The organism is Stutzerimonas stutzeri (assembly GCF_002890915.1).
Taxonomy (GTDB): domain Bacteria; phylum Pseudomonadota; class Gammaproteobacteria; order Pseudomonadales; family Pseudomonadaceae; genus Stutzerimonas; species Stutzerimonas stutzeri_AF.
On sequence record NZ_POUT01000016.1, the window covers coordinates 1 to 56,540 of the forward strand.

Annotated in this window: 52 protein-coding genes (1 of these 52 running past the window's edge); 36 read left to right on the forward strand and 16 right to left on the reverse strand. The window is 64.4% G+C overall.

From position 1 onward, the window contains the following. Positions 1-151: 151 nt before the first annotated feature. From phaC to CXK94_RS22490, 10 genes are all read left to right on the forward strand, one after another. Entirely contained in the window at positions 152-1,861 is a 1,710-nt protein-coding gene (gene phaC / locus CXK94_RS20075; RefSeq protein ID WP_102895622.1) for a class I poly(R)-hydroxyalkanoic acid synthase, read from the forward strand. A gap of 71 nt (positions 1,862-1,932) precedes the next feature. Continuing rightward, positions 1,933-2,895 (forward strand): ketoacyl-ACP synthase III, encoded by a 963-nt coding sequence (locus tag CXK94_RS20080; RefSeq protein ID WP_102895623.1) that lies wholly within the window; start codon positions 1,933-1,935, stop codon positions 2,893-2,895. Between the two features lie 5 nt (positions 2,896-2,900). Further along, positions 2,901-3,977 carry an HlyD family secretion protein gene (locus tag CXK94_RS20085; protein WP_180984458.1) on the forward strand — a complete coding sequence of 359 codons (1,077 nt, stop codon included), beginning with the start codon at positions 2,901-2,903 and terminating at the stop codon, positions 3,975-3,977. After that, complete coding sequence (gene rbbA / locus CXK94_RS20090; RefSeq protein ID WP_102895624.1) at positions 3,974-6,694, forward strand: ribosome-associated ATPase/putative transporter RbbA; 2,721 nt, start codon at positions 3,974-3,976, stop codon at positions 6,692-6,694. Before CXK94_RS20085 ends, rbbA begins: the two co-directional genes overlap by 4 nt. Before the next feature lies 1 nt (position 6,695). Continuing rightward, complete coding sequence (locus tag CXK94_RS20095; RefSeq protein ID WP_102895625.1) at positions 6,696-7,811, forward strand: ABC transporter permease; 1,116 nt, start codon at positions 6,696-6,698, stop codon at positions 7,809-7,811. 47 nt (positions 7,812-7,858) lie between these two features. Next, positions 7,859-9,328, forward strand: coding sequence for a TolC family outer membrane protein (locus tag CXK94_RS20100; RefSeq protein ID WP_167399106.1), 1,470 nt, complete (start codon positions 7,859-7,861; stop codon positions 9,326-9,328). 25 nt (positions 9,329-9,353) lie between these two features. Further along, the gene (locus CXK94_RS20105) at positions 9,354-9,569 is read left to right on the forward strand and encodes a YgdI/YgdR family lipoprotein (protein ID WP_102895626.1); all 216 of its coding nucleotides are present in this window, start codon (positions 9,354-9,356) and stop codon (positions 9,567-9,569) included. A gap of 457 nt (positions 9,570-10,026) precedes the next feature. Further along, the gene (locus tag CXK94_RS20110; RefSeq protein ID WP_272888770.1) at positions 10,027-11,628 is read left to right on the forward strand and encodes an esterase/lipase family protein; all 1,602 of its coding nucleotides are present in this window, start codon (positions 10,027-10,029) and stop codon (positions 11,626-11,628) included. Next, complete coding sequence (locus tag CXK94_RS20115) at positions 11,625-12,665, forward strand: DUF4105 domain-containing protein (protein WP_102895628.1); 1,041 nt, start codon at positions 11,625-11,627, stop codon at positions 12,663-12,665. The genes CXK94_RS20110 and CXK94_RS20115 overlap by 4 nt, the downstream gene beginning before the upstream one ends. 11 nt (positions 12,666-12,676) lie before the next feature. Continuing rightward, positions 12,677-12,844: a hypothetical protein gene (locus CXK94_RS22490; RefSeq protein ID WP_180984459.1), complete on the forward strand. Its 168-nt coding sequence runs from the start codon at positions 12,677-12,679 to the stop codon at positions 12,842-12,844. Between the two features lie 243 nt (positions 12,845-13,087). Here CXK94_RS22490 and CXK94_RS20120 read toward each other — a convergent pair whose 3' ends face one another. The 3 genes from CXK94_RS20120 to CXK94_RS20130 form a co-directional block, all read right to left on the reverse strand. Next, positions 13,088-14,677, reverse strand: coding sequence for an ABC-F family ATPase (locus tag CXK94_RS20120; RefSeq protein ID WP_102895629.1), 1,590 nt, complete (start codon positions 14,675-14,677; stop codon positions 13,088-13,090). Positions 14,678-14,932: 255 nt separating this feature from the next. Further along, positions 14,933-15,199 carry an MFS transporter gene (locus tag CXK94_RS20125; protein ID WP_180984460.1) on the reverse strand — a complete coding sequence of 89 codons (267 nt, stop codon included), beginning with the start codon at positions 15,197-15,199 and terminating at the stop codon, positions 14,933-14,935. 53 nt (positions 15,200-15,252) lie between these two features. Beyond that, a complete protein-coding gene (locus tag CXK94_RS20130) occupies positions 15,253-15,831 on the reverse strand; it encodes a GNAT family N-acetyltransferase (RefSeq protein WP_102895631.1) in 579 nt (192 codons plus the stop codon). A 105-nt stretch (positions 15,832-15,936) separates the two neighbouring features. On the opposite strand from CXK94_RS20130, the gene CXK94_RS20135 reads away from it, so the two are divergent. After that, complete coding sequence (locus CXK94_RS20135) at positions 15,937-16,884, forward strand: LysR family transcriptional regulator (RefSeq protein WP_102895669.1); 948 nt, start codon at positions 15,937-15,939, stop codon at positions 16,882-16,884. 68 nt (positions 16,885-16,952) lie between these two features. On the opposite strand, the gene CXK94_RS20140 is transcribed toward CXK94_RS20135, so the two are convergent. Further along, complete coding sequence (locus tag CXK94_RS20140) at positions 16,953-17,783, reverse strand: undecaprenyl-diphosphate phosphatase (protein ID WP_102895632.1); 831 nt, start codon at positions 17,781-17,783, stop codon at positions 16,953-16,955. Positions 17,784-18,160: 377 nt separating this feature from the next. Here CXK94_RS20140 and CXK94_RS20145 point away from each other — a divergent pair, with 377 nt between their 5' ends. The 8 genes from CXK94_RS20145 (at position 18,161) to CXK94_RS20175 (ending at position 25,332) form a co-directional block, all read left to right on the forward strand. Continuing rightward, positions 18,161-19,795 carry a methyl-accepting chemotaxis protein gene (locus tag CXK94_RS20145; protein WP_102895633.1) on the forward strand — a complete coding sequence of 545 codons (1,635 nt, stop codon included), beginning with the start codon at positions 18,161-18,163 and terminating at the stop codon, positions 19,793-19,795. A gap of 356 nt (positions 19,796-20,151) precedes the next feature. Then, positions 20,152-20,418 carry a hypothetical protein gene (locus CXK94_RS20150; protein WP_037037396.1) on the forward strand — a complete coding sequence of 89 codons (267 nt, stop codon included), beginning with the start codon at positions 20,152-20,154 and terminating at the stop codon, positions 20,416-20,418. A 133-nt stretch (positions 20,419-20,551) separates the two neighbouring features. Beyond that, positions 20,552-20,830: a hypothetical protein gene (locus CXK94_RS20155; RefSeq protein WP_037037393.1), complete on the forward strand. Its 279-nt coding sequence runs from the start codon at positions 20,552-20,554 to the stop codon at positions 20,828-20,830. Between the two features lie 60 nt (positions 20,831-20,890). Beyond that, positions 20,891-21,583: a DUF421 domain-containing protein gene (locus CXK94_RS20160; protein ID WP_102895634.1), complete on the forward strand. Its 693-nt coding sequence runs from the start codon at positions 20,891-20,893 to the stop codon at positions 21,581-21,583. A gap of 95 nt (positions 21,584-21,678) precedes the next feature. Then, on the forward strand, positions 21,679-21,843 hold the full coding sequence (locus CXK94_RS22495; RefSeq protein WP_164838419.1) for a hypothetical protein: 165 nt from the start codon (positions 21,679-21,681) through the stop codon (positions 21,841-21,843). Between the two features lie 74 nt (positions 21,844-21,917). After that, positions 21,918-23,003, forward strand: coding sequence for a DNA topoisomerase IB (locus CXK94_RS20165; RefSeq protein ID WP_102895670.1), 1,086 nt, complete (start codon positions 21,918-21,920; stop codon positions 23,001-23,003). A gap of 142 nt (positions 23,004-23,145) precedes the next feature. Then, positions 23,146-24,135, forward strand: a complete 990-nt coding sequence (locus CXK94_RS20170; RefSeq protein WP_037037385.1) for a GlxA family transcriptional regulator — start codon at positions 23,146-23,148, stop codon at positions 24,133-24,135. 24 nt (positions 24,136-24,159) lie between these two features. Then, on the forward strand, positions 24,160-25,332 hold the full coding sequence (locus CXK94_RS20175) for an MFS transporter (protein WP_102895635.1): 1,173 nt from the start codon (positions 24,160-24,162) through the stop codon (positions 25,330-25,332). Positions 25,333-25,406: 74 nt separating this feature from the next. Here the strand turns inward: CXK94_RS20175 and CXK94_RS20180 are convergent, their stop codons facing one another. The 4 genes from CXK94_RS20180 to CXK94_RS20195 form a co-directional block, all read right to left on the reverse strand. Then, positions 25,407-26,363 carry a sensor domain-containing diguanylate cyclase gene (locus CXK94_RS20180; protein WP_037037382.1) on the reverse strand — a complete coding sequence of 319 codons (957 nt, stop codon included), beginning with the start codon at positions 26,361-26,363 and terminating at the stop codon, positions 25,407-25,409. 2 nt (positions 26,364-26,365) lie between these two features. Further along, positions 26,366-27,349, reverse strand: coding sequence for a response regulator (locus CXK94_RS20185; protein WP_102895636.1), 984 nt, complete (start codon positions 27,347-27,349; stop codon positions 26,366-26,368). A 165-nt stretch (positions 27,350-27,514) separates the two neighbouring features. Next, entirely contained in the window at positions 27,515-28,099 is a 585-nt protein-coding gene (gene nfuA, locus CXK94_RS20190) for a Fe-S biogenesis protein NfuA (protein ID WP_037037381.1), read from the reverse strand. A gap of 117 nt (positions 28,100-28,216) precedes the next feature. Further along, complete coding sequence (locus CXK94_RS20195) at positions 28,217-30,499, reverse strand: fatty acid cis/trans isomerase (RefSeq protein WP_102895637.1); 2,283 nt, start codon at positions 30,497-30,499, stop codon at positions 28,217-28,219. Between the two features lie 206 nt (positions 30,500-30,705). On the opposite strand from CXK94_RS20195, the gene metH reads away from it, so the two are divergent. From metH to CXK94_RS20215, 4 genes are all read left to right on the forward strand, one after another. Beyond that, entirely contained in the window at positions 30,706-34,398 is a 3,693-nt protein-coding gene (gene metH / locus CXK94_RS20200; protein WP_102895638.1) for a methionine synthase, read from the forward strand. Beyond that, a complete protein-coding gene (locus tag CXK94_RS20205) occupies positions 34,395-34,730 on the forward strand; it encodes a DUF5629 family protein (RefSeq protein WP_102895639.1) in 336 nt (111 codons plus the stop codon). Before metH ends, CXK94_RS20205 begins: the two co-directional genes overlap by 4 nt. A gap of 103 nt (positions 34,731-34,833) precedes the next feature. Further along, positions 34,834-35,277: an SRPBCC family protein gene (locus tag CXK94_RS20210; protein ID WP_102895640.1), complete on the forward strand. Its 444-nt coding sequence runs from the start codon at positions 34,834-34,836 to the stop codon at positions 35,275-35,277. Positions 35,278-35,331: 54 nt separating this feature from the next. Beyond that, on the forward strand, positions 35,332-35,778 hold the full coding sequence (locus CXK94_RS20215) for an SRPBCC family protein (protein WP_102895641.1): 447 nt from the start codon (positions 35,332-35,334) through the stop codon (positions 35,776-35,778). An 86-nt stretch (positions 35,779-35,864) separates the two neighbouring features. On the opposite strand, the gene CXK94_RS20220 is transcribed toward CXK94_RS20215, so the two are convergent. Continuing rightward, positions 35,865-36,788: a DMT family transporter gene (locus CXK94_RS20220; RefSeq protein WP_102895642.1), complete on the reverse strand. Its 924-nt coding sequence runs from the start codon at positions 36,786-36,788 to the stop codon at positions 35,865-35,867. 144 nt (positions 36,789-36,932) lie between these two features. Next, entirely contained in the window at positions 36,933-37,229 is a 297-nt protein-coding gene (locus CXK94_RS20225; RefSeq protein ID WP_102895643.1) for a DUF1883 domain-containing protein, read from the reverse strand. Positions 37,230-37,552: 323 nt separating this feature from the next. Here CXK94_RS20225 and CXK94_RS20230 point away from each other — a divergent pair, with 323 nt between their 5' ends. The 8 genes from CXK94_RS20230 (at position 37,553) to CXK94_RS20265 (ending at position 45,294) form a co-directional block, all read left to right on the forward strand. Beyond that, positions 37,553-38,701, forward strand: a complete 1,149-nt coding sequence (locus CXK94_RS20230; RefSeq protein WP_102895644.1) for an MFS transporter — start codon at positions 37,553-37,555, stop codon at positions 38,699-38,701. A gap of 22 nt (positions 38,702-38,723) precedes the next feature. Continuing rightward, positions 38,724-39,746, forward strand: coding sequence for an RNA methyltransferase (locus tag CXK94_RS20235; protein WP_102895645.1), 1,023 nt, complete (start codon positions 38,724-38,726; stop codon positions 39,744-39,746). Positions 39,747-39,846: 100 nt separating this feature from the next. Next, positions 39,847-41,163 carry a leucine-rich repeat-containing protein kinase family protein gene (locus tag CXK94_RS20240; RefSeq protein ID WP_102895646.1) on the forward strand — a complete coding sequence of 439 codons (1,317 nt, stop codon included), beginning with the start codon at positions 39,847-39,849 and terminating at the stop codon, positions 41,161-41,163. A 22-nt stretch (positions 41,164-41,185) separates the two neighbouring features. After that, positions 41,186-41,641 (forward strand): 3-phosphoshikimate 1-carboxyvinyltransferase, encoded by a 456-nt coding sequence (locus tag CXK94_RS20245; RefSeq protein WP_102895647.1) that lies wholly within the window; start codon positions 41,186-41,188, stop codon positions 41,639-41,641. A 174-nt stretch (positions 41,642-41,815) separates the two neighbouring features. Next, positions 41,816-42,343, forward strand: a complete 528-nt coding sequence (locus CXK94_RS20250; RefSeq protein ID WP_102895648.1) for an Hsp20/alpha crystallin family protein — start codon at positions 41,816-41,818, stop codon at positions 42,341-42,343. 141 nt (positions 42,344-42,484) lie between these two features. Beyond that, positions 42,485-42,700, forward strand: coding sequence for a DUF2970 domain-containing protein (locus tag CXK94_RS20255; protein WP_037037350.1), 216 nt, complete (start codon positions 42,485-42,487; stop codon positions 42,698-42,700). A gap of 451 nt (positions 42,701-43,151) precedes the next feature. After that, positions 43,152-44,810 (forward strand): nitrite/sulfite reductase, encoded by a 1,659-nt coding sequence (locus tag CXK94_RS20260; RefSeq protein WP_102895649.1) that lies wholly within the window; start codon positions 43,152-43,154, stop codon positions 44,808-44,810. Then, on the forward strand, positions 44,794-45,294 hold the full coding sequence (locus CXK94_RS20265) for a DUF934 domain-containing protein (RefSeq protein WP_037037345.1): 501 nt from the start codon (positions 44,794-44,796) through the stop codon (positions 45,292-45,294). The genes CXK94_RS20260 and CXK94_RS20265 overlap by 17 nt, the downstream gene beginning before the upstream one ends. 835 nt (positions 45,295-46,129) lie before the next feature. On the opposite strand, the gene CXK94_RS20270 is transcribed toward CXK94_RS20265, so the two are convergent. Both CXK94_RS20270 and sohB read right to left on the reverse strand, forming a co-directional pair. Then, positions 46,130-47,122, reverse strand: coding sequence for a YhdH/YhfP family quinone oxidoreductase (locus CXK94_RS20270; protein WP_102895650.1), 993 nt, complete (start codon positions 47,120-47,122; stop codon positions 46,130-46,132). Positions 47,123-47,137: 15 nt separating this feature from the next. Next, positions 47,138-48,160 (reverse strand): protease SohB, encoded by a 1,023-nt coding sequence (gene sohB / locus CXK94_RS20275; RefSeq protein WP_102895651.1) that lies wholly within the window; start codon positions 48,158-48,160, stop codon positions 47,138-47,140. Between the two features lie 182 nt (positions 48,161-48,342). Between sohB and CXK94_RS20280 the strand changes: the two genes are divergently transcribed. From CXK94_RS20280 to CXK94_RS20295, 4 genes are all read left to right on the forward strand, one after another. Continuing rightward, the gene (locus CXK94_RS20280) at positions 48,343-49,044 is read left to right on the forward strand and encodes a histidine phosphatase family protein (RefSeq protein WP_102895652.1); all 702 of its coding nucleotides are present in this window, start codon (positions 48,343-48,345) and stop codon (positions 49,042-49,044) included. A gap of 59 nt (positions 49,045-49,103) precedes the next feature. Further along, positions 49,104-49,418 carry an SCP2 sterol-binding domain-containing protein gene (locus tag CXK94_RS20285; RefSeq protein WP_013982897.1) on the forward strand — a complete coding sequence of 105 codons (315 nt, stop codon included), beginning with the start codon at positions 49,104-49,106 and terminating at the stop codon, positions 49,416-49,418. Between the two features lie 205 nt (positions 49,419-49,623). Then, on the forward strand, positions 49,624-50,691 hold the full coding sequence (locus CXK94_RS20290; protein WP_037037337.1) for a phosphotransferase family protein: 1,068 nt from the start codon (positions 49,624-49,626) through the stop codon (positions 50,689-50,691). A 56-nt stretch (positions 50,692-50,747) separates the two neighbouring features. Next, positions 50,748-51,515, forward strand: coding sequence for an SDR family oxidoreductase (locus CXK94_RS20295; RefSeq protein ID WP_102895653.1), 768 nt, complete (start codon positions 50,748-50,750; stop codon positions 51,513-51,515). A gap of 39 nt (positions 51,516-51,554) precedes the next feature. Here the strand turns inward: CXK94_RS20295 and CXK94_RS20300 are convergent, their stop codons facing one another. From CXK94_RS20300 to CXK94_RS20310, 3 genes are all read right to left on the reverse strand, one after another. After that, positions 51,555-52,346, reverse strand: a complete 792-nt coding sequence (locus CXK94_RS20300; RefSeq protein WP_102895654.1) for an ankyrin repeat domain-containing protein — start codon at positions 52,344-52,346, stop codon at positions 51,555-51,557. After that, entirely contained in the window at positions 52,343-54,049 is a 1,707-nt protein-coding gene (locus tag CXK94_RS20305) for a SagB/ThcOx family dehydrogenase (protein ID WP_102895655.1), read from the reverse strand. Before CXK94_RS20305 ends, CXK94_RS20300 begins: the two co-directional genes overlap by 4 nt. Positions 54,050-54,268: 219 nt before the next feature. Then, a complete protein-coding gene (locus tag CXK94_RS20310; protein WP_102895656.1) occupies positions 54,269-54,916 on the reverse strand; it encodes a hypothetical protein in 648 nt (215 codons plus the stop codon). Positions 54,917-55,123: 207 nt separating this feature from the next. On the opposite strand from CXK94_RS20310, the gene CXK94_RS20315 reads away from it, so the two are divergent. Further along, positions 55,124-55,909, forward strand: coding sequence for a TSUP family transporter (locus tag CXK94_RS20315; protein ID WP_037037328.1), 786 nt, complete (start codon positions 55,124-55,126; stop codon positions 55,907-55,909). On the opposite strand, the gene nudC is transcribed toward CXK94_RS20315, so the two are convergent. Beyond that, positions 55,877-56,540, reverse strand: the 3' portion of a protein-coding gene (gene nudC, locus CXK94_RS20320) for an NAD(+) diphosphatase (protein WP_102895657.1). The gene runs 167 nt beyond the window's last position; 664 of the gene's 831 nt are visible here — the last part of the coding sequence; its start codon lies off the right edge, out of view; the stop codon is at positions 55,877-55,879. The two genes, CXK94_RS20315 and nudC, sit on opposite strands and share 33 nt — an antisense overlap.

Sequence of the window (56,540 nt, forward strand, 5' to 3'; positions counted from 1 at the left end):
ATCAGCTATTTCGATCGTCTGGGCATGCCAAGACTCTCCTGACCTCAACATCTCGAACCGCCCGGTGCGGACCCGCATGCCGGGTGGTGTGGGAGGGGAACGGCGGTAGCCGTCCCCTATCCCGATTCAGCTTCAGGAACGCTTTCAGCTCATGGACAACACCTGGTCTTCTCTCGATGCCTACTGGTCGGGTCAGACTCCATTCGTCGCCAGCCTGGTCCTTCAGCAACTGCGCCTTTGGATGGCGCAGAATCCCTGGTTTGCCGGCTACGACCAGAGCCGCTGGTTCGAGGTGCCGGCCGAGCAGATCGAACGCCTTCAGCTCGACTATCAGCAGGAATGGTTCGCGCTGGGTCAACAACTGCTGGCCCAGCAGCCTTTCAGTTTCAGCGATCGACGTTTCGCCAGCGCCAACTGGAATGAGCCGATGTTCGGCTCGCTGGCTGCCTTCTACCTGCTCAACTCCAGCTACCTGCTCAAACTGTCGGCCCTGTTGCCCATCGACGAGAAAAAACCACGCAAACGACTGAACTACCTGATCGAACAGACCCTCGCAGCCAGCGCGCCGAGCAATTTCCTGCCGAGCAACCCCGACGCCCTGCAACAACTGGCGGAAACCCGGGGCGCCAGCCTGTTCACCGGCGCCCTCCACCTGCTCGACGATCTGCGGGAAGGCAAGTTGCGCCAGTGCGACGCCGGCGACTTCGAGGTGGGTGTCGATCTGGCCGTCACGCCTGGCGAGGTGGTATTCGAGAACGACATCTTCCAGTTGATCCAGTACCGCCCGCTGAGCGAGACCCAGTTCCGGACGCCGCTTTTCATCGTCCCACCGGCGATCAACAAGTACTACATCCTCGACCTGCGCCCGGAGAACTCCGTGGTGCGCCACCTGCTGGAAGCAGGCCACTCGGTGTTCCTGATGTCCTGGCGCAACTTCGGCCAGGAGCAATCGGGCCTGAGAATGGACGATCTGCTCCAGGATGGCGTCATCGCCGCGCTGCGGGTGGTCCGTGCGATCACCGGAGAACGGCGGCTCAATTGCATGGGTTTCTGCATCGGTGGGACCCTGCTGGTCAGCGCCCTGGCGGTACTCGCCGCCCGTGGCGACCGGGACGTCGCGAGTCTGAGTCTGCTGGCGACCTTTCTCGACTATCTGGATACCGGCCAGATCGACGTGTTCATCGACGAACAGATGGTCGCCTACCGCGAGCGCACCATCGGCGGCCAGGGTGGCCCCACCGGGCTGTTTCGTGGCGAGGACATGGGCAACACCTTTTCCCTGCTGCGCCCCAACGAGCTGTGGTGGAACTACCATGTCGACAAGTACCTCAAGGGTCAGAAGCCGTCCGCGCTGGACCTGCTGTTCTGGAACAACGACAGCACCAACCTGCCCGGCCCCATGTACTGCTGGTACCTGCGCCACACCTACCTGCAGAACGACCTGAAATCCGGCGAGCTGGAGCTTTGCGGCGTCAAGCTGGATCTACGAAGCGTCGCGGCACCCGCCTACATCCTCGGCACCCAGGACGACCACATCGTGCCCTGGCGCAGCGCCTACGCCAGCACCGCCCTTCTGAGCGGACCCTGTCGCTTCGTCCTCGGCGCCTCCGGCCACATCGCCGGAGTGATCAACCCACCGGCCAGGGGCAAACGCCATTACTGGAGCCACGAGCAGACACCGCAGGACGCGGATCAATGGTTCGCCCAGGCAGAACAGCACGCCGGCAGTTGGTGGAACGACTGGTTCGCCTGGCTGGCGGCTCGTGCTGGAGAGCGCCAGCCCGTGCCGGCGGCGCCCGGCAGTGCCGAATATCCTCCTCTGGAAGCGGCGCCGGGACGTTACGTTCGCGGCCAAGGGTAGCGCCCTCGACACGCTTGTGACCCGGCGCCAGCCGCCTGTATGCACTCAGACCAACCGGTGGAAACACTCGCATGATCGGAATCAAAGGTATCGCCAGCTATATCCCCGCAGGACGGATCGACAACCTCGTCCAGGCTGCATTCTTCGACCGGGACGAAGCCTTCGTCATGGCCAAGATCGGCACGGGCACGCTTGCTCTGAAGGACGCAGCCGAGGAGACATCGGACCTCTGCGCCGCCGCCGTGCGCAACCTGTTGGCGAAGAATCCCGCTTTGCGGCCAGATGCCATCGAAGCGCTGGTGGTGGTCACGCAGAACGGGGATGCTGAGGGATTGCCCCATACCTCGGCCATCGCCCAGCACAAGCTCGGTCTGCCCAGGCATACCGCCTGCCTCGATGTATCCCTGGGATGCTCGGGTTTCGTCTATGGCCTCTACGTGCTCAAGGGTCTCATGGAGGCGGCGAACCTGAAGAACGGTGTACTGGTCACCGCCGACCCCTACTCGAAAATCGTCGATCGCAGCGACCGTCCCACTGCCCTGCTGTTCGGCGATGCGGCCACGGCGACCTGGATCGGCGAGGACCCGATCTGGAAGCTGGGTCCGGTTCGGTTCGGCACCGATGGCGGCGGCGCCGAACACCTGGTGCGCAAGAAAGGCCTGTTTCGCATGAACGGCCGTGCGGTGCTCGATTTCGCCGGCACACGCGTCGTTCCGCAGATCGAAGAAGTGCTGCAACTGGCAGGCCTGACGCTGGATACGGTGGACGCCATTCTCCTGCACCAGGGCAGCGCAACCATTATCGACCTGCTCGTCCGCAACCTGGGCGAGAACGGCGGCAAGGCCATCAAGGATCTGTGCGGGGTGGGCAATACGGTTTCGTCCACCATCCCTCTTCTGCTGGAACGCTACGCCGACGCTCCGAACTGGAGAAACCTGGTCATCAGCGGCTTCGGCGTGGGCCTGTCCTGGGGATCCGCGGTGCTGGTGCGCAACACATGCCCTGCGGCATCGAATGAAGAGGGGAGAAAGTGACGAGCATGGACGTGAAAACGAAAAAGAAACTGGCCAGGATTTTCATCGCGGCCGTGATTCTGGCCGGCGCGGCCGTTGTGGCCTGGCTGGAGTTACGCCCGAACGGGCTGGGTGACGGTTTTGCCAGTGGCAATGGGCGCATCGAGGCGACCGAGGTGGACGTCGCCGCCAAGCTGGCCGGCCGTCTCGCCGAGGTGCTGGTGGACGAGGGAGACTTCGTCGAGGTCGGCCAGGTGCTGGCGCGCATGGACACTCAGGTGCTGGAAGCGCAAGTGAGCCAGGCCCGGGCACAGATGCGCCAGGCGGAAAACGCCATCCGCACCGCCAATGCCCAGGTCGCCCTGCGCATGAGCGAGAAAACCACCGCCGAGGCGGTGGTCAGCCAGCGCCAGGCCGAGCTGACCGCCGCGCGCAAGCGCCACGACCGCACGGCGGTACTGGTCAAGCGCAACGCCCTGCCGCAGCAACAGTTGGACGACGACCTCGCTGGCCTGCAGAGTGCCCAGGCCTCCCTGGCGGCCGCCCGCGCCCAGGTCCTCTCGGCCCAGGCCGGTATCGAGGCGGCCGAATCGCAGGTCATCGAGGCGCACTCGGCGCTGGAGGCGGCCCAGGCCAGCGTCGAGCGGCTGCAGGCGGACATCGACGACAGCCTGCTCAAGGCCCCGCGCACCGGCCGCGTGCAGTACCGCATCAGCCAGCCCGGCGAAGTGCTCGGCGCTGGCGGCAAGGTACTCAACCTGGTCGATCTGAACGACGTCTACATGACCCTGTTCCTGCCCACCGAACAGGCCGGCCGGGTGGCCCTGGGCACCGAGACGCGCCTGGTACTCGACGCCATCCCGGGCTACGTCATTCCCGCCCGGGTCTCCTACGTCGCCAGCGTCGCTCAATTCACGCCGAAGACCGTGGAAACCGCCAGCGAACGCGAGAAACTGATGTTCCGGATCAAGGCGCGCATCGATCCCGAGCTACTGCGTAGCCATCTGGAGCAGGTCAAGACCGGCGTGCCGGGCATGGCCTACCTGAAGCTGGATGCCACGGCCGAATGGCCTGAACACCTGCATAACCGGATTTCCCGATGACGCTCGTAGCCCGCCTCGCCGGCGTGAACCTGCGCTACAAGGAAACCCGGGCTCTGGAGGGTGTCGACCTGGAGATTCCCGCCGGGCGCATGATCGGCCTGATCGGCCCGGACGGTGTCGGCAAGTCGAGCCTGCTGGCGCTGGTGTCCGGCGCCCGGCGCATCCAGGAAGGCACGGTCGAGGCGCTCGGCGGCGACATGGCCTCGCGCCAGCACCGCCGCGCGGTCTGCCCGCGCATCGCCTACATGCCCCAGGGCCTGGGCAAGAACCTCTACCCGACGCTGACGGTGTTCGAAAACCTCGACTTCTTCGGCCGCCTGTTCGGCCAGGACGCCGAGGAGCGCAAGGCACGGATCGCCGAGCTGACCCACAGCACCGGCCTGGCGCCGTTCACCGAGCGTCCTGCGGGCAAGCTGTCCGGCGGCATGAAACAGAAGCTCGGGCTGTGCTGCGCGCTGATCCACGATCCCGACCTGCTGATCCTCGACGAGCCCACCACCGGGGTCGACCCGCTGGCGCGCAATCAGTTCTGGGACCTGATCGATCGCATTCGCCAGCGCCGCCCCGGCATGAGCGTGATCGTCGCCACCGCCTACATGGACGAAGCCCAGCGCTTCGACTGGCTGGTGGCCATGGACGACGGACAGGTGCTGGATACCGGCACACCGGCCGAACTGCTCGAACGCACCGCCAGCGACAACCTCGAAGCGGCCTTCATCGCGCTGCTCCCGGAGGAAAAGCGCCGCGGCCACCACGCCCTGGTGATTCCGCCGCGTCCGGCCAGCGAAGGCGAAGCGGCCATCGCCATCGAGGCCCACGGTCTGACCTGCCGCTTCGGCGACTTCGTCGCCGTCGACCACGTGGACTTCCGCATCGAGCGCGGGGAGATCTTCGGCTTCCTCGGCTCCAACGGCTGCGGCAAGTCCACCACCATGAAGATGCTCACCGGGCTGCTGCCGGCCACCGAGGGTACCTGTGCGCTATTCGGCCAGCCGGTCGACACCCGCGACATCGATACCCGCCGGCGGGTCGGCTACATGTCCCAGGCCTTCTCGCTGTACAGCGAACTGAGCGTGCGCCAGAACCTCGACCTGCATGCCCGGCTGTTTCACATCCCGCTCGAACGGCGCGACGCGCGAATCGAGGAAATGCTCGATGAGTTCGACCTGCACGGCGTCGCCGAACAGTTGCCCGGCGATCTGCCTCTGGGCGTACGCCAGCGCCTGTCGCTGGCGGTGGCGGTGATCCATTCCCCGGAGATCCTGATCCTCGACGAACCCACCTCGGGGGTCGACCCAATAGCCCGCGACGGCTTCTGGAAACTGCTGATCAAGTTGTCGCGCGAGGATGGCGTGACCATCTTCATTTCCACCCACTTCATGAACGAGGCGCTACGCTGCGACCGCATGTCGATGATGCACGCCGGCCGCGTGCTGGACAGCGACACGCCACGGGGGCTGATGGCCAAGCGCGGCCTGGACAGTCTGGAAGAAACCTTCATCGCCTACCTGAAGGACGTCGTGGAAGACGACGCCGGGACCGGGGAGGCGCCTGCCATCAGCGAGTTCGGCCACGGCGCGGACCTGAAATCGCGCTTCAGCCTGCGCCGTCTGTACAGCTATGCCCAGCGCGAGTCGATGGAAATCCGTCGCGACCCGATCCGCGCCACCCTGGCCCTGCTCGGCACCGTGCTGCTGATGTTCATCATGGGGTACGGCATCAGCCTGGACGTCGAGGACCTGACCTATGCGGTGCTCGACCGCGACCAGACCACCACCAGCCAGGCCTACGCGCTGAATATCGCCGGCTCGCGCTATTTCGTCGAGAAGCCTCCGTTGCATAGCTACGAGGAGCTCGACCGACGTATGCGCAGTGGCGACATCAGCCTGGCGGTGGAAATCCCCCCGAACTTCGGCCGCGACCTCAAGCGCGGCGCCAGCCCGCAGGTCGGCTTCTGGATCGACGGTGCCATGCCGACTCGTTCCGACACCATCAACGGCTACGTCAAGGGCATCCACCAGGGCTACCTGGAAGACCTGCTGCGCCTTACCGGCCAGCAGGTCTCCGGCGAGCGGGCCGAGGTTGCCCTGCGCTACCGCTACAACCCCGACGTGCAGAGCCTGCCGGCCATGGTGCCGGCCACGATCCCCCTGCTGCTGATGCTGATCCCCGCCATGCTCACAGCACTAGGCGTGGTGCGCGAGAAGGAGCTGGGCTCGATCACCAACTTCTACGTCACTCCGGTCACCCGCCTGGAATTCCTGCTCGGCAAGCAGTTGCCCTACGTGGCCCTGGGCATGATCAACTTCTTCCTGCTGGTGGCGCTGGCGGTCTTCGTGTTCGATGTTCCGGTCAAGGGCAGCCTGCCGACCCTGACCCTCGGCGCCCTGCTCTACGTATTCTGCGCCACCGGCCTGGGCCTGCTGATGTCGTCGATACTCAACAGCCAGATCGCCGCGATCTTCGGCACAGCCATCGCCACGCTGCTGCCCGCCGCGCAGTTCTCCGGGCTGATCCACCCGGTCTCGGCCATGGAGGGCGCGGGCGCCTTCATTGGCCAGGTCTACCCGACCAGCCATTTCCTGATCATCAGCCGCGGCGTGTTCTCGAAAAACCTGGGGCTGGACGAGCTCTACCCATATTTCATCCCCCTGCTGCTGACCATCCCCGTGCTCCTGGCGCTCTGCGTCGCGGGCCTGAAGAAGCAGGAGAAATGACATGCGCGGCCTGAGCAACATTCTGCAACTGGGCATCAAGGAACTGCGCAGCCTGTACCGCGATCCGGCGCTGCTGCTGTTGATCGTCTACGCCTTCACCCTCGGCATCTACTCCAGCGCCACCGGCGTGCCGGAAGCGCCGCACCGTGCCACCATCGGCGTCATCGACGAAGACCGCTCGCAAGCCTCCAACCGCATCGTTTCGGCCTTCCAGATGCCCTACTTCCTGCCTCCCAGGCACATCGACCTGGACGAGATGGATCGGGGTATGGACGCCGGGCTCTACACCTTCACCCTGAACATCCCGCCGGACTTCCAGCAGGAACTGCTGGCCGGCCGCACGCCGGTGATCCAGCTCAACGTCGACGCCACTGCGATCACCCAGGCGTTCACCGGCGCCGGACACATCCAGCAGATCATCGCCGACGAAGTCAGCGAATTCGTCGCGCGCTACCGAGGCGGGCAGGCGCAACCGGTCGAGGCCGTGGTGCACATGAAATACAACCCCAACCTGGTGCGCTCCTGGTTCGGCGCGGTGAACGAGGTGATCAACCAGATCACCATGCTCTCGATCATCCTCACCGGTGCGGCGCTCATTCGCGAGCGCGAGCACGGCACCATCGAGCACCTGCTGGTGATGCCCATCACGCCGTTCGAGATCATGGCGGCCAAGGTCTGGTCGATGGGGCTGGTGGTTCTCGCCGCCTCGGCCATCGCCCTGCGCTTCGTCGTCGAAGGCTGGCTGGAGGTCCCCATCCACGGCTCCATCGGCCTGTTCCTGCTGGGCGCGGCGCTGCACCTGTTCGCCACCACCTCGATGGGCATCTTCTTCGGCACCGTGGCCCGTTCGATGCCGCAACTGGGCCTGCTGAGCATCCTGGTGCTGATGCCGCTGCAGATTCTCTCCGGCGGCATGACGCCTCGCGAGAGCATGCCCGAGGCGGTGCAGCACATCATGCTGGTCGCCCCCACCACGCATTTCGTCGAGCTGGCCCAGGCCATCCTGTTCCGCAGTGCCGGCATCACGGTGGTCTGGCCGCAGTTACTGGCGCTGGCGGCAATCGGTACGGCTTTCTTCCTTGGCGCGTTGTCCCGGCTGCGCAAGTCGCTTCGCTAGTGCAGAAACAACGGAGTGATCATCTTCAACCCTTGAAAGGACTTGACGTGCAATCGCAAAACACCCGATCCCGATTTCTTTTACCGGGCCTGACCCTGGCCGCCATCTCCGCCGGAGCGGCCTGGGCGGACAGCCCCGCTCCGCTCGCCAGCAAGACCGACCTGGTCAGCGTCTATCAGCAAGCCGTCAACAACAACGCCGACCTGGCCGCGGCCCGCGCGCAATTCCGTGCCCGCCAGGAAGTCGTGCCCCAGGCGCGGGCCGGCCTGTTGCCCAACCTCAGCGCCGGCGCCGAACTGAGCGATACCGAGACCGACGTGGACACCAGCATCGGCTCGACCTCGCTGTCGCGCAGCGGCACCGCCTACCAGGCCACCCTGAGCCAGCCGATCTTCCGCGCCGACCGCTGGTTCCAGCTCAAGGCCGCCGAAGCCGTTGGCGAGCAGGCCGCGCTGGAATATTCGATCGCCGAGCAGGACCTGATCCTGCAAAGCGCCCAGGCCTACTTCGCGGTGCTGCGCGCGCAGGACAACCTGGCTGCGGTGAAGGCCGAAGAAGCTGCGTTCAAGCGTCAGCTGGACCAGGCCAACGAACGCTTCGAAGTCGGCCTGTCCGATCGCACCGACGTGCTCGAAGCCCAGGCCGGCTTCGATACCGCACGCGCCAACCGCTCCATCGCCCAGCGCCAGGTGGATGATGCCTTCCAGGCGCTGTTCACCCTGACCAACCGTGAATACATCGCCCTGGAAGGCATCCGCCACACCCTGCCGGTACTGGCGCCGACGCCGAACGATGCCAAGGCCTGGGTCGATACCGCCACGCAGCAGAACCTCAACCTGCTGGCGGTGAATCATGCGGTGACCGCGGCCGAGCAGACCCTGCGCCAGCGCCGTGCCGGCCATGCGCCGACCCTCGATGCAGTGGCGTCCTACCGCAAGGGTGACAACGACGCGCTGGGCTTTACCAACACCGGCACGGATGAAGTCTTTACGGGTTACCCACGCTATACCGGCGACGTCGAGCAGCGCAGCATCGGCCTGCAGCTGAACATTCCGCTCTACAGCGGCGGCCTGACCAGCTCGCAGAGCCGCGAGGCCTATCACCAGCTCAGCCAGAGCGAACAGCAACGCGAAAGCCTGCGCCGGCAGGTGGTCGAGGCCACCCGCAATCTGCATCGGGCGGTGAATACCGATATCGAACAGGTACAGGCGCGCCGGCAGTCGATCATTTCCAACCAGAGCGCCCTGGAAGCCACGGAGATCGGCTACCAGGTCGGCACCCGCAACATCGTCGACGTGCTCGACACCCAGCGCCGCCTGTACGCGGCCGTACGCGACTACAACGACGCGCGCTACGACTACATCCTCGACAACCTGCGCCTGAAACAGGCCGCCGGCACGCTCAACCCGGGCGACTTGCAGGAGCTGGCCACCTACCTGAAGCCCGACTACGACCCGGATCGAGACTTCCTGCCTCCGGATATCCAGTTGCAGCGAAACGCTACCCCCTCCCTGTAAAGCCTGCACTCAATGGAGCACAGACATGAAAAAGCCTCTCCTCACCACCACATTCCTGGCTCTCGGCCTACTGGCCGGCTGCTCGACGCCATCGGTGATCGTGCTCAACGACGGCCGTGAAATCCAGACCCTGGATATTCCCGAGTACGATGCCAAGAGCGGTTTCTACGAGTTCAAGCAACCGGACGGCAAGCTCCAGCGCCTCAACAAGGATCAGGTTCGGACCATCAAGGAGCTGTAACCTTGCCAGGTCTCGATGGCGGGACGGCAAGCACGCCTGACACCGCCATCGAGATGGCATGATCTTGGCCTTCGGCTGATCGATGCCCGCACTTCGGGACCCATCCATGCATTCAGATTGTCCCCCCCAGCATTCCTAGAGAACCTTCGTGCCCCGCTCCTTTTTATCCGCATCACACTTCTGGCTATTCATCTTCTCGGCGCTCTGCCTATCCGGCTGCGCCGGGGTCAAGGTCAACGCCATCAAGAACGACGACTACCTGGCGCTGCGCCGTGGCGACGTGCTCACTACCGGCAATCTCAGCGCATCCGCCCGAACCACGCTACAGGTCGTGGGTATAGCCGAGAAGGATTGCCGCAAGGATCTGCCGGCGTGCCGCCGTCGACTCACCGACAACTCGGGCCTCATCGACGAAAATCGATTGTCGGCACTGGCCGAGCTGTGGCTGCTCGATGCCATGCGCAGCGTGTCCCCGCAGCGCGAGGAACTCCGTGTGGATGCCTATCTGGAAAGCGCCAGGTATGCCTATGCCTACCTGTTCTTCACTGCTCGCTCCACCGGCCTGCGCGCCCTGGAGGATCGTCAGACCCAGGTGCGCGACTACTACAATTTCGCGGTGCAGGAAGCACTGACCCTCTTGTTCGAGCTGTATCGCGGCAAGCCTCCGCAAAGCGAAACGGCCGATGGACGGTTCCGCCTGCAACTGGCGCGCTGGACCGTCAGCGGCACCATGCAGGAAGTCAGGCTGGCCGAAGGGCGGCAGCTCCCTCAGGAGCTGATCCCCGCTGCCTCCCTCTCCTTCGCCGGCCTGCGCAACCAGTATCGCCGCGATGGGCTTGGCGCCGAACTGGTCGCCGTTACCCGTAAGCGCGTGGTCACCGGCCAGAGCGATCGACTCCCCTGGAGCGAGACCCCCTTCCCGGCCATCAGTACGGTGATCCGCTTTCCGGGCGAAACCCTCGAAGAAGTACTGGCTACCCGTACGGCCGACATCACCGGTTACGACCCCTATCGCACCACGCATTTCGAGGTGGCCGGCCAGTCGGTTCCACTGGCCGCCAACTTCACGTCCGGCTATGGCCTGTGGCTGGCCCGCTCCGGCTTCGCCCGCCAGTCCCTGGCAACCCTGGTCGGTCGCGGCGAGGTGCTGGAGGCGCCCCATCTGTATCTGCTGCAACCCTACGACCCCGAGCGCCAGATCATCATCATGCTGCACGGCCTGGCCAGCAGTCCCGAAGCCTGGATCAACGTGGCCAACGAAGTGCTCGGCGACGAGGCCCTGCGCAACAACTATCAGATCTGGCAGGTCTACTACCCGACCAACCTGCCGATAGCCCTCAACAACAAGGCCATTCGCGAAACCATCGAGCAAACTCTCGCCTACTTCGACCCACAGGGCACAGCCGTGGCCAGCCGTGACATCGTGCTGGTCGGCCATAGCATGGGCGGCGTGCTGTCGCGCCTGCTGGTTTCCTCCACGCAAGAGCGCTTGTGGTCATCGGTCACGGCGCAGTACCAGATGAGCGGAAAGCGGCTGGAAAAGGCCCGCGCAAGCCTCGGTCCCTACCTGCACTTCGAGCCACTGCCCCAGGTCAGCCGGGCGGTCTTCGTCGCCGCGCCGCATCGCGGCACGCCTTTCGCGGAGAACCGCCTGTCACGCTGGGCCTCCGGCCTGGTGAAACTCCCGGTCTCCGTGCTCGGTCGACTCAACGAACTCGCCCAGGTGCTGGTCGATCCCAACTCGGCAGCGCCAGTGGCGCTGACCCGGGGCCTCAACAGCATCGACAACCTCAGCGACCGGGACCCCTTCGTCAAGGCTGCGGCCGAACTGCCGATCTCGCCCCGGGTGCGTTATCACAGCATTATCGGCAACCACACCCCCGAACTGTCGCTGACAAGCACCAACGACGGCGTGGTGCCCTACGCCAGTGTCCATCTGCCGGGTGCCCAGTCGGAGAAGGTCATTTCCTCGTGGCACAGCGTCCAGGAAACGCCGGAGGCGATCATCGAAATCCGCCGCATTCTCCAGCAGCACCTGGTAGAGAAGGAGGCGCCATGAAACGCCCGCATCCGATTCTGCGACTGTCGGCACGCCTGCTGCTCACGCCGGTCCTTCTGCTGACCACCGCCTGGGGAGCCCTCGCCCTGCTCTTCCGGTTGGACTGGCCGGCCCCCGCAGGCCATGCCCTGCTCGTGTTCTGGTGCACACTCGGCGGCGGTCTGCTCGTATTGCTGTGGCGACGCTCCCCGCTGTGGGCACTGGCCGCTCATCTGCTGGCATTCGCCACGCTACTGAGCTGGTGGTACAGCCTGCAACCTTCCCATCAGCGTATCTGGGCCGATGACGTCGCACGCATGAGCCACGGCCGTGTCGTCGACGACCGCCTGCTGTTGGACAATGTGCGCAACTTCCACTGGCGTAGCGACCAGGACTACGACATCACCTGGGAAAGCCGCTCCTACGACCTGCGACAGCTGGCTTCGGTGGACCTGCTGACCTCCTATTGGGGCATGCCGGCCATCGCCCATATCCTGGTGTCCTTCGGCTTCGAGGATGGCCGGCAACTGGTCTTCACCGTGGAGACACGCAAGGAAAAAGGCGAGTTCTACTCGGAACTGGGCGGTTTCTTCAAGGAATTCGAACTCAGCATCGTGGCCACCGACGAGCGCGACGCCGTACGGGTGCGTACCAACGTGCGCGACGAAGATGTCTACCTGTACCGCATCGACATGCCGAGACCGGTCATGCGTGAGCTCTTGCTTTCCTACGTCGACCAGGCCAACGCCCTGGTCGAGCGGCCACGGTTCTACAACACCCTGACCGCCAACTGCACGACCATCGTGTTCGACATGGTGCAGAGCATCATCGGCGGCCTGCCCGTCGATCACCGCCTGCTACTGACCGGCTACCTGCCGAGCTACGTGCGGGACATCGGCGGCCTGCAGAAAGGCTTCAGCCTGGATGAGTTGCGTCGCCGGGGACGCATCACGGAGCGCGCCAGGCAGGCGGACGAAGCGCCGGATTTCTCCAGGCGAATCCGCCAGGGCGTACCGGGCTGGATGGCGGAAACAACGAAGATCAACAGCGATGACTGACCGGAGGGAAAATGAACGAACTTGAAGTGATGATCACGGTGATATTGGCAGGGTTCATTTTGCTGATGATCGGTTATGCCAGACGTGATCGCGACTCCGGAATCTACACCATGGCGCTCGGCATTCTGATGATGTTCTGCACGATTGGGTACAAGCTCTATCTGGAGTTCGGGATGTGAACGCCTATCGGCTCATGCGCCGGATGCAGGGAAGCCCCACCTGCAGATGCCTGAGCGAGCGCCGGTTGGAGATTCTAATGTTTTTGGCTATGTCCCAATTGCATGTTGCTCGAAGTATGGAGGCGTTCTGAAAGGCCGTAGGGGCGGGAACGCCGAGTCCATGCCCTCGACTATTCCGCGCGCAAAAGCTTCGCGGGCATGGCCCGCTCCTACAGGGGTAAGCTCCGAGCACGGCGCCGTGACTCAGACGAGCACGCCCTGGCTGCGCAGGTAGTCGTCGTAGCTGCCGCTGAAATCGGTGATGCCATTTTCCGACAGCTCGATGATGCGGGTGGCCAGCGAGCTGACGAACTCGCGGTCGTGGCTGACGAAGATCAGCGTGCCCGGGTAGTTCTCCAGCGCCAGGTTGAGCGCCTCGATGGACTCCATGTCCAGGTGGTTGGTCGGTTCGTCCATGACCAGTACGTTGGGCTTCTTCAGGATCAGCTTGCCGAACAGCATGCGCCCCTGCTCGCCACCGGAGATAACCTTCACCGACTTCTTGATTTCATCGTTGGAGAACAGCATGCGGCCGAGTGTGCCGCGCACCAGTTGTTCGCCGCCTTGCGTCCACTGACCCATCCAGTCGAAGAGAGTGACGTCGTCTTCGAAGTCTTCGGCGTGATCCTGGGCGAAATAGCCGACGTCGGCGCTTTCGGTCCATTTCACCTCACCGGCCATCGCCGGCATCTCGCCGACCAGGGTGCGCAGCAGGGTGGTCTTGCCGATGCCGTTGGGGCCGATGATGGCCACACGTTCGCCGGCTTCGATCTGCAGGTTCAGGTTCTTGAACAGCGGCACGCCATCGTAGCCCTGGCTGACCCGGTCGAGCGTGACCGCCTGGCGATGCAGCTTCTTGTATTGCTCGAAGCGGATGAACGGACTGACGCGACTGGACGGCTTGACCTCGTCGAGCTGGATCTTGTCGATCAGCTTGGCGCGCGACGTAGCCTGCTTGGCTTTCGAGGCGTTGGCCGAGAAGCGGCTGACGAAGGTCTGCAATTCGGCGATCTGCGCCTTCTTCTTGGCGTTGTCCGACAGCAGGCGCTCGCGGGCCTGGGTCGCGGCGGTCATGTACTCGTCGTAGTTGCCGGGGAACAGGCGCAGTTCGCCGTAATCCAGGTCGGCCATGTGCGTGCAGACGCTGTTGAGGAAGTGACGGTCGTGGGAAATGATGATCATGGTGCTGTTGCGCGCCGTGAGCACCGACTCCAGCCAGCGGATGGTATTGATGTCCAGGTGGTTGGTCGGCTCGTCCAGCAGCAGCACTTCCGGATCGGAGAACAGCGCCTGGGCCAGCAGCACGCGCAGCTTCCAGCCGGGGGCGACGGCACTCATCGGACCGAAATGCTGCTCGAGCGGAATGCCCAGGCCGAGCAGCAGCTCGCCGGCGCGCGATTCCGCGGTATAGCCGTCATACTCGGCGAACTGCACTTCCAGCTCGGCGACGGCCATGCCGTCTTCCTCGCTCATTTCCGGCAGGGAATAGATGCGGTCGCGCTCGGCCTTCACTTTCCACAGCTCGACATGGCCCATGATCACCGTGTCGATCACGCTGAACTCTTCATAGGCGAACTGGTCCTGGCGCAGCTTGCCCAGGCGCACGTTGGGTTCGAGCATCACCTGGCCGGCGGAAGGCTCCAGCTCGCCGCCGAGGATCTTCATGAAGGTCGACTTGCCGCAGCCATTAGCGCCGATCAGACCGTAGCGGTTGCCACCGCCGAACTTGACGGAAACGTTTTCGAACAGCGGCTTGGCACCGAACTGCATGGTGATGTTTGCGGTGGAGATCAAGGGATTTACCAATCAATAACTTAGGAGAGAGTAGAAACGGGTGGAGCCATTTGGAGGCTCTTTTGCAGCCTTGCCATCTCGATCCAGTCGAAGCTCGATTTGAACCAACGGGCAATACGTCGAAAGCGACATCTGAACGCTGCATCCGAGCTGGTCGGCGATCAATGCGGGATTCATTCCCTATATAGGGCGTATTGTGGCATAGGTGCATCGGTAGTCATATGGCAGAGCTGTAGCGGACGCTCCGGGCCGCTCCTAAGGGCGGCGTCGCCTTCGCGCGGCGCCAACTGGTACCTGCATACCCTCGCAAAATGCCAGGCCGGCACAACCCACGGCATTGCAAGGAGATCCGACGATCATGGCCCGACGCCCGCCGTGGCGGTCGATCCAGCGACCGATCAGCGGCGACGCCAGCCCCATGGCCAGAAGCGCCAGGGCGAAGCCGCTGTAGACCCTCTCGCGGCTCCAGCCGAATGCGCCGACGAAATCTTCCCCAAAACCGCCGATGAGGTAGTACGACACGCCCCAGGACACCCGTTGGGACAGGCTGAGGCAAGCGACGGTTCGGCGGGAAATCACTCCTTCGTTCCGGGATCGGCGGCGCTGGGCTGCGTATCGGCCCCGGCGTTCAGTGCACGCTGCATCAGCACCGTATCCACCCACTGCCCAAGCTTGAACCCCACGGCGGCCAGCGTTCCAGCCTCGTGGAAACCCTGGCTGCGATGCAGCGCGATGGAGCCGGTATTCGCGCTGTCGCCGATCACCGCGATCATCTGCCGCCACGGCCCTTTTTCGCACCGTGCGATCAGTTCGCGAAGGAGCGCGCTGCCGATGCCTCTGCCGCCCATGCCCGCCTCGACATAGACGGAATCCTCGACGGTGTAGCGGTAAGCCGGGCGCAGGCGATAGGCCGTGGCATAGGCATAGCCCACCACCCTGCCGTCCATTTCCGCCACCAGGTACGCAAGTCTCGTCTTCAAGACGGCCTCGCGGCGCCCCGCCATCTCCTCGGGCGATGGCGGAACCTCTTCGAAGGTAGCGGTTCCACTCAGCACGTAATGCGCATAGATGCGCTGTATGACCGCTATATCGCCGTGGATCGCATCGCGGATCCGGATGCCGTTGTCCGCAGCAGTGGTGTCCCTATCGTTCATCTGATTTCTTCGCTCACCGCGGTTCTGGGAAGTCCGGATGCTGCTTCAATTCATCCCATAAAAGAAGATTTGACTTCCTATGCAATGCATAAGAATTTCTTTGAGATGAAAAACCTGAACCTGAATTACCTGAAAACCTTCGTCACGGTCGTCGAGTACGGCAGCTTTTCCGCCGCCGCGGATCGCCTTCGGCTCACCCAGCCCGCCGTGAGCCTGCAGATCCGACAGTTGGAGCGCAGCCTCGGAGCCCGACTGATCGAACGCGTGGGGCGGGTGGGGAAGGCGACGCCGGCGGGCGAAGAACTGCTCGAGCATGCCGTCCATATCGACGCCGCCGTCGCCGCCGCGACCGAAGCCGTCGGCCGCCGCTCCGCGGAAGGCGCCGGACGGGTCCGTATCGGTACCGGCGCCACGGCATGCATCTTCCTGCTCCCTCCCCTGCTCAAGGAGCTGCGCCAGGCGTTTCCGAACCTGGAAATCACGGTGACGACCGGCAACACCGCCGATATCGTCAAGGCGATCGAGGAGAACGTCCTGGATGTCGGGCTCGTCACGCTGCCGGTATCGGGCCGCAGCCTCGAGATTACCCCCGTCATGGATGACGAATTCATGCTGATCGCACCGGTCGATATGGCATTGCCGGATCGCGTCACCCCCGCGACGCTGGCGACCAGGCCGGTCCTGCTGTTCGAGCCGGGCGGAAACACGCGCAAGATCGCCGATGCCTGGTTCTCGCACGGCGGCGTTCAACTCCAGCCGATCATGTCGCTGGGGAGCGTGGAGGCGATCAAGGAACTGGTCGGTGCCGGTCTGGGCTGCGCGATCCTTCCCGGCCTTGCCGTTCGCAACCTGCGCAGCGACGACATCAAGGTTCATGTGCTGCAGCCGAAGCTCCAGCGCCAACTGGCCAGCGTGATCAGGCACGACAAACGCCTTCATGCCGGGCTCGCCCATATCCTGCGAAGCTTCAGGCATCTTGCCAGCACGGCTACCGGAGGCTCATGCGCAGCCCCGGTGCCCGAATCGGTCGGGCATCGGGCCACTTGCCATTAGCAGGTCTCTGCCATTAGCAGGTCTCTCGAGTTTTTTTGCGTGAGGCCGAGTGACTCGGCACACCGGCATCAGCCGACCGCCGTGCTCCAGTCGATCATCCCCAGCTGCCAGGTGCCGAGAATCAGCAGCCCGAAGGCGATCCGGTACCAGGCGAACGCCGCATAACTGTGGTTGCCGATGAACTTGAGCAGCGCCCGTACCGCCAGCATGGCGAAGACGAATGAGGTGACGAAGCCGATGGCGAAGACGGCGAAATCGCCCGGCTGGAACAGGTCGCGATACTTGTAGCCGGAATAGACCGCCGCGCCGACCATGGTGGGCATCGCCAGGAAGAACGAGAACTCGGTCGCCGCCTTGCGCGACAGGCCGAACAGCAGGCCGCCGATGATGGTCGAGCCCGAGCGCGAGGTACCCGGCACCAGCGCCAGGCACTGGGCGAACCCGACCTTCAACGCCAGCGTCCAGTTCATGTCGTCGACGGTCTCGGCGCGAATGGTATGGTTGCGCTTCTCGGCCCAGAGCATGACGACCCCGCCGATCACCAGCGCGGTGGCCACGGTGATCGGATTGAACAGGTATTCATGAATCGTGTCGGCGAAGGCGACACCCAGCACCACGGCGGGCATGAACGCCACCAGCAGGTTGGCGGTGAACTTCTGTGCCTGGCGCTGCCTGGGCAGACCGACCACCACATCGATGATCTTGCGCCGATATTCCCAGATCACCGCGAGAATCGCGCCGAGCTGGATGATGATGTTGAACGCCAGTGCCCTTTCGCCACCGAACCCGATCAGGTCCGCAACGATGATCTGGTGACCGGTACTCGATACCGGGAGAAACTCCGTCAGGCCTTCGACCACACCCAGAATCAGTGCCTGTACGGCAATCCAAAGATCCATCTACTCCCCATCAGCGATGCAGCCCATCGCGCATGAATACAACCAAGGTATAGGCCAGATAACCATCTGGCCGCTGTTCTGACTCGTTGCGGGGCAGTAAATTCCACCGCGAGCGAAACGGGCGCTCATTTTTAGTCACAGCCTGCCGAAAAGCTACACAGGAACTGTTGGTTTTCACCAACGCTCGTTTGGAGCCTCACGGTGCGCACCTCGTCCCGGCACACCGACGCCAGCGCGCAAGCCAACAGCCCTAAAAAAACAAGCGATGGCACTTCTCGCGGATGCGAACAGATACAGGCCTCAGGGGGAGGCAGGTTCCACGCCGGTGCCACGCCAGAAAAGAACGACAAGAAAGACCCCCACCAGGAGCTATAGCAATGAATCTGCTGCGCAATTTCCCCATCAGCAAGCGTCTGTGGCTGATCCCGGTGGTCGCCATCGCCATGTTGTTCGTCCTCGGGCTGCTGATGATCCAGCAGGTCCGTACCGACCTCTATCAAGGCAAACAGAAGATGACCCAGCATGTCGTGGAGACTGCGGCGGGCATCCTCGAGCACTATCGGCAGCTTGAAGCCAGCGGGGCCATGGGCACCGCCGAGGCCCAGCGGGCCGCGATCGAACAGGTGCGTCTGCTGCGCTATGACGGCGAGGATTATTTCTGGATCAACGATCTCGGCCCGACCATGATCATGCACCCGATCCAGCCCAAGCTGGATGGGCAGGACATGTCCCGCGTCAAGGACCCGGAGGGCAAGGAGCTGTTCAACGAAATGGTCGCCATCGCCAAGCGCGACGGGGCCGGCCCGGTCGCCTACATGTGGGCCAAGCCGGGCGAGGCCGATCCGGTACCGAAGATCTCCTACGTCCAGCTGTTCAAGCCCTGGGGTTGGATCATCGGTTCCGGTATCTATGTCGACGACGTGGAACAGGAGTTCATGAACTACCTGATCCGCTTCTCCCTGATCGGCCTGTTCATCGCCGCCATCATGGCCGTACTGGTCGCCATCCTGATTCGCAGCATCACCCAGCCGCTGCGCCACACGATGTCCGCGATGGCCAATATCGCCAGCGGCGAGGCCGACCTCACCCGCAGCCTGGATGTGTCCGGCAACGATGAGCTGAGCACGCTCGGCCGTGATTTCAATACTTTCACCCAGAAACTGCGGACCGTGGTCGGCCAGCTGTTCGAAACTGCCGGGGCCCTGGATCAGTCCTCGCGCTCGCTCAGCCAGCTGTCCGGCCAGGCGCACGAGCAGAGCCAGCAACAAATGCTGCAGATGGAACAGGTCGCCACCGCCATCAACGAAGTGACCTATGCGGTACAGGAAGTCGCCAAGAACGCCGAACACGCCTCGAGCGAAGTGGGCGCAGCCGAAAACCAGGCCGACCAGGGTCAGCGCAACATCGAAACCAGCCTGCAGCAGATCGACCAGCTCTCGGTGACGATCGGCCAGGCGGTCGAGGTGATCCAGTCACTGGCTGACGAAACCACCAAGATCGGCACCGTGCTGGAGGTGATCGGCTCGATTGCCGAGCAGACCAATCTCCTCGCGCTCAATGCCGCAATCGAAGCGGCACGGGCTGGCGAACAGGGCCGCGGTTTCGCAGTGGTGGCCGATGAGGTCCGCCTGCTGGCCCAGCGCACCCAACAGTCCACCGCCGAAATCCATGCAATGATCGAGCGGCTGCAGAAGAATTCCGGCGCCGCCGTGAATGTCATCCTGGAGAGCAATCGCGCATCCCAGCTCACCGTGGAGCAGGCGAGCCAGGCGGGCGCCAGCCTCGGCGAAATAGCCCAGGCCCTGCGCAACCTGTCCGGGCTGAACGCCTCGATTGCCAGCGCAACGCTGCAGCAATCCCATGTCGTAGAGGAAATCAACCAGAACGTGACCCAGGCTGCCGGGCTCGCCCAGGACAGCACCTGTGCAGCCGAACAGTCCAGCGAAGCCGGCAAGCGTTTGGGCGAACTGGCGGAGCAGTTGAACCGCCTGCTGAGTCAATTCAGGGTCTGACCCGCCAACGGCCCGCCCCCCAACGGGGCGGGCCGAGTGCTTTCGAGGCGAAAAATTATTTTCACCTCTCCAGCGTGGCAAGTTGTCGCGCCCTTTTGTCTGCCTAGCGCACTCCATTTCGCCCTGCCGAATCGGAATAAATCATTCGAAACAACAACTTAGCTGAACGCCACGGCCACTGGCGAAAAACCGAAGGCGTTATACCTTTGGCTAATTGCAAAAAAAACACGGATTTTTCGAACTTCCGATGTGACTCCCAAGTCCTCTGGTTACATCAACTGCATGTAAGGTCGCTGCCAACACCTGGCGGCAGGCGAAAAATCGTATTTTGGGTATCACACAGAGAGATATGCCCCATGCACACCCCGCTGCGTATCAACGAAGCCCTTTTGATCACCGACCGTGCGTTCAAGCCTTTTCAGTGCGTCGCCTGGACGCTGCCTGAAGGGAACGGTGACGTCAGCATCACCGTCGTGGATCGCTCCGAACGCCTGCTGGGCCGCTGCAAGATGTCCAGCAGCGTCTTCACCGACCCCATCAAGCTCGGCGAGACCCTGGAGCAGACCCGCGAGCAAATGAGCCGCGACGGCGCCCACCTCTCACCGTGGCACATGCCCGAGTAATCCAGGCATAGACAAGAAGGCCCGCAGCACGCGTTGCTCCGGGCCTTTTCTTTTTATGGGACGGCCGCCCGCCCGACTGATCCATTCGCCTGTTTGACGGTCTGATCTACAACACGCGAAACAGGAGAATCCCATGAAAGGCGCCGAAGCCTATGTCAACGATCAATGGCAAAGCAGCGGCCTGGCGAACCTGCCGAACGGGCCGGACGCCCACTGCGTGAAACTCCGCTTCATCGTCCCGCGCGACGCCCAGTTCACCGGCCTGCTCACCCGCATATGCGCAGTGGCACAGCGGCACCTGTGCGAGTTCTACCGAGGCCGCGAAGTCACCCACAAGCCCGTCGTGGGTTCGGTGGTCGGCGACGGCAGCGGCGACGGCATCGAACTGGAGTTCACCGTGGCGCCTGAATGACCCGCGATCCACCGCTCGCCCTGCGAGCCCGCCTGGTTTACCTGGAAGGATGAGGCCAGGATGACTCCATTCGACTTGCAGCGCATGCTGCTGCACGACTTTCCGCTGATGTTCATCGCCGAAGTGGCACTGCGGGCGCTGTTCGCCTTCGTCGCGGTTTTCATCTTCCTCAAGGTCAGCGGCCGTCGTGGCATTCGTCAGCTATCGGTGTTCGAGCTGGTGATCATCCTCACGCTCGGCTCGGCCGCCGGCGATGTGTCCTTCTACGAGGACGTGCCACTGCTGCCGGTCGCGGCCGTTTTCGCGACGCTGCTGGCGCTTTACCGGCTGACGGTCTACTTCATGAACCGCAGCGGGCGGTTTGGCGCCTGGCTGGAGGGCAAGCCGGTCACCATCATCCGCGACGGCATCTATGAACTGCGCAGCCTCGACAGCCTGAACATATCCGCCGACGAGTTTTTCATGGAGCTGCGCCAACAGGGGGTCGAACATCTCGGCCAGGTACGCCTGGGCATCCTGGAAAACGACGGGAACGTCAGCCTGTTCTTTCACGCCCCCGACGCGGTTCGCCCTGGCCTGCCCGTGCTGCCGGCGGAATATCGCCCGGTGTTTCAGCAGATACCGGCGAGCGGCATGTATGCCTGCAGCCGCTGCGGCTTTCCCCAGGCTCTCGAAACGCATCAGCAACTGCACTGCCCGCGATGCAACAATCCCTCCTGGTCGAAGGCCCTGGCAACTCAGCGTACCCGGTGAACCGCCGCACGCGCGCCCGGTCAGTTAAAGAGGCGGCTACTCGGGCACTCGCTCGAAGCAGCTTTTCATTTCGCGAACGACATCAGGAGCACGCCATGCTCGGTGACTACTCATCGATTAACGACCACCTCGATACTGCCCGCAAACACGCCGACCAGGCGGAAACCGAAGCCAAGCCCGCACTTTACCGCGAAGCCGTCGACGAGCTGGTCGCGGCGATCCGCCTGTTGATGCGCAACAGCGCCGAGAAGGACAACTGAATGCGTGAGACCGCCTCGCCAGGCCACCTGGCGAGGCCGCATCCTTGGCGACACCGCGCGGGCGCCGCGACGCCGTGAATGCTCCACGCCGGCCCCTTGCCGAGGGCAAGCGCCCGGTTCCCCGCGATGAAGCCGGCGACACCGGCACCCCGCTCTGCCCCGAGCTGCCGCCGGACCTGCATTACGTCGACGATAGCCAGCCCGGCATAAGCCGTCGGCGCCTGCGTGGCAAGTTCGTCTATTTCGGCCCACAGGGCGAACGTATCCGCGATGCCGGCGAAATCCAGCGGATCGCCAAGCTGGCGATCCCGCCGGCCTACCAGGACGTATGGATCTGCCCGCACCCGCAAGGCCATCTGCAGGCCACCGGACGCGATGCCCGCGGGCGCAAGCAGTATCGCTACCATCCGCGCTGGCGCGAGATCCGCGACAGCAACAAATACGAACGCATGCTCGAATTCGGCCAGGCGCTACCGAACCTGCGCAGCCGCCTGGAAGAACATCTGGCGCTCAGCGGCCTGCCACGCGAGAAGGTCATGGCCCTGGTGGTGACGTTGCTGGAGTCGACGCTGATCCGCATCGGCAATCCACGCTACGCCCGCAGCAACCGTTCCTACGGATTGACCACGCTGTGCACCCGCCATGTGGATATCCGGGGCACGTCGATACGCTTCCAGTTTCGCGGCAAGAGCGGCGTGGAGCACAAGGTCACCCTGCGCGACCGACGCCTGGCCGCACTCATGCGCCGTTGCATGGAGCTGCCGGGGCAGCAGTTGTTCCAGTATCTGGACGAAGCCGGCCAGCGCCGCGCCGTCAGCTCCAACGACGTGAACCTCTATCTGCAGGAAATGACCGGCCGCGACTTCACTGCCAAGGATTACCGCACCTGGGCCGGCAGCGCGCTGGCGCTGGAGCGCCTGCGCAAGCTGGAGGCCTCACCAGAGGCTAGGGCACGACAGAACCTGGTCGAAACCATCAAACAAGTCGCCAGCCAGTTGGGCAACACGCCCGCCGTGTGCCGCCAGTGCTACATCCATCCGGCAATCCTGCAAGCCTTCAGCGCAGGCACGCTGGCCAGCCTGCGCGCCGCGCGCAAGCGCAAATGGCTGAGCAGCGAAGAGGTCGCATTGCTGGCGTTCCTTCGGGAGGCTGCGCGCTAAGGCTACTCCATTCGGCGCCGCAACCTGGCCGCGACGAAACGGCAGTCGCTCCCAGCCCATTGGCAAGATTCATGGGATGTTTGTCATTGTCGCCATCAGTTCCTCTCGCCACACTCGCTCTACCCATTCAGCGAGATGTGCCATGAGCCTTCGAACCATTGCCACGCTGGCATTTCCCGAGGTGATGAGCCTCGATGTAACCGGACCCATGCAGGTGTTCGCCTCTGCCAACGTGGAACGCACGCGCCAGGGCCTGCCCGAGTGCTATCGACTGCTACTGCTTGGCCAGCACCCCGTCCCGGTGGCGACCTCGTGCGGCATCCGTCTGTGCGTGGATGCGTGCTGGCAGGATGTTCCGCCGGCGACTCTGGACACCCTGCTGGTGCCAGGCGGTGCCGGCGTCGAGGCGCAGTGCCGCAACGCCGCCCTGCTCGCCTGGCTGCAGGCGGCGGAGCCGAAGGTGCGCCGCTTGGGCTCGGTCTGTTCCGGCGCACTGATACTGGCCGCCGCCGGCCTGCTCGACCGGCGCACGGCAACTACCCACTGGGCCGACGTGGAAGCCTTGCGCCAGGACTATCCCGCCGTCCAGGTGGATGTCGATCGGCTGCACACCTACGACCCGAAGGACGACGAGGCCGCGCACCTGTTCACCTCGGCCGGCGTGACCGCCGGTATCGATCTCGCCCTGGCCCTGGTGGAAGCCGACCTGGGCCGTGTCACGGCGTTGGCCGTGGCGCGCCGGTTGGTCATGTTCCTGCGGCGCCCCGGTGGCCAGGCACAGTTCAGCGCCCTGCTTCCTCCGGCGAGCAGCGAGGTTTCCCGGCTCGGCGCCTTGCTGGAATGGATCCCCGCGCACCTGGACGGCGATCTCGGCATCGAGGCGCTCGCGCGCCAGGCGCATATGTCACCGCGCAGCCTGTGCCGCCTGTTCAAGGCCGAGCTGGGCATCGGCCCGGGTCGCTACGTCGAGCAGGTACGCCTGCAAGCCGCGAGAAGTCTGCTGTCGGACGGCCAGGCGTGCATCGCCACGGTTGCCCGGATGGCCGGCTACGGTCACCCGGAGAACATGCGGCGCACCTTCCAGAAACACCTGTCGATCAGCCCGCAGGAATATGCGGCGCGCTTCGCCTGAACCGCTACTAGAAAGGAGACGACCATGCTGATCGGCAATCCTGTCATCCTGCGCCTGTTCATTGCCCAGGCGCTGTTCTGGACCTGTTCGATGACCGGCATCACCCTGACCGCGCTGATCGGCCTGCAGTTGGCGCCGGTCAATGGCCTCGCGACGCTGCCGGTCGCCTTGCTGGTGCTGGGCAATCTGCTCGCCATCCAGCCGCTGTCGCGGCGGATGCAACTGCGCGGCCGCCGCCAGGGTTTCGTCCTCGGCGCGCTGGCGGGGGTGCTAGGCGGCCTGCTCAGCAGCGCAGGCGTCTGGCTCGGCGACTTTCTGCTGCTATGCCTGGGGGCGCTGCCGCTGGGCGCCTACCAGGCATCGGCGATGTTCTACCGCTTCGCCGCGCTCGAGACGGTAGGCGATGCCGAGAAAGGCCGCGCCACCGCTTGCGTGATCGGCGGTGGGGTCTGCGCGGCGTTGCTGGCACCGAGCCTCGGCGCCCTGGCACGCGAGGCATTGCCGGTGCCTTTCGCGGGCGCCTACCTGCTCATGGCGGGGTTGGCCGCGATGGGCCTGCTGGTGGTGGCCTCGCTACCCGCCAGCCCCCACGCGCCCATGCAATCGGCAGCGGCCACGGTTCGCGCCCGGGAGCTGTTGCGCCGGCCGGTGGTACGCACGGCGATCATCACCACCGCTGTCGGCCACGGCCTGATGATCCTGGTAATGAACGCCACGCCCTTGGCGATGAGCTTCTGCAACCTGGGGCTGGATGACAGTGCGACGGTGATCCAGTGGCACCTGCTGGGCATGTTCCTGCCTGCATTCGTCGCCGGCACGCTGGTCGATCGCCTGGGCAGCGTGCGTGTCGCATTGGGTGGGGCTGCGACCCTGGCGGCCAGTGCGGCAATCGCCATTGCCGGCGAGAGCTTCGAGCATTTCCTGCTGAGCTCCTGCCTGCTGGGCGTGGGCTGGAACCTGATGCTGGTGGCCGGAACCACCCTGCTCGGAAGCGGCCACCGGCCCGAGGAGCGCTCCGCCGCGCAGGGGTTGATGGAACTGGGCAACGGCTATGCGGCAGCCTTCATGTCGTTCGCCTGCGGCGCGTTGATCACCGGCATCGGCTGGTCGGCCGTCAACATCGGCATGCTGGGCCTGCTCGCCGTCGCCGTGCTGCTGCTTTGCGGGCGGCAAAGCGCTGCCGAAGCCGCCGCCTGATGCTAGCGGCCTGTTTGGCCGGTTCAGTTAGCCAATTCCGGCGCTCCGGGCCAACCAACTAACCGCACGGGCCACTAGTGCTGATGCAGGGTGACGCGGTTGCGCCCGCCGGCCTTGGATGCGTACAGCGCGGAGTCGGCCCATTCGATCAACTGCGCGTGACCGCTGCTGGGCACGCTGAGGTCGGCGACCCCCAGGCTGATGGTGAAGCGGATGCGATGCTGCTCGTGGCAAACCTCGCACGACTCGACCGCATGCCGCAGCCGCTCGGCGAACGTCAGCGCACCCTGCTTGTCGGTGTCCGGCAGTAACACGACGAACTCCTCGCCGCCGTAGCGCCCCGCAACGTCCGAGTCGCGCAGGTTCTCGCGAATCAGTTCGGCCACCTGCTGGATGACCGCATCCCCGGCCTGGTGGCCGTAGTTGTCGTTGATCGCCTTGAAGTGATCGATGTCGAACATGACCAACGCCGCCAGGCTGTCGTAGCGACGATGACGGGCGTAGTCCAGGCGCAGCATTTCTTCCCAGTGTCCGCGGTTGTAGAGCCCGGTCAGGCGATCGGTACTCGACAACCGCTGCAGCTCGGCGTTGGCCGCCTGCAACTGGCGCCGGTTGACCGCCACGTCGGTCACGTCGTAGATGATCAGGCAGACCTGATCGATGCTGCCATTGACTCCCTTGAGCGGCAGCAGCGTGGTGTTCTGGTACATGAAGTCTTCCAGCCCGGTGATCGGCTGGTAATTCTTGAACCGCAGCAGGTAGGGCCGCTGTTCCCAGATGGTGAAGGACGGCGTGCCAAGCGTCATCACGCTCTCTACCTTGCGCCGGAACCAGTCCTCGTCCACCTCGGGAAACAGCTCGAAGAACGAACAGTTGCGCGCCCGCTCCGGCGGTCGACCGGAGCGGTTCTCCATGAAGGTGTTCCAGACCTCGACGCGGTAGTCCCGGTCCAGCACCACCACGCCTACATCGATGCTCTGGACAATGGCCAGCAGCCAGTGCAGTTCGTTCAGCTCGCTCGAATGGCTCATGTTCAATCCATCAGGTAGGCGAGCTTGCGGCGCAGCAGCTCGACCGAGTCTTCCGTGAACAGCAGTAACAGGTCGAAATGGATATCGTGCCCCTCCAGGCTGTAGCTGATCTCCACGGCCAGGGTCTTTTTCCAGCGGGCGCTGTTGAGCCGGATGAGCTCGTCGATGGAGGCGTGCTGCCCCAGCACCTGCGGATGCCCCTGGGAAAACACCACCTCGATCTGCTCGGCGATGCCACTGAGGCAGGCGCTGATCAGCAGGCTCGACAGGTCCAGGAGCATCTCCATTTCCAGATAATCCTGCCGGCGCATCAAGCGCGCCATGTCGGCCACCTCGGAGTCATGGAACAGCAGCAGCGCTTCCCCGGCGATACCGCCGCCGATATAGCCCTGGCAGACGGCCGTCAGCTTGTCGCCGCGCGCGGCATCGGCCAGTGCCATGTGCAGCTCGCCGACTTCGAGGATGTTGACGTTGGGGATCGGCAACTGGATGAACACGCCGAGCACGCGCGCCAGCAGGGCCGCCGCGCGCCCCATGGCGACGTTGACCACCTCGCGGAAGGCGTCGCGAAAGCCGATCGACTCGCCTTCGCTACGGCCGACCAGCGCCGACAGGTCGTCGAGCAGGCCGAGGCTGGCCAGGGTCTGGTGCAGGTGGACGGGGTCGGCGGGTTTCTTGATGAAGGCCAGCGCCCCGAGCTCGAGCACCCGCCGTACGGCCTCATCCTGAATGTCGGCGGAGATGACGATGGTCTTGCAGCCCAGCCCTTCCTGGCGCAGCTGCGCGAGCACCTGATAGCCATCCAGTTCGGGCATGGTGAGGTCGAGCAGCAGCACATCGATATCGCCCTGGCGGATGCGCTCCAGCGCCTCCAGGCCGGTGGCTGCCTGGCTGACCGTCACCGGCCAGCCAGCCGGCAGCGCCTGCAGCAGCTGCTTGCGTGCCAGGCTCGAATCGTCGCAGATCAATAGCGAAATGGCAGACATCTGGTGCGAGCTCTCGTTGCCCGGTCAACCGAAGCGACAGAGCTTAGCGCACGCAGCGCATGGTGTGTGCACCATGAAGGCAAAATAGTGGCATTTTGCCCAAAAAGCCTGCGAGGGGCGGATGCGCAGGGTGTCTCGCGCTCCGCCCAGGGAAAAACGCCGCTATCAGTAGTAGGCGTTTTCGCGGTTGGTGTGGTCGGTCACGTCACGCACGCCCTTGAGCTCCGGAATTCGCGCCAGCAGGGTTTTCTCGATACCTTCCTTGAGCGTCACGTCCGCCTGGCCGCAGCCTTGGCAACCGCCACCGAACTGCAGCACCGCAATGCCTTCCTCGACCACGTCGATCAGCGAAACCTGGCCGCCGTGGCTCGCCAGGCCCGGGTTGATTTCAGTCTGCAGGTAGTAATTGATCCGCTCGTTCAGCGGGCTGTCTTCATTGACCATCGGCACCTTGGCATTCGGCGCCTTGATGGTCAGCTGGCCGCCCATGCGGTCGGTCGCGTAGTCGACCAGCGCATCCTCCAGGAACGGCTCGCTGGTGCCGTCGATCCAGGCGGTGAAGCTCTTCAGTGCCAGGGCGATATCGTCCGGTTTTTCCTCGCCCGGCTTGCAATAGGCGATACAGGTTTCCGCATAAGGGGTGCCCGGCTGGGTAATGAAAATCCGGATGCCGATGCCGGTGGTGTTCTGCTTTTCGAGCAGGTCGGCCAAATAATCGTGTGCAGCTTCGGTAATGGTGATCGCGCTCATGGGAACTCCTCGCAGACATGCGCGGCAGTTTACGCCAAACCACTGCCGCGGTTAAGTCCTAGTATTTTGGTAGGAATACTCCATTCGAGCGCCGTTCGCAACGCCGCCTTTGCCACCCTAGAGGTTCTCGTAGCGGTTCATATCCAGCACACCGGCTTCCAGGGGGTCGGTCTCCTCCAGGTAACGTGCCAGGTCATTGAAGTAATCCCAGAACCTCGGGTGGCTGCGGCGCACGCCCCAGCGCTCGACGATGCGTTCGAAGTCCTCGCCCTCCTTCACCCGCTCCAGGGCCGCGACGAACGCGGGCACCTCCGCCGCCGGCAGGTTGAAGATGAAATTGGGATAACTGCTGAGAATGCCCGGATAGACCGTCAGCGTATCCAGGCGCGGCTGCCAGCGCAGCGATTCGCCGTACATGAACGCCACGTTGCTGTGAGCCCGGTTGCGCAGCAGGCTGTAGATCTCGCGCCGGCCGTCGCCCTGTTCGACGCGAAGCAGCGTGGCCTCGGGCAGGCTGCGGATCACCGGCAGTCCGGCTGCCAGGCGGTTGGTCAGGCGGCTGAGCGCCTGCTCGGCGCGTTGCAGCGCTGGCGGCTGATCGGTACGGTAGCAATGGCTGCCCGGGCAGCGGTTGATCGGGTCCGGCGCGGCATTGATGTTAGCACGACGCGCCAGCAATTGCCGAGCGAAGGCCTGCTTCGGGTCGCCCTTGTCCAGTTCCAGCAGCGAGGGCGTCGCGCTGTCGATCGCCGTATAAGCGAGCAGCAGCTTCAACTGGCCACTCTTCTCGTACCAGCCATCGAGAATGGCCTGGCGCGAAGCCGCCGGCAGCAGGCGCAGGAAGTTCAGCTCGGCGCCGTTGCGGATCAGGTCGAAATACAACCGCGTCTGCCCCTGATGGGAGACGTTGCCGAACACGTCGAAATTGACCACCAACTGATAGTAGGTGCGTTCGAGCAGCGGAAAGTCCATCCACCAGAGCGTCTGCGGAATCTCGCCGATCAGCCCTTTGCGCACCGACGCACTGTCATGCTGGCGGAAGATCGTCAGCAGAGCATTGTCGTTGCCCGCCCAGAGATGCCGCCATTGCGCCGGTTCGCCGGCATAGGCCTGCATGCGCAGTTGCTCGTACTGGTTGCGTTTGACTCGATAGGTCTGCCAGAAGCCGAGCAGATCGCCAACTTCGTCGAGCTGCCCAGGCATCGCCAGCAGCGGCGTGGTTCGTTCGCGAAAGTGCCGGTCGGTGACGTACAGGTCGTACTGCGGGTCCTGGAACAACACCCAGAAGTTGTCACGAATCACATCGGTGGCGATCTGCCCGCGGCACACCGGTCCACGAATGAACGTACGCACGAAATATTCGGCGTTATCCAGCATGAACTGGTAGCGCGCCTGCGCCGGAATCGCCTGGAAGGCCCGGAACGGATTCGCCCGGTGGCCGGCACCGTATCCCGGTACCGCATCGACGCGCCAGTCGTCGCTGAAGAACAGCGCCTTGACCCGCGCCAGCTTCGCGGGGCTGAGCGGATAGGTGATGTGCGTCTTGTGCACGATCACATCGGGGATCGGCCGCAGCCGGTAATGAAAGTGCGTACCGGGATCGTCGTTGGGGCGGCGCGTGGCGATCGCATCGACGGGCTCGCCGCTGGGCGTGCGGGAGCGTACCAGCTGGTAGAAATGCGGGCCTCCCGTCCCCGTCCCTTCGAAATAGAGATGGGCGATGAACAGATGTTCATACAACCAGCGGCCGACCAGCGTTCCCCGCGGGCCAGGGGCGTTCAGCAAGCGCTCCCATTCGGCTATCTGCGCCGCCTCGGCGGCCGGCGGTTTCGGTGCCTGGTAATCGACCGGGGCGCCCTGCTCCAGCCAGCGTTGCAGGCGCTCGTACTCCGCGTCGCTGAGTCCGGTGACCGCGAATGGCATGCCAGCATGGGCATTCTGCCGGGCGTAGTCGTCGAACTCCCCCGGCAGTGGGCAACTGTTTTCCCGGCCAATGCCGATATCCAGGTCGGCTGGCAGCTTGGCGTTGGGCGTCAGCGGCTGGCTGCGCCCCAGCTCCAGCATGCGGGCCATCAGCGCCGCCTGGCTGCCCTGGGCCTCGAGTACCGAATGAAAGCCCTTGCGCCGCCAGCCGGCCTCGTCTTCGGCGTCGAGAAAAAGCCGTGTGGGGGTTTGCGCCTTGGCCCGTGCGCCGTTATAGACCGGCAGTTTGTGGCCGCCGCGCGCCGCGCCTTCTGCACTGCCGAGATTGAGCTGGCATGGCGAGTCGTAGCAGGCGTGGCAAGCAACGCATTTGGCGGTGAAGATCGGCTGGATATCGCGCTGGTAGGAGAGCGGTTCCGCCCGCACCAGGGTGGTGCAAAGCAGGAACAGGCAGCCGAGCCAGCAGCGAAAGGTCATGATGAACGCACCTTGAGGGAAGCCGGCATTCTAGCCAGCCGGGCCGGCCGAGGCGAGCACCTGGCCGTGCCGCTACCGGCTCTTCGGATCGCTGCCGCCGCGCTGCGGCAACCTGAATATTATTCATGCAAAAGAGCGAGAGCTCGAAAAGCATGCAGCTTTGCTATCATTCGCGCACTTTCTCCCCGCTTTTCAGGTAGTCCCCCATGTCCACTCGCAACGCTCGCCTTCAGGCCCTTCAGCATGCTCTAAAGGAGCGCATCCTGATCCTCGACGGCGGCATGGGCACCATGATCCAGAGCTACAAGCTGGAGGAGTCCGACTACCGCGGCGAACGCTTCGCCGACTGGCCGAGCGACGTGAAGGGCAATAACGACCTGTTGCTGCTCTCCCGCCCCGACGTCATCCAGGCCATCGAGAAGGCCTATCTCGATGCCGGCGCCGACATTCTGGAAACCAACACCTTCAATGCCACCCGGGTCTCCCAGGCCGACTACGGCATGGAAGAACTGGTCTACGAGCTGAACGTCGAAGGTGCGCGCCTGGCCCGGGAAGTGGCCGATGCCAAGACCGCCGAGACGCCGGATCGCCCGCGTTTCGTCGCCGGCGTGCTCGGCCCGACCAGCCGCACCTGCTCCATCTCGCCGGACGTCAACAACCCCGGCTACCGCAACGTCACCTTCGACCTGCTGGTGGAAAACTACATCGAAGCCACCCGTGGCCTGATTGCCGGTGGCGCCGACCTGATCCTGATCGAAACGATCTTCGACACGCTGAACGCCAAGGCGGCGATCTTCGCCGTGCAGCAGGTGTTCGAGGAAGACGGCGTCGAGCTGCCGATCATGATCTCCGGCACCATCACCGACGCCTCCGGCCGCACGCTGTCCGGCCAGACCACCGAGGCGTTCTGGAACTCGGTGCGCCATGCCAAGCCGATCTCCGTGGGCCTGAACTGCGCCCTCGGCGCCAAGGACCTGCGCCCCTATCTGGAGGAGCTGGCGACCAAGGCCGGCACCCATGTGTCCGCCCACCCCAACGCCGGCCTGCCCAACGCCTTCGGCGAATACGATGAAAGCCCGGCAGAAATGGCCGCGGTGGTCGAGGAATTCGCCGCATCCGGCTTTCTCAACATCATCGGCGGCTGCTGCGGCACCACGCCGGCGCACATCCAGGCGATTGCCGAGGCTGTCAGCAAGTACCCGCCGCGCGAGATTCCGGAGATTCCCAAGGCCTGTCGCCTGTCGGGCCTGGAGCCCTTCACCATCGACCGCAGCTCGCTGTTCGTCAATGTCGGGGAGCGCACCAATATCACCGGCTCGGCCAAGTTCGCCCGCCTGATCCGCGAGGAGAACTACACCGAGGCGCTGGAAGTGGCCCTGCAGCAGGTGGAAGCCGGCGCCCAGGTGATCGACATCAACATGGACGAGGGCATGCTGGATTCGAAGGCGGCCATGGTCACCTTCCTCAACCTGATCGCCGGCGAGCCGGACATCTCCCGCGTGCCGATCATGATCGACTCCTCCAAGTGGGAAGTGATCGAGGCGGGCCTCAAGTGCATCCAGGGCAAGGGCATCGTCAACTCCATCTCCATGAAGGAAGGCGTCGAGCAGTTCAAGCACCACGCCCACCTGTGCAAGCGCTACGGCGCCGCGGTGGTGGTGATGGCCTTCGACGAAGCCGGCCAGGCCGATACCGCTGCACGCAAGCGCGAAATCTGCCAGCGCAGCTACGACATCCTGGTCAACGAGGTGGGCTTCCCGCCGGAAGACATCATCTTCGACCCGAACATCTTCGCCATCGCCACCGGCATCGAAGAGCACAACAACTACGCCGTCGACTTCATCGAAGCCTGCGCCTTCATTCGCGACAACCTGCCCTATGCCCTGACCTCGGGCGGCGTGTCCAACGTGTCCTTCTCCTTCCGCGGCAACAACCCGGTGCGCGAAGCGATCCACTCGGTGTTCCTGTTCCATGCGATCAAGGCGGGCCTGACCATGGGCATCGTCAACGCCGGCCAACTGGAGATCTACGACGAGATCCCGAAGGAGCTGCGCGACGCGGTCGAGGACGTGGTGCTCAACCGCAGCGCCGGCGGCACCGAGGCGCTGCTGGAGATTGCCGACAAGTACAAGGGCGATGGCTCGGTCAAGGAAGCCGAGACCGAGGAATGGCGCAATCTGCCGGTGGACAAGCGCCTCGAGCACGCGCTGGTCAAGGGCATCACCGCCTTCATCGTGGAGGACACCGAGGAGTGCCGCCAGCAGTGCGCACGCCCCATCGAGGTGATCGAAGGCCCGCTGATGAGCGGCATGAACGTGGTGGGCGATCTGTTCGGCGCGGGCAAGATGTTCCTGCCCCAGGTGGTCAAGTCCGCCCGCGTGATGAAGCAGGCCGTGGCCCACCTGATCCCCTTCATCGAGGCGGAAAAGGGCGACAAGCCGGAAGCCAAGGGCAAGATCCTCATGGCGACCGTCAAGGGCGACGTGCACGACATCGGCAAGAACATCGTCGGCGTGGTACTCGGCTGCAACGGCTATGACGTGGTGGACATGGGCGTGATGGTGCCGGCGGAAAAGATCCTGCAGACCGCCATCGCCGAGAAGTGCGACGTCATCGGCCTGTCCGGCCTTATCACCCCGTCGCTGGACGAGATGGTCCACGTTGCCCGTGAAATGCAGCGCCAGGGCTTCTCGCTGCCGCTGATGATCGGCGGCGCCACCACCTCCAAGGCGCACACCGCGGTGAAGATCGACCCGCAGTACAGCAACGATGCAGTGGTCTATGTCACCGATGCCTCGCGCGCGGTGGGCGTGGCCACCACCCTGCTGTCCAAGGAACTCAAGCCGGCGTTCGTCGACAAGACCCGCGAGGAGTACGCGATGATCCGCGAGCGCACCGCCAACCGCAGTGCGCGCACCGAACGCCTGAGCCACCTCGATGCCATCGCCAACAAGCCGCCGTTCGACTGGAGCGGCTACGTCCCGGTCAAGCCGAGCTTCACCGGCCGCCAGGTGCTGGAAGACATCGATCTGCGCACCCTGGTCGACTACATCGACTGGACGCCTTTCTTCATCGCCTGGGACCTGGCCGGCAAGTACCCACGCATCCTCGAGGACGAGGTGGTTGGCGAAGCGGCCACCTCGCTGTTCAACGATGCCCAGGCCATGCTGAAAAAGCTGGTCGACGAGAAGCTGATCCGCGCACGTGCGGTGTTCGGCTTCTGGCCAGCCAACCAGATCCAGGACGATGACCTGGAAGTGTACGGTGACAACGGCGAGAAGCTGGCCACCCTGCACCACCTGCGCCAGCAGACCATCAAGCCGGACGCCAAGCCAAACCTGTCGCTAGCCGACTTCGTGGCACCGAAGAGCACCGGCATCACCGACTACGTGGGCGGTTTCATCTGCACCGCTGGCATCGGTGCCGAGGAACTGGCCAAGGCCTATCAGGACAAGGGCGACGACTACAACTCGATCATGGTCAAGGCATTGGCCGACCGCCTCGCCGAGGCCTGTGCCGAATGGCTGCACGAGCAGGTGCGCAAGCACTACTGGGGCTATGCCAAGGACGAGCAGCTGAGCAACGAGGAACTGATCCGCGAGCAGTACAAGGGCATCCGCCCTGCCCCCGGTTACCCGGCCTGCCCGGACCACACCGAGAAGGGCACGCTGTTCCAGCTGCTGGATGCCGACGGCATCAGCCAGGTCACTCTCACCGAGCACTACGCCATGCTGCCCACCGCCGCCGTCAGCGGCTGGTATTTCGCCCATCCCGAGGCGCAGTACTTCGCCGTTGGCAAGATCGACAAGGATCAGGTGGAAAGCTACAGCCAGCGCAAGGGCCAGGACCTCGCGGTCAGCGAGCGCTGGCTGATGCCGAACCTGGGGTACGACGCATGAGCACTACCGTGAGCCCCTACCTGCTCGACCAGCTCGAAACCGCCGACATGCTGGAGATCGACGGCCTGCATGCTTTCGCATTCACGCTGAACGACGCCCTGCTGGACCAGGCAGACGCCGCCGCCGAAGCGGGCGAGCCGTTTTCCAGCGAACGGATCGTCCTGCAGATCGACGCGCTGGACGGTCGCAGCAAGCGCCGCTGGCAGTTCAGCTACAACACGGTCATGGAGGCGCAGCACGACGCGGCGGACGACAGCTGGCAGCTCGGCGGAGAGCCAACGCACCGGCTGCGCTGCCTGGGCGCGATCAGCGCTGGCGCTGACGACGAATAACGCAGCGCCGTCCGTCGCACGGGCCGATCCATCCGCGAACGCCGAGCGTTTCTCGCGCTATTCGCTGTCTACTTCACAGCCAGACAGCGGAAGGAGAGAAACCATGCCCATGCCACCCGATTTATCCTCGCGGCCATTTCGACTTACGGTCGAGCGCAGGCTGCGCCTTTCGGCTAAAACCCTTTTCAAGGCGTGGACCGAGGAGCTCGATCGCTGGTTTGCCGTACCGGCTAGCGTCCTGATGAAACCACAGGTCGATGCTCCCTTCTACTTTGCTACCGACTTCGAGGGGAAGCTGCATCCTCATTACGGACGGTTCTTGAAACTCGAAGCCCCGCGATTGATAGAACTTACCTGGGTCAACGGAGAAGACGGGACCAAAGGAGCCGAGACGGTCGTAACGCTGGAATTCACGCCGCAAGACGATGGGACTTTGGTCAAACTCGTTCATGCCGGCTTTCCGGATGAAGCCTCCAGGGACCGGCATGAGCAGGCCTGGCCCCTGGTGCTCGCTCAGCTTGAAAAGCGCATGGGCGAGCATGCCTAGAGGCCGTCGCAACAGCCTCGAAGCATTTCGCTTACCTTGAGAGGAGTTTTCGCCATGGCCACTGGAACCGTTCGTCTTCATCGCGTGCTTCGCACCACCCCGGACAAGGTCTACCGCGCATTCGTGGATGCCGGTGCAATGGCCAAATGGCTTCCGCCATACGGTTTCGTCTGCAAGGTCCAGCGGATGGATCCGCACGTCGGCGGCGGTTTCAGGATGTCGTTCGAAAACTTCACGACCGGCCAGGAACACGCTTTCGGCGGCGAGTATCGGCAGCTGGTTCCGGGTGAACTCATCGAGTACACCGACAGCTTCGATGATCCCAACCTGCCGGGCACCATGCTGGTCACGGTGAACCTCAAGCAGGTGTCGTGCGGCACGGAAGTGAATATCGAACAGAGCGGAATTCCCGAGATGATCCCGACCGAGATGTGCTATCTCGGCTGGCAGGAATCGCTCATGCAGCTCGCCAATCTCGTTGAGCCGGAAATTTCGGGCTGATCCCCAGGCCGGAAGAACGCCTCGTCATCTAGGGTCTGTTGCCATTTGCCGCAGCAACGCGGCTCGCGACGAAACGCCAACGGACCCTAGGCGCCCCTGAACGCGCCCCGCGCATCGCGCCGCAGCAGCAAGCCGATGGCCAGCACCACCAACAGGCTCCCCGGTAGCCAATGCCAGCCCATACGCGCCGGCTGGTCGAAGAACAGCAGCAGCATCGACACGAACGGCACGAGGTAGCTGTAGGCGGTCACCGCTCCCGGCGTGAGAGCGGCAGTCGCCCGCTGCTGCAGGAAGAAGGTCATGGCGCTGGAGAACACGCCGAGATAGATCACCAGCAGCAGGTCCAGCAGGTTCATGTGCAGCAGTGCCGCGGGCCGTTCCCACAACACCCCCATCAGGCCGATGAGGATCGCGCCCGCCACCAGGCTCCAGAACGTGCGCAAGCCGGCCTGGCGCGGCAGCGTCCCCCCGGCAAGGCCCCATTTGCTGAGCACCGGATACAAGGCCGAAGCGACACACCCGAGGAAGAAGCCCAGTTCGCCCAGCCCCAGCTGCATGCCCACGAAATCGCCACCGTTTTCCGCCCAGGCGAGGCCCAGCGCGCCGATCGCCCCCAGGGCGAGAATGGCCAGCAGCCGACCGGCCGGCTGTTCGACACCGAGACCACGCCCCAGGCAATAGGCCAGCAACGGCACACTGACGAACAGGGTCGCCATCGACAGCGCGCTGACCCGGTGCGCCGCCCAGAACATGGTGCCGAAGAAGCCAGCCAGACACAGCCCCATCGCCGCGTAGAGCAGCAGGGTGCGCAAGCCCGGTCGGCCGTCGCTCTGCCGCCAGGCCAGCGGCCCCAGCACCAGCGCAGCGATGCCGAAGCGCATGGCGGTCAGCAGCAACGGCGGCAACCCTTCGCTGAGCAGGCCCACCGCCGGAAACGACAGGCCGACGAACAGCGCCCAGAGCAGCATGCCCAGGTGTGCGCGGCTGGTCCCGCTCAGGGCATCAGGCATGTACGGCGGCCTTCGTCGAGCATATGCGTTCCCGGCTGCATAGACCGGGAACGCACGAGACTGGATGGCGCCGGATGGACAGCCAGTAGATGACGTGCGTTCTTTGTTGCTGGCTCACAGGCCGCTCCTTGGTTTCGCGCAACACTAGCGCGAGGCGGGCCGTCGAATGACCTTGATCGAGTAGGTGAGGTTCGGTTTACGCGTCACGCTGATGGCCCGCCGCGTGACCGTATCGAGGGTGATGTTCCAGAATCCGGAGCTCGGCGCCACGATCTTCGCTGGAAAGCGGTCGAAGGCGCCGCCGTGGTAGGTATGGCGGCCGCCATTCTTGAAGCTGCGGAAATTCGCATCGTTCATCAGGCGAATATTGCAGGTTTGCGAGCACTGGATGACGACGATGTCGCCTTCTTCGAGATGCTCACGCTGGTGTATGAACTTCATGTACGGCTCCGGCACTCATGGCGCAAAGGCGAACGATAGCATGCGTACCTTCCGAATCAGCCGCCGGACGGCCCGACAAGCCCCGGCCCGGGCATGGAAGGCCCGGGCCAGGTTGTTCCGCGCCGCGGGGCGTGTATCCTCACAGCCATCAGCCGAATCGCTTCCAACTTCCCATGCACAGCACACGCATCCCCTGTTCCTCGAACCTGCCCGCGGGATGCCGGCTGCTGTTTCTCTTCGATACGGGACTGCTGGCGCTCTGGTGACGGCAGATCGTCAGCCATCCGCTCGAGTCGTCCATCCAGCCCATCGAGGAGTACCGCATGTCTGCGGTTCGTAACACCGTCCAGATCGATACCCCCATCGTGCGCCACGCGACGCGTTGCGGCTTCTTCATGGCCGGCTTCGGCCTGTCGGTATGGGCACCGCTGGTGCCCTACGTGCGAGAGCGCATCGAGATGAGCGACGCGGTGTTCGGCCTGTTGCTGCTGTGCATCGGCATCGGCTCGCTGAGCTGGATGCCCGTCTCCGGCGTGCTGGTGGCCCGCTGGGGTATCCGTCCGGTGCAGTTGTGCAGCGTCGCGCTGCTCGCCCTGGCCCTGGCCGGCATGGCCCTGACCGATTCGATCTGGCTGCTGGGCCTGGCGCTGTTCTGCTTCGGCGGCAGCCTGGGCGTGATCGACGTGATCATGAACATCCAGGCGGTGCTGGTGGAGACCGCCGTCGGCCGCCGGCTGATGTCGAATTTCCACGGCATGTACAGCCTGGGCGCCATCAGCGGTGCGCTGGTGCTCACCGGGCTGCTGACCCTCGGCCTGACGCCCGAGGTCGGCAGTTTCCTGATGATCGGCGCAGTCGTGCTGGCGAACCTCGGCTTCGCCCGCGGCTTCCTGCCGAACCGGGCACCGGGCGGCGGTTTCGCCTTCGTGCGGCCCACCACCATGGTGCTGCTGGTGGGGCTGATGTGCTTCGTGGTCTACCTGGCCGAGGGCGCAGTGCTGGACTGGAGCGCGCTCTACCTCACCGGCACGAAAGGCCTGGAAGTCGCCAAGGGCGGCCTCGGCTATGCCGCGTTCGCCCTGATGGTGACCATCGCCCGTTTCGCCGGCGGGCCGCTGCTCAATGCCCTGGGCACCGCTCGCGTCATCGCCTTCGGCGGGCTGCTGGCGGCGATCGGCATCGCCCTGAGCCTCGTAGCCGGGCACTGGGCCCTGGCCCTGGTCGGCTACGGCCTGTGCGGGCTGGGCTGCGCCAATGTCTCGCCGGTGCTGATCTCGTCGTTGAGCCGGCAGGATGGCATGCCGGCGCATCTGGCCGTCACCGTCGCCACCACCATCGGCTTTGCCGGCGTGCTCGCCGGCCCGGCGATGATGGGCGTGGTGGCCCATCTCGGCTCGCTGGGGCTGGCATTCGGCCTGCTCGCGCTGCTGTTGCTGGGCATCGTGCCGTTCAGCCGTCGCTTCCCCGCCTGAGCCCGGATAGAATGCGCGCCCTATGCGCATCCCCGACTTCCAGCAACGTCTCGCCGACATCGGCGCCAAGCCCCGTCATATCGGGCGGATGACCCGCGCCTGGCTCAAGGGCCTGCCGCTCGATGTCGGGCGTCGCCAGCAGCAGGCCGAGGACTTCCTGCCACTGAGCGTGCGCGAAGGCCTGCCGGCGCTGAGCCTGGAAATCGATGCACTCGCCCGCCTGCGCTCCGAGCATCCGGCTGCCGATGGGTCGGCAAGGCTGCTGGTGGAGCTGGCCGACGGGCAGATGGTGGAAAGCGTGCTGCTGCCCCGCGACGGCCTGTGCGTGTCCAGCCAGGTCGGCTGCGCGGTGGGCTGCCTGTTCTGCATGACCGGCAAGAGCGGACTGCTGCGCCAGCTGGGCAGCGCCGAAATCGTCGCCCAGGTCGCCCTGGCCCGGCGCTTCCGGCCGGTGAAGAAGGTGGTGTTCATGGGCATGGGCGAGCCGGCGCACAACCTCGACAACGTGCTCGAGGCCATCGACCTGCTCGGCACAGACGGCGGCATCGGCCACAAGAACCTGGTGTTCTCCACGGTCGGCGACCCGCGCGTGTTCGAACGCCTGCCGCATGAGCGGGTCAAGCCCGCCCTGGCCCTCTCGCTGCACAGCACCGACGCCGAGCTGCGCCAGGCCCTGTTGCCACGCGCGCCACGGATCGCGCCGGATGAGCTGGTCGAGCTCGGCGAGGCCTATGCGCGCAGCGTGGGTTTCCCGATCCAGTACCAGTGGACGCTGCTCAAGGGCATCAATGACCACCAGGACGAGATGGATGGCATCCTGCGCCTGCTCAAGGGCAAGTACGCGGTGATGAACCTGATCCCCTACAACAGCCTGGAAGCCGACGACTACCAGCGTCCCGATGGCGAGCGAATCGTGCAGATCGTGCGCTACCTGCACAGCCGCGGCGTGTTGACCAAGGTGCGCAATTCGGCCGGCCAGGACATCGATGGCGGCTGCGGGCAGTTGCGCGCACGGGCCGAGCAGGTCATCGCACGCAAGCGCTGAACCCTCCCGGCCATCCACTGTCCCAGCGCAGGGCCCCGGCGAAGTCGACCCTCGGCCCGTAGCCGCCGATCATCGATAGCAAGGAAAGCCTACGAGCAACATGCACACCCTGGAACGACTCAAGCGTGGCGATCTGGCCGGCGCGCGACGCCTCGATCTCTCGGCCGGTCTGCGCGAATTCCCCGAGGAAATCTACGGGCTGGCCGACACCCTGGAAGTGCTGAATCTTTCCGGCAACCAGCTGAGCGAGCTGCCCGCCGATCTGTCGCGCCTGCACAGGCTGCGCATCCTGTTCTGCTCGGACAACCCCTTCAGCGTCGTACCGGAGAGCCTTGGCGATTGCCCACGGCTGGAGATGATCGGGTTCAAGGCCAACCGCATTCATCACCTGCCCGCCGCCGCCCTGCCGCCGGCATTGCGCTGGCTGATTCTCACCGACAATCGGTTGCAGGCGCTGCCGCCAGAGCTTGGCCACTGCCACCACCTGCAGAAGCTGATGCTCGCCGGCAATCGGCTGCACGCGCTGCCGGAAAACCTGGCCGACTGCGCCAACCTGGAATTGCTGCGAATCGCCGCCAATCGCCTGGAGGCATTGCCCGAGTGGCTGCTGGCCTTGCCCCGGCTAAGCTGGCTGGCCTTCGCCGGCAATCCTTTCAGCGACGCCAACGAAGCCGCGGCGCTGGCCCGCCATCCGTTGCCACCGGTGCCCCGCGACGACGTCCTGTTGCAGGAAGTACTGGGCCAGGGCGCATCCGGTGTCATCCACCGCGCCGAATGGCGCCGAACCGACCGGCCGCCGACGCAGATGGCGGCCAAGCTGTTCAAGGGCCCTCTCACCAGCGATGGCCTGCCCCATAGTGAAATGGCCGCCTGCGTCGCCGCCGGCACGCATACCAACCTGATCGGCGTCGCCGGACCGCTGGCCGATGCGCCCGGGCAAGCCCCGGGCCTGCTGATGGAGCTGATCGATCCGGCGTTCCAGCCGCTGGCCGGCCCGCCCTCGCTGGCCAGCTGCACCCGGGACTGCTATGCCGAGCATCAGCGGTTCAGCCTCGAACAGGTCCTGCGCATCGTCCGCGGCGTCGCCTCGACAGTGGTGCACTTGCATGAGCGCGGCATCCTGCATGGCGATCTCTACGCGCACAACCTGCTGGTCGACCCACGGGGCGACTGCCTGCTCAGCGATTTCGGCGCTGCCTCGTTCTTCGATCCGAACAGCGCCGCCGGACATGCCCTGCAGCGCATCGAGGCACGCGCCTTCAGCTGCCTGCTGGAGGAGTTGCTGCAGCGATGCCGCGAAGACAGGCAGGATGAGCGCGTACGGCGCCTCATCCAGCTGCAGCAGCAATGCTTGGCCGAACGCCCGGAGCTGCGCCCGGACTTCGCCCAGCTCGACGCCCACCTCGCCGCGCTCTGATGCGCCCAACCGGACCCCGACGATGAGCTCACCCGACGCAGACGCCAACAGCGATCGCACGCCCTATCCCAAACCCTTCGCCGACCGGCCACTGGAACAGGACCCCTTCGTCCGCGGCCTCAAGCAGCGCTTGCCCGAGCACCTGCGCGAATCCTTCAGCGGCGAGCAGCTGGACGCGCTGCGCAGCGTCTTCGGCGCCCGCTCGTGGGTCAGGCACCGCGTCGACCTGCGCGGCACCGTCAAGCTGTGGGGCAACCAGTTCTATTTCGCGATCCTCGCCGGGCGCAACAAGCGCAACCTGACGCGCCCCCAGCAGAACCTCTCGCTGCTGGCCAAGGCGGCACTGATCACCCTGTTCCTGCTGTTCTCCGGGTTGCTCGGGCTGGTCATCCTCTACCTGCTCAAGTCGGCGCTGGGTATCGACTTGCTGCCGGGTGTCTCGCTCGGCCTCTGGGATTGGTTCAAGGTCAATTTCTGACACACACTTGCAAGAGCGCCGCTGTACGGGCCCAGGTGCAGCCCATCAAGGATGGTTGGCATCGACTTTCGGAGCGCCCGGTTCGATCGGCATTGATCGGGATCATAGCGGCGCCCGGGGGCATGCCGAGAATGAATGGGCTCCCGTTTCCACGAGCTTAATGGAGGTTCCGAAATGAACGACACTTCGAACAAACCTGCAGTAAGTAGTGACGAAAACAAAACACCGGCCCCGCCGGAGGCGTGGCGCCCCTTCGACTCCCTGCGGCGCCAGGTCGACCGGCTGTTCGACGACTTCGAGCGCCCCTGGCACCTGCCCTTCTCGCGCCATGGTTTCGAGACCACGCCATTCTGGCAGGGCGGCCTCGCACGGATGCCGGCGATGGATGTGGTAGAGAAGGACAAGACCTTCGAGATCACCGCCGAGCTGCCGGGCATGGACGAGAAGGACGTGGAGGTCAAGCTGGTCGGCAACAACCTGATCATCAAGGGCGAGAAGCGCCAGGAACGCAAGGAGGAAAAGGATGGCTACCATCTTTCCGAACGTTCTTACGGCAGCTTCCAGCGCAGTTTCGCCCTGCCGGAGGGTGTCGACCGCGAGCAGATCGATGCCAGGTTCGGCAAGGGTGTGCTGACGCTGTCCCTGGCGAAGAAAGCGGGCGCGCCGGAAGGCGAAAAGAGCATTTCCATCAAGACCGAGTAGCTCTGGCACCGAAGGCGGATCGGCATCGCCGACCCGCCTTCGGTGGACAAACCACTTCAGCCCCCTTCCGCTGACGCGTTCCGTCATCCTGATCCGCCGACTCGGCTAGACTTCCCGAAAACCCGGCGGTTCGAGGTAGGCATGAGCGACGAACAGGATAAACCCCTCACCCTGCGCCAGATGCTCGGCAGCGTGCTGGCCGCAGCCCTCGGCGTGCAGAGCGGCAAGAACCGCGCCCGCGATTTCAGCCACGGCAAACCCAGCCACTTCATTTTCCTCGGCCTGGGGTTCACGGCAATCTTCGTGCTGGTGATTCTCGGCGTGGTCAAGTTGGCGCTCTACCTGGCTGCGCCTTGAGGCGCGCCGCCAAGCAGAACGCGGACGGCAATCCGGTCGAGCCCGGTGGTTCGCTCATCGAGCCAGCAAAGGCTGGGCGCGGCCATGCCCCTGCCGGCAAAGCCCCACGCCCGTTTATTGATGGCTGACCCAGAAAATGGCCGTGCCGACGGCGAGCATGATCAGACTGAAAATCGCCGCGGCGTCCACCAAACTGTCGCGCTGGTCGTTTCTCAAGGGATGCCTCCTCTTCGCATGCGGGATCGCATAGCCACTGTTGAGCAGTTAAGACCAGCTCCCGGGATCGCTCAAGGCAGGCCTCTTCTCCCTACGATTTCGCTCTATTTCGTTCTAAACATATTCCCAAACATCACTTTTGCGCATAACCACTAGCTGGTATCGTGCCCGACTCCCTGAATGGGTGCGCGGCCGTGCGCGCGAAAGCTGTAGACAGCCTGAGAACAGGACATTTATGTACGTTTACGATCAGTACGACCAACACATCATCGAGGATCGGGTGCGGCAGTTCCGCGACCAGACCCGCCGCTACCTGGCCGGCGAGCTCGCTGATGAGGAGTTCCGCCCGCTACGACTGCAGAACGGCCTTTATATCCAGCGCTATGCGCCCATGCTGCGTATAGCCGTTCCCTACGGGCTGCTGTCCTCCACCCAGTTGCGCAAGCTGGCGCAGATCGCCCGTCACTACGACAAGGGCTACGCCCACGTCAGCACCCGTACCAACGTGCAATTCAACTGGCCGGAACTGGAAGACGTCCCCGAGATCCTGGCCGAACTGGCCACCGTGCAGATGCACGCCATCCAGACCAGCGGCAACTGCATCCGCAACACCACCACCGACCAGTTCGCCGGCGTGGCCAAGGACGAGCTGATCGATCCGCGTCCCTGGTGCGAGATCATCCGCCAGTGGTCGACCTTCCACCCGGAATTCGCCTTCCTGCCGCGCAAGTTCAAGATCGCCGTGAACGGCGCCGCCAGCGACCGTGCGGCCATCGAGGTGCACGATATCGGCCTGGAGGCGGTGAAGAACGCCGCCGGCGAGCTGGGCTTCCGCGTTTCGGTCGGCGGCGGCCTGGGACGGACGCCGATCGTCGGCAGCTATATCAACGAATTCCTGCCGTGGCAGCACCTGCTCAGCTACCTCGACGCCATCCTGCGGGTCTACAACCGCTACGGCCGTCGCGACAACAAGTTCAAGGCGCGCATCAAGATCCTGGTCAAGGCGCTGACCCCGGAAGTGTTCGCCGAACGCGTCAACGCCGAATGGGCGCACCTGAAAGACGGCCCGACGACCCTGACCGAAGTCGAAGTCGAGCGCGTCGGCAAATTCTTCGTCGATCCCGACTACAAGGCCCTGCAAGACCAGGACGCCGCCCTCGCCCAGCTCGATGCCGAACACCCCGGCTTCGCCCGCTGGCGCCAGCGCAACGTGGTCGCGCACAAGAAGCCCGGCTACGCCGCGGTCACCCTTTCGCTGAAGAGCACCGGCGTCGCGCCGGGCGATGTCACCGACAAGCAGCTCGATGCCATCGCCGACCTGGCCGATCGCTACAGCTTCGGCGAAGTGCGCAACTCCCACGAGCAGAACATGATTCTCGCCGACGTCGAGCAGGCCCGGCTGTTCGAACTCTGGCACGAACTGCGCGAACTGGGCCTGGCCACGCCGAACATCGGCTTGCTGACCGACATCGTCTGCTGCCCGGGCGGCGACTTCTGCTCGCTGGCCAATGCCAAGTCGATTCCCGTCGCCGAGGCCATCCAGCGCCGTTTCGACGACCTCGACTACCTGTTCGACCTGGGCAACATCGACCTGAATATCTCCGGCTGCATGAATGCCTGCGGGCACCACCATGTCGGCCACATCGGCATCCTCGGCGTCGACAAGAAAGGCGCGGAGTTCTATCAGGTTTCGCTGGGCGGCAGTTCGGGCCGCAACGCCAGCCTCGGCCAGATCCTCGGCCCGTCCTTCGCCCAGGATGCAATGCCCGACGTGATCGAGAAGATCATCACCGTCTACGTGGAGCAGCGTACCGAAGATGAACAGTTTATCGACACCTTCCGCCGCATCGGCATCGACCCCTTCAAGGAACACGTCTATGCAGCGAATCATTAAGAACGACCAGCTCGTCGACGAAACCTGGCATCTGCTACCCAAGGAACAGACGCTCGACGAGCTGTGCAACAGCGACGACCTGATCGTCCCGCTGCACCTCTGGCTCGACCATGCCCACGCCCTCAAGGCGCGCGACGGTGGCCTCGGGGTCTGGCTGGATGCCGACGAACAGGTGGAAGACATCGCCGACGACCTGGCCCATTTCCAGGTCGTTGCGCTCAACTTCCCGAGCTTCACCGACGGGCGCCACTACTCCAGCGCACGCCTGTTGCGCGAGCGCTACGGCTACAAGGGTGAGATTCGCGCCATCGGCGACGTGCTGCGCGACCAGCTGTTCTACATGCGCCGCTGCGGTTTCGACGCCTTCGCCGTGAGAGCCGATCGCGATCCGCTCGACGCCCTGCAAGGCCTCAAGGACTTCTCGGTGACCTACCAGGCCGCCGCCGACGACGACCGGCCGCTGTTCCGGCGCCGCCAGGGCTGAATACAGCCCCCGGAATAAACCCACCCTCCGGCGTCAAGCCGTTCAGTTGGACGATGGGCTTCAAGCTTTGGCAGCCCTTCGGCCTGCATCGCCGCGAGGGCGCGCCTCCCACAGGTCCGGTGTGCACCGGCTGCTTTCGTGGAAGGCCGCCGCCGACGACGACCGGCCGCTGTTCCGGCGCCGCCAGGGCTGAACACAGACCCCGGAATAAATCCACCCTCCGGCGTCAAGCCGTTCAGTTGGACGATGGGCTTCAAGCTTTGGCAGCCCTTCGGACTGCATCGCCGCGAGGGCGCGCCTCCTACAGGCCAGGTGTGCGCCGGCTGCTTTCGTGGGAGGCCGCCGCCGACGACGACCGGCCGCTGTTCCGGCGCCGCCAGGGCTGAACACAGCCCCCGGAATAAACCCAGCCTCCGGGTCATGCCGTTCAGTTGGACGATGGGCTTCAAGCTTTGGCAGGCCTTCGGCCTGCATCGCCGCGAGGGCGCGCCTCCTGCAGGCCCGGTGTGCGCCGGCTGCTTTCGTGGGAGGCCCGACCTCGGGGCGATGCTTTTCACGCTGCAGGTCTCAGGATTTCGGCAGTCCTGCTGCCCGTATCACCGCGAGGACGTGCCGCCCACAGGGGGCCCGCTTACTGGTACATCCAGAAGTTGGGATGGTCGACCGGAACGGTAGCCACGACGGCCTTCTTGGCGAAGGCGACCTGCATGATTTTTTCAGCCAGCTTCTTCATGAGCGATTTCCTCGGTTGCGATCAGGAATGGTCGCCAGGATCCGCCAACCGGGTCGGCCGGTGAAATTCATTGCGGCTATCGCTCCGATAAACGCTCGCGCTTCAATCCAGCCGCACCAGCACACGGCCCACCTGCCCGCCCGCCAGGATGCGCTCGATGGCTTCGGGCAATTGCTCCAGACCGATTTCATGGACCAGTTCGTCGAGGTTGGCCAGCTTCCACTGCAGCGAAAGCTTGTCCCACATCGACGCCTTGACCACCAGCGGAATCTCCACCGAATCGACGCCCAGCAGATTGACGCCGCGCAGGATGAACGGCAGCACGCTGGCCTGGAAATGAGTACCCGCGGTGAGTCCACAGCAGGCCACGCTGGCGCCGCGCTGCAGCGACTTGACCACGTTGAACAGGATATCGCCGCCCACGGTATCCACCGCACCAGCCCATTGTTCCTTGAGCAGCGGCTTCTCCACGCCGGCCTGCAGCGCGGCACGCTCGACAATCTGGCTGGCGCCCAGGCGCGTGAGGAATTGGGCCTGATCCGCCTTGCCGGTCACCGCCGCCACCTTGTAGCCGAGGCTGGCCAGCAGTGCCACCGCGATGCTGCCGACGCCGCCCGTGGCACCGGTGACCAGCACGGGCGCCTCGCCCGGCTCCAGCCCCGCCTGCTCGAGCTTGTCCACGCATAGCGCCGCGGTCAGCCCCGCTGTGCCAAGGACCATCGCCTCGCGCAGCGACAGACCCTGGGGCCGCTTGATCACCCAGGCCGCCGGCACCCGGATGTACTGGCCGAAGCCGCCCGCGGTGTTCATGCCCAGGTCGTAGCCGGTGACGATCACCTCGTCGCCTTCGGCGAATTCCGCGACGCCGGACGCGGCGACGACGCCCGCTGCATCGATCCCGGGGGTATGCGGATAGCTGCGGGTAACCCCGCGGTTGCCGCTGGCCGACAGTGCATCCTTGAAGTTCAGCGAGGAATAGCGCACCCGGATGAGCACCTCGCCGACCGGCAGGTCGTCGATGCCGCGCTCGACGATCCGGGTTTCGAAACGGCCTTCGGCCGTCTCGCTGACTTGCAATGCCTTGAAGCTGCCCATCATGGTTCTCCTCGATTATTGCCAGAATCGTTGTTCGTTCAGGCGGCTCCAGCCCTTCACCAGGCCGTGTTCCATGACCGCGCTGGCAGCCATGCCGAAGCGCTCGGGCAGGCTCTTCTTCTCGACGTAATGCAGCTGGAACAGTTCCGCCTCATGGGCGCGCTCGGCGAGGTACTGGTCGCTGGTCTTGATCTCGTCCGCCAGATGCTTGCCCAGTGCGGAAATGCCGAGCCAGACCTCGCCCGTCGCCACATCGTCTATGGAAACCTGCTGGCGATAGCGGGCGACGAAGTTCTTGAACAGTTCGTGGGTCGTCTCCAGGTCTTCCTGGAACTTCTCCCGGCCTTTCTCGGTGTTCTCGCCGAACACGGTCAGCGTTCGCTTGTACTCGCCGGCGGTCAGCACCTCGAAGTCGACGTCATGCTTCTTCAGCAGGCGATGGAGATTGGGTAGCTGGGCGACCACACCGATCGAGCCGAGAATGGCGAAAGGTGCGGTGAGTATCCTGTCGCCGATGCAGGCCATCATGTAGCCGCCGCTGGCCGCCACCTTGTCGACACAAACGGTCAGCGGCACGCCCGCATCACGTATGCGCACCAGTTGAGAGGCCGCCAGGCCGTAACCATGGACCATGCCGCCGCCGCTTTCCAGACGCAGGACCACCTCGTCCTGCGGCGTCGCCAGCGTCAACAACGCGGTCACCTCGTGGCGCAGGCTGTCCACCGCCGAGGCGCGGATGTCGCCGTCGAAGTCGAGCACGAAGACCCGCGAGGGCGTTTCCGTCTTCTTCGCCTGCTTGGCGGCCTTCGCCTCCCGCTTGCGCAGCGCCTTGAACTGATCCTTCTCCAGCAGCGCCTGCTCCAGGCGTTCGCGCATCGATTTGTAGAACTCGTTGAGCTTGTGCACCTCCAGGTGCCCGGCGCCCTGTTTGCTGCGGCCACGCCGCAGCGATGCCAACGCAATGAGCACGATCACAATGGCCACCACCAGCGTGACGGTCTTGGCCAGAAAGCTGGCGTAGTCGGCAAGAAATTCCACGTACCCCTCCTCGGTGAGATTCAGTCGCCGGCAGTTTTCCACTGGGCGCCAAGCCGCCAGCATACCGGCGCCCCCGTGCCTGAGCCAGTCGGGAACAATTCAAACAAACGTTCGAATTATCGTTGACACTCCCAAATGATGTCCCTACCCTCGCGAAAAAACAGAGCCAGCCGGAGCAGAGCATGGGCAGTATCTACCTGATCAGACATGGTCAGGCGTCTTTCGGCGCAGAGAACTACGATGTGCTGTCCCCCCTCGGTTACCGGCAATCGGAGGCGCTGGGCGATTACCTGGCCCAGCTCGATATCGGCTTCGATCGCTGCCTCGCCGGGGAACTGAACCGCCAGCAGGATACGGCCCGCGCCACGCTCTCCAGGCTGGGCGGAAGTCGGCCCGAACTGGAGATCGATGCCGCCTTCAACGAATTCCATGCCGACGCGGTGATCCGTGCGCACCTGCCCGAGCTGCTCGAATTCGAACCGAACGCCATGCACATCCTGCGCAACGCCGCCGATCACCGTGCCGACTTCCAGCGCCTGTTCAGCCATGTCGTGCATCGCTGGATCTCCGGCGAGCACGAGAAGGACGAACTGGAGAGCTGGCAGGGTTTTCTCGACCGCGTTCGCGGCGGCCTGGAGCGGGTGCTGGAAAGCGCGGGCAAGCATGATCGAATCGCCATCTTCACGTCTGGCGGAACCATTACCGCACTGCTTCAATTGATCATCGGCGTGCCGCCGGTCAAGGCGTTCGAGATGAACTGGCAGATCGTCAACACCTCGCTCAGCCTGCTGAAATTCCGCGACCGTGAGGTCGCCCTGGCTTCCTTCAACAGTCATGCGCATCTGCAACTGTTGAAGAATCCGGAGCTCGTCACCCACAGATGAGCTCAGCCCATAGCGGCCCAAGGCTGCGTGTTACCCCTAACGTCCAAAAGGAAATTCCCATGAGCAATGTCGCCGAGACCTTCAAAGGCATGCAGTCGAAGTTCAACCCCAGCGCCGCTGCCGGCCTGGATCTGGTCTTCCAGTTCAACATCACCGATGCCGAGAATTACTACCTGGTCGTCAAGGACGGCACCTGCGACCTGCAGCAGGGCGATTCCAGCGACGCCAACGTCACCCTGATCATGGACAGCGAAACCATGCAGGGCATCGTCAGCGGCGAGACCGACGGCATGCAGGCCTTCATGGGCGGCAAGCTGCGCGCCGAAGGCGACATGATGCTGGCCCTGAAGCTCAGCGAGCTGTTCCCGGCCTGAGGCGCGAGCCGGTAGCCGCGAGACGAAAAAACCGAAGCCCGGCTTCGGTTTTTTTATGCCGGCGAACCGGCCATCTGCGAATCAGGGCCCTTGATTGGCCGGCAACACTCCGGCCAATAACGGCCGGCAGCGCTTGGTCCCGGGCACCGCGAGCATTAGATTGTTGAATCATCTTGGGCACCGAACATAAGCAGAAGGGATAACAATGGCGCTTACCGATCAAAGCACCGGTGTTCGCGCGGGCGAGGAATTGCCCGCCGACGTCATCGACCAGTACCTCAAGGCGCATATCCCGGGTCTGGAGGGGACGCCGCGGATTTCCCAGTTCCCCGGCGGCGCATCGAACCTGACCTACCTGCTGCAATACCCCGGCCTGGACCTGGTATTGCGCCGCCCACCGTTCGGCCACAAGGCCAAGTCCGCCCACGATATGGGCCGCGAGTACCGCATTCTCAATCAGCTCAACGCAGGCTTTCCTTACTGCCCCAAGGCATATGTCTATTGCACCGACGAATCGGTGATCGGCGCCGAGTTCTATGTGATGGAGCGCGTCAACGGCATCATCCTGCGCTCGGAGCTGCCGCCGGAGCTGAATTTCGACGAATCCCAGACCCGCGCCCTGTGCGAAAGCTTCATCGACAAGTTCGTCGAACTGCACAACGTCGATTACCAGGCCTGCGGGCTCGGCGATCTGGGCAAGCCGGAAGGCTATGTGAAGCGCCAGATCGAAGGTTGGAGCGAGCGCTACGAACGCGCCATGACCCCGGACGCGCCGGCCTGGGACGCGGTCAAGGCCTGGCTGAAGGACAAGATGCCGGCCGACCACCCCAAGCCTGGGATCATTCACAACGACTACCGTTTCGACAACGTGATCCTCAACCCGGACAACCCGATGCAAATCATCGGCGTGCTGGACTGGGAAATGACCACCATCGGCGATCCGCTGATGGACCTGGGCAACACCCTCGCCTACTGGATCGAGGCCAACGATCCGCCGCCGATGCAGGCGATGCGCCGGCAGCCCAGCCATCTGCCCGGCATGCATACCCGGCAGGGCTTCGTCGACTACTACGCCCAGCGCGCCGGCATCGAAATCCCCTGCATCGACTTCTATTACACCTACGGCCTGTTCCGCCTGGCTGGAATCGTCCAGCAGATCTATTACCGCTTCCATCACGGCCAGACCCAGGACAAGCGTTTTGCCCAGTTCATCCAGATGAACAAGCTGCTCGAATACAAGGCCCTGCAAGTGATCGGGCAATCGAAGCTCTGAAGCCAACCCACTGCCTGTGGCCTGCCACGGGAACGAACAAGAAAAGAGGAACGACCATGTCCAAGACCACCCTGTTCGACCTTGACGGCAAGATCGCCTTCGTATCCGGCGCCAGCCGCGGTATCGGCGAGGCCATCGCCAAGCTGCTCGCCCAGCAAGGCGCCCACGTGATCGTCTCCAGCCGCAAGCTCGAGGGCTGCCAGGCGGTCGCCGACGCCATCGTCGCCGCTGGCGGCAAGGCAACCCCGGTGGCTTGCCATATTGGCGAGATGGAACAGATCCAGGCGGTGTTCGCCCGGATTCGCGAGGAGTTCGGTCGCCTCGACATCCTGGTCAATAACGCCGCTACCAACCCGCAGTTCTGCCACATCCTCGATACCGACGTATCGGCGTTCCAGAAGACCGTCGACGTGAACATCCGCGGCTACTTCTACATGTCGATCGAGGCCGGCAAGCTGATGCGCGAGCACGGCGGCGGCAGCATCATCAACGTCGCCTCCATCAATGGCGTGTCGCCGGGGAATTTCCAGGGCATCTATTCCGTCACCAAGGGCGCCGTGATCAACATGACCAAGGCCTTCGCCAAGGAATGCGCGCAGTTCGGCATCCGTTGCAACGCGCTGCTGCCCGGCCTGACCGACACCAAGTTCGCCTCGGCGCTGGTCAAGAACGACTCGATTCTGCAAACGGCCCTGCAGCACATTCCGCTGAGCCGCGTCGCTCAGCCAAGCGAAATGGCCGGGGCCGTGCTCTATCTGGCCAGCGATGCCTCGAGCTACACCACCGGCGTCTCGCTGAACGTCGACGGCGGCTACCTGGCCTGACCGGTACGCCCCGGCGGAAAGCGTGAAGCCCGCCGGGGCTCAGGCAGCGGTATGACGCAGCAGTTTCAGGCAGGCAACGGATGCCGCCAGCTCCACGGCACGCATGTCGTCGAAATTCTTCAGCTGAGGGTCTGCCCCCGCCTCCAGCAATAGCTGCAACAGTTGCGGCCGATCGCTGGAAGCGGTGTACATCAGCGCCGTGGCGCCGGCGTCGTTGCGGTTGTCGAGCTCGGCCCCGGCGTCGATCAGGTCCTGCAGCAGTCCAGCGTCGCGGGAAACACAGGCCAGCCACAGCGCGGTATTGCCGTCATCGTTGCGGGCATGGACGTCCACCCCGAAACCGAGCAGCTCCCTGGCCAAGGCGCGCTGCCCCTGCAGGGCGGCCCGCATCAACGGTGTCAGGCCGTGCAGGCGCGGTGCATCGAGGTTGGCAGGATCGAATTGCCATTCGGCGAGGAAGGCCAGCAGCTCGGGACTGCCGGTTGTTCCGGACACGTTCGCGGAGGGTTCCAGCAACGCGGTGGCCAGCGGCCGGTAGCCGCCGTCGACGCTGTAGACCCTGCGGAAGCGAAAGTCGGAAAACATCTGGGCGAAGGTCCTGCTCGCGTTGCCGTGGTAGCAATAGATCAGCACTGGCGCATCCTTGGCCAGGCGATCGAGCCAGACCGCCACGCGGTCCTCGCTCAGGTGCATGGCACCTTCCAGGTGCTCTTGCCTGTAGCTGTGGGCATCACGCACATCGAACAGGGCCAGGCCCGGCTCGGAGCGGATCAGGACCGCGGCGTCGGGCGCGCACAGGCATTGATATGGAAACCGTTCGGCACTGCTCATGGGAATCTCCCTTCTGTCGGTCCAGGGGTGTCGCGTTGGCTGTAGGCGGGCGCGCTCTCGATGCGTGAATCCAGCACCGGCAGACCAACGGTGAAGTGGTAGAGGCTCTGCCAGGCGTCGTCCTGCAGGCCCAGCAGCTCATGTACAGGGTCGTCGAAGAAACAACCGATGCCGGTGCCGCGAAGGCCCCGGGCCTCGGCTTCGAGGTAGAGCACCTGGCCGAGCAGGCCGGCTTCGCGATGCAGGCTGCGGTAGGCCGCGGGCCCCTGTCGGCGCAACGTCCCGTCGAATTCGGCGAGCATGCCGAGGGCGAAACAGGCGCCGGCAGCGATCTCCTGGTGGCAATGCAGGCTGCGCGAGATCCGCTGCAGCATTCCCGGCTCCATCTCCTCGAGCAGCAGCAGCGTGTCGAAGCCGGGCACCGGTTCGAGCCGCAGCCGCTTCGCCAAATGGGGCTTCAGGCTGGCCAGCAGGGCATCCGTGCGGGGTAGCAGGTAAAGGCCGGGAGCCAGCTCCTCGACATGCCTCACGAACAGGACCAGGGCTATCCGCGGCGTGCCGTCGAGCGCATCCCAAGGCAGCTGCGACGTGGGCCGAAGGCGAGCCAGCAGCGTGGCGAAACAGGCCAGGCTCATACGGTGGTTACGGTCGAAGCGCTTGGCGCTGCGGCGGTTGCCCAGCAGTTCTCCGGCCGCCACGGCGCCGCCCCATGGTTCCGATTGCACCGATGCAGCCGGCGCCAGGAGCGGCACGGCAGGCTCCACCGGAGCATCCTCACGGCGGGTCGCCGCGGCTATCTCGGCGATGCTCGGCCATCGGTACAGTGGATACCGATCGATGGCGGAAGCCAGCCCATGCCAGCATGCCGTCTCCGCCAGGGCACGAAGTTCGGCGGTCGTTACAGGCGGCGGCGCACCATCCGAAAACCCCAGCGAGAGCAGGACTTCACTCTCCTCACACTCGGTATCCGGCCAGCGGTGGGCCGGGAATTCCTCCAGCCGGTCCACACCGGCAAGCCGCGCCAGTGTCGCATTGCCGACCTGCGCCTGCTCCTGCAATCGCCAGCCGAGCACCGCGGCGGCATAGCGCAGCGCCCCCACTGCGTGCCCGACGTCCAGCTGGCAGTAGCGAAAGGCCCGTTCTCCGTATTTCCAGGCCTCGCGCCACATCACGGAAGTCAGCACGATCGCCAATCTGGGGGTGCCGGTTTCGACGGTATGCCGGGCCCGCAGCTCCAGCGCGTGATCTTCGGGGCGATAGTGATAGAGGCCATTCTCCAGCCCCGCGACGCCGGCAACCCACAGGTAGGCTTCGGTCGGATGCAGATTGCCGCTGGAGGGATTGGCCCGCACCGTCCAGCGGTCAGGGCCAAGCGTTTTCCAGGCGCTGAGCCCGAGGGAGAGCTGCAACAGGGCGCCGATACCATGCAAGTCGGGCCGCAGGGCCTTGGCATCGACGGCATCCAGGCTTCGGAAGGGCCGCTGCAGCGCCTGCTGCAACGCGCTACCGGGCGGTGCCGTGGCCAGCAGAGGCAGCCTGATTTGCGGCGCCCCCTGAAAATGGCGAAATGCCGCGGGCTGCGCCTCCCAGTCCAGCGTCTCCGGGCCAGCGGCATATCCGGCGAAACGGTGCTTGCTGCGTTGGTGATAGGCATGCACCGCGGCACGCGCCGCGGTGCATTCGGACAGGTCCTGGCTCGGCATGGCTCGCTCTTCCGTTCGTCTCTGCGAGACGCTTCGGCAAGAGCGATACCAACGCGTCAGACCACATGATTCGGGGGTTCAGGGAAACCGGCATTGTCGGCTTTGCGACACGCGCAGGTGGGGTGGCGGGAAACACATCCAGTCGTTCAGTATGCTGAACGGGAGGATCACCAACGCCAGGCCCGGCCAGCAGGCCCGCGCTCCGATCCTGCCGTCGGATTACCAGTCCTGCATGGCCTGGGTCGCGGCCTCATTCATCGGCCTGGCCAGCAGCCCGGTGGGGGCCAGATCGACGGCATAGACCGCTCCATCGGCAATCGGCATGGAATTGACACGCAAGGCCTGCGCCTCGAAAAAGAACAGATCATGCTGCCCCAGTTGCAGCCATTGCCATACGTCCACACCCAACGGCTTGTCCGCCAGCGCAACCTGGCCATGGCGAGCTCGATCCTGCTGCTCCACAGCGAGATAGCGTCCGGAGAGACGCTCCAGCCGATAGCCGGACTCCAGCCCGATCAGCTCGGCCAGGCTTTTCCAGCGAAGCACATGAAGATCGAGCTGCCACAGATCGCCTTCCAGGATGACCGCGCGCGCCTCCTGGCCCTGCTGCAAGCTGACCTCGTAACGCTGCGCCCCCTGAGCCTCGAAACTCAGCGTAGCCAGTGGCTGGTCGGCGGGCAGCGGCACATAGCGACTGACATCGTAGGCCACCAACCCGATCACCCCGGCGCACGCGAGGATCAGAAAGCCACAGGTGCCGCGCAACCAGCCGAGAAACCAGCGACCACCCAGCAGCAAGCGCAGCGCGACCAGCAACACGATCACAGCCAGTAGCGCGACCACAACCGCGAGCCCTAGATATTGCATGACCAAGCGTCCTTTCCAGTGAGTGCGCCATTATCCGCAGAGCCAATCCGAGCGGCCAGCACCGGCGTGGGACGGCGATCACGAGTCGGCATAGTTCTTTGAATGCGCGCGGGCCATGCCGGCTACGGGCGCACATAAATCTGCTATCGCCATGCCTGTCGCGGCATTATCCTGCCCTCCCCTTGCCTGTCGTTCACCGAGTGCTGCATGCCGTTCACCCTCGAGCTCACGCTGGATTTCTCCACCCTGGCCATCCTGATCATGGTCGCCTTCACTGCAGGCTTCATCGATGCCATCGCTGGCGGCGGCGGCTTGCTCACCATCCCCGCGTTGCTCACCGCCGGCCTGCCACCACACCTGGTACTGGGAACCAACAAGTTGTGCGCCACCTTCGGCGCGGCCACGGCCAGCTACACCTTCTACCGTCGCCGGCTTTTCGAACCCGGGCTCTGGCGCCGCGCCCTCGCGGGCACCACCATCGGCGCGGGGCTCGGCGCGGCGCTCGCGCAGTTCATGCCGGCGAGCTGGTTGAACCAGGCCTTGCCCCTGGTGGTATCCGCCTGCGGCATCTATTTGCTGTTCAGCCGCCTGCCAGAAGCCTCCGCCAACGGTGCGCAGCGCATCGGCCGCAACCGGCAATGGCCACAGAGCCTTTCACTGGGGTTCTACGATGGTGTCGCCGGCCCGGGTACCGGCGCCTTCTGGACCGTCAGCAGCCTGCTGCTCTATCCGCTTGATCTGCTGCGCGCCAGCGGCGTGGCACGCACCATGAACTTCGTCAGTAACGCGGTGGCCCTGACGGTATTCATCATCGGCGGCCATGTCGCCTGGGTGCTCGGCATCGGCATGGGACTGGCGCTGATGGGCGGCGCGTATCTGGGGGCGCATACGGCCATACGAGGCGGTTCCCGGTTCATTCGCCCGGTGTTCATCCTGGTGGTCCTGGCGATGAGCCTGCGCCTAGCCTGGCAGCACTGGGTCGGGACGGCCTGACCGACGAGCCAGGTAGAGCTCGATCAGATAGCGTGCGATGGACTGGCGTGCGGGCAGCGCCGGCAGCCGGTCGATGGCGAACCAGCGGGCATCCTCGATCTCCTCGGGCTGCGGCACGATTTCACCGCCGGCATACTCGGCATGGAAACCCAGCATCAACGAGTGTGGAAATGGCCAGCCCTGGCTGGCGATATAGCGCGGCATGTGGATGGACACACCCACTTCTTCGCGGACCTCACGTTCGACGCATTGCTCGACCGACTCGCCAGGTTCCACGTACCCCGCCAGCGTGCTGTAGACACCCGGAGCAAAGCGCGGCGAGCGTGCCAGCAGCAGCTCGTCGCCACGCGTCACCAGGACGATCATGCTGGGCGAAAGCCGTGGATATTGCTGGGCGCCGCAGGCGGGACAGTACATCGCCCGCTCGTTCGTTCGCTGCTGCATCGCCGAGCCGCAGCTGCCGCAGAAGCGGTGCTGGCTGACCCAGGTACCGATCTGCGCCGCGTACCCGAGCAGGCGAAATAGATCCTGGTCACCCTCCTGCATGAACTGGCGCAACCCCTGCCAATGCGCACCCGGCACCTCGGCGGGAAAATCCAGTTCGAAAAGAAATACCGCCTCGCCGTCGAAA

What these genes read in the sequence shown, in the direction of transcription:
- phaC (WP_102895622.1), top strand. Translation starts at nt 152, where the DNA reads ATGGACAACACCTGGTCTTCTCTCGATGCCTACTGGTCGGGTCAGACT.
- CXK94_RS20080 (WP_102895623.1), top strand. Translation starts at nt 1,933, where the DNA reads ATGATCGGAATCAAAGGTATCGCCAGCTATATCCCCGCAGGACGGATC.
- CXK94_RS20085 (WP_180984458.1), top strand. Translation starts at nt 2,901, where the DNA reads ATGGACGTGAAAACGAAAAAGAAACTGGCCAGGATTTTCATCGCGGCC.
- rbbA (WP_102895624.1), top strand. Translation starts at nt 3,974, where the DNA reads ATGACGCTCGTAGCCCGCCTCGCCGGCGTGAACCTGCGCTACAAGGAA.
- CXK94_RS20095 (WP_102895625.1), top strand. Translation starts at nt 6,696, where the DNA reads ATGCGCGGCCTGAGCAACATTCTGCAACTGGGCATCAAGGAACTGCGC.
- CXK94_RS20105 (WP_102895626.1), top strand. Translation starts at nt 9,354, where the DNA reads ATGAAAAAGCCTCTCCTCACCACCACATTCCTGGCTCTCGGCCTACTG.
- CXK94_RS20110 (WP_272888770.1), top strand. Translation starts at nt 10,027, where the DNA reads ATGCGCAGCGTGTCCCCGCAGCGCGAGGAACTCCGTGTGGATGCCTAT.
- CXK94_RS20115 (WP_102895628.1), top strand. Translation starts at nt 11,625, where the DNA reads ATGAAACGCCCGCATCCGATTCTGCGACTGTCGGCACGCCTGCTGCTC.
- CXK94_RS22490 (WP_180984459.1), top strand. Translation starts at nt 12,677, where the DNA reads ATGAACGAACTTGAAGTGATGATCACGGTGATATTGGCAGGGTTCATT.
- CXK94_RS20130 (WP_102895631.1), bottom strand. Translation starts at nt 15,831, where the DNA reads ATGAACGATAGGGACACCACTGCTGCGGACAACGGCATCCGGATCCGC.
- CXK94_RS20135 (WP_102895669.1), top strand. Translation starts at nt 15,937, where the DNA reads ATGAAAAACCTGAACCTGAATTACCTGAAAACCTTCGTCACGGTCGTC.
- CXK94_RS20140 (WP_102895632.1), bottom strand. Translation starts at nt 17,783, where the DNA reads ATGGATCTTTGGATTGCCGTACAGGCACTGATTCTGGGTGTGGTCGAA.
- CXK94_RS20145 (WP_102895633.1), top strand. Translation starts at nt 18,161, where the DNA reads ATGAATCTGCTGCGCAATTTCCCCATCAGCAAGCGTCTGTGGCTGATC.
- CXK94_RS20150 (WP_037037396.1), top strand. Translation starts at nt 20,152, where the DNA reads ATGCACACCCCGCTGCGTATCAACGAAGCCCTTTTGATCACCGACCGT.
- CXK94_RS20155 (WP_037037393.1), top strand. Translation starts at nt 20,552, where the DNA reads ATGAAAGGCGCCGAAGCCTATGTCAACGATCAATGGCAAAGCAGCGGC.
- CXK94_RS20160 (WP_102895634.1), top strand. Translation starts at nt 20,891, where the DNA reads ATGACTCCATTCGACTTGCAGCGCATGCTGCTGCACGACTTTCCGCTG.
- CXK94_RS22495 (WP_164838419.1), top strand. Translation starts at nt 21,679, where the DNA reads ATGCTCGGTGACTACTCATCGATTAACGACCACCTCGATACTGCCCGC.
- CXK94_RS20170 (WP_037037385.1), top strand. Translation starts at nt 23,146, where the DNA reads ATGAGCCTTCGAACCATTGCCACGCTGGCATTTCCCGAGGTGATGAGC.
- CXK94_RS20175 (WP_102895635.1), top strand. Translation starts at nt 24,160, where the DNA reads ATGCTGATCGGCAATCCTGTCATCCTGCGCCTGTTCATTGCCCAGGCG.
- CXK94_RS20180 (WP_037037382.1), bottom strand. Translation starts at nt 26,363, where the DNA reads ATGAGCCATTCGAGCGAGCTGAACGAACTGCACTGGCTGCTGGCCATT.
- CXK94_RS20185 (WP_102895636.1), bottom strand. Translation starts at nt 27,349, where the DNA reads ATGTCTGCCATTTCGCTATTGATCTGCGACGATTCGAGCCTGGCACGC.
- nfuA (WP_037037381.1), bottom strand. Translation starts at nt 28,099, where the DNA reads ATGAGCGCGATCACCATTACCGAAGCTGCACACGATTATTTGGCCGAC.
- CXK94_RS20195 (WP_102895637.1), bottom strand. Translation starts at nt 30,499, where the DNA reads ATGACCTTTCGCTGCTGGCTCGGCTGCCTGTTCCTGCTTTGCACCACC.
- metH (WP_102895638.1), top strand. Translation starts at nt 30,706, where the DNA reads ATGTCCACTCGCAACGCTCGCCTTCAGGCCCTTCAGCATGCTCTAAAG.
- CXK94_RS20205 (WP_102895639.1), top strand. Translation starts at nt 34,395, where the DNA reads ATGAGCACTACCGTGAGCCCCTACCTGCTCGACCAGCTCGAAACCGCC.
- CXK94_RS20210 (WP_102895640.1), top strand. Translation starts at nt 34,834, where the DNA reads ATGCCCATGCCACCCGATTTATCCTCGCGGCCATTTCGACTTACGGTC.
- CXK94_RS20215 (WP_102895641.1), top strand. Translation starts at nt 35,332, where the DNA reads ATGGCCACTGGAACCGTTCGTCTTCATCGCGTGCTTCGCACCACCCCG.
- CXK94_RS20220 (WP_102895642.1), bottom strand. Translation starts at nt 36,788, where the DNA reads ATGCCTGATGCCCTGAGCGGGACCAGCCGCGCACACCTGGGCATGCTG.
- CXK94_RS20225 (WP_102895643.1), bottom strand. Translation starts at nt 37,229, where the DNA reads ATGAAGTTCATACACCAGCGTGAGCATCTCGAAGAAGGCGACATCGTC.
- CXK94_RS20230 (WP_102895644.1), top strand. Translation starts at nt 37,553, where the DNA reads ATGTCTGCGGTTCGTAACACCGTCCAGATCGATACCCCCATCGTGCGC.
- CXK94_RS20235 (WP_102895645.1), top strand. Translation starts at nt 38,724, where the DNA reads ATGCGCATCCCCGACTTCCAGCAACGTCTCGCCGACATCGGCGCCAAG.
- CXK94_RS20240 (WP_102895646.1), top strand. Translation starts at nt 39,847, where the DNA reads ATGCACACCCTGGAACGACTCAAGCGTGGCGATCTGGCCGGCGCGCGA.
- CXK94_RS20245 (WP_102895647.1), top strand. Translation starts at nt 41,186, where the DNA reads ATGAGCTCACCCGACGCAGACGCCAACAGCGATCGCACGCCCTATCCC.
- CXK94_RS20250 (WP_102895648.1), top strand. Translation starts at nt 41,816, where the DNA reads ATGAACGACACTTCGAACAAACCTGCAGTAAGTAGTGACGAAAACAAA.
- CXK94_RS20255 (WP_037037350.1), top strand. Translation starts at nt 42,485, where the DNA reads ATGAGCGACGAACAGGATAAACCCCTCACCCTGCGCCAGATGCTCGGC.
- CXK94_RS20260 (WP_102895649.1), top strand. Translation starts at nt 43,152, where the DNA reads ATGTACGTTTACGATCAGTACGACCAACACATCATCGAGGATCGGGTG.
- CXK94_RS20265 (WP_037037345.1), top strand. Translation starts at nt 44,794, where the DNA reads ATGCAGCGAATCATTAAGAACGACCAGCTCGTCGACGAAACCTGGCAT.
- CXK94_RS20270 (WP_102895650.1), bottom strand. Translation starts at nt 47,122, where the DNA reads ATGGGCAGCTTCAAGGCATTGCAAGTCAGCGAGACGGCCGAAGGCCGT.
- CXK94_RS20280 (WP_102895652.1), top strand. Translation starts at nt 48,343, where the DNA reads ATGGGCAGTATCTACCTGATCAGACATGGTCAGGCGTCTTTCGGCGCA.
- CXK94_RS20285 (WP_013982897.1), top strand. Translation starts at nt 49,104, where the DNA reads ATGAGCAATGTCGCCGAGACCTTCAAAGGCATGCAGTCGAAGTTCAAC.
- CXK94_RS20290 (WP_037037337.1), top strand. Translation starts at nt 49,624, where the DNA reads ATGGCGCTTACCGATCAAAGCACCGGTGTTCGCGCGGGCGAGGAATTG.
- CXK94_RS20295 (WP_102895653.1), top strand. Translation starts at nt 50,748, where the DNA reads ATGTCCAAGACCACCCTGTTCGACCTTGACGGCAAGATCGCCTTCGTA.
- CXK94_RS20300 (WP_102895654.1), bottom strand. Translation starts at nt 52,346, where the DNA reads ATGAGCAGTGCCGAACGGTTTCCATATCAATGCCTGTGCGCGCCCGAC.
- CXK94_RS20305 (WP_102895655.1), bottom strand. Translation starts at nt 54,049, where the DNA reads ATGCCGAGCCAGGACCTGTCCGAATGCACCGCGGCGCGTGCCGCGGTG.
- CXK94_RS20310 (WP_102895656.1), bottom strand. Translation starts at nt 54,916, where the DNA reads ATGCAATATCTAGGGCTCGCGGTTGTGGTCGCGCTACTGGCTGTGATC.
- CXK94_RS20315 (WP_037037328.1), top strand. Translation starts at nt 55,124, where the DNA reads ATGCCGTTCACCCTCGAGCTCACGCTGGATTTCTCCACCCTGGCCATC.